Annotated in this window: 52 protein-coding genes (1 of these 52 running past the window's edge); 41 read left to right on the forward strand and 11 right to left on the reverse strand. The window is 36.3% G+C overall.

Annotated features, from left to right (window positions below):
• Positions 1-345: 345 nt before the first annotated feature.
• Both AC1Q51_RS24570 and AC1Q51_RS24575 read left to right on the forward strand, forming a co-directional pair.
• The gene (locus AC1Q51_RS24570; RefSeq protein WP_053563837.1) at positions 346-2052 is read left to right on the forward strand and encodes a peptide ABC transporter substrate-binding protein; all 1707 of its coding nucleotides are present in this window, start codon (positions 346-348) and stop codon (positions 2050-2052) included.
• 158 nt (positions 2053-2210) lie between these two features.
• Positions 2211-2930 carry a class I SAM-dependent methyltransferase gene (locus AC1Q51_RS24575; RefSeq protein WP_090977402.1) on the forward strand — a complete coding sequence of 240 codons (720 nt, stop codon included), beginning with the start codon at positions 2211-2213 and terminating at the stop codon, positions 2928-2930.
• 40 nt (positions 2931-2970) lie between these two features.
• Here the strand turns inward: AC1Q51_RS24575 and AC1Q51_RS24580 are convergent, their stop codons facing one another.
• Positions 2971-3366: a hypothetical protein gene (locus AC1Q51_RS24580; RefSeq protein WP_097924266.1), complete on the reverse strand. Its 396-nt coding sequence runs from the start codon at positions 3364-3366 to the stop codon at positions 2971-2973.
• A 134-nt stretch (positions 3367-3500) separates the two neighbouring features.
• Between AC1Q51_RS24580 and AC1Q51_RS24585 the strand changes: the two genes are divergently transcribed.
• The 6 genes from AC1Q51_RS24585 (at position 3501) to AC1Q51_RS24610 (ending at position 12111) form a co-directional block, all read left to right on the forward strand.
• The gene (locus AC1Q51_RS24585; protein ID WP_000842905.1) at positions 3501-3836 is read left to right on the forward strand and encodes a hypothetical protein; all 336 of its coding nucleotides are present in this window, start codon (positions 3501-3503) and stop codon (positions 3834-3836) included.
• Between the two features lie 71 nt (positions 3837-3907).
• The gene (locus AC1Q51_RS24590; RefSeq protein ID WP_090977406.1) at positions 3908-4246 is read left to right on the forward strand and encodes a VOC family protein; all 339 of its coding nucleotides are present in this window, start codon (positions 3908-3910) and stop codon (positions 4244-4246) included.
• Positions 4247-4502: 256 nt separating this feature from the next.
• Positions 4503-6599 carry a vWA domain-containing protein gene (locus AC1Q51_RS24595; protein ID WP_000702065.1) on the forward strand — a complete coding sequence of 699 codons (2097 nt, stop codon included), beginning with the start codon at positions 4503-4505 and terminating at the stop codon, positions 6597-6599.
• 79 nt (positions 6600-6678) lie between these two features.
• Positions 6679-10041: a tubulin-like doman-containing protein gene (locus AC1Q51_RS24600; RefSeq protein WP_492331781.1), complete on the forward strand. Its 3363-nt coding sequence runs from the start codon at positions 6679-6681 to the stop codon at positions 10039-10041.
• A gap of 57 nt (positions 10042-10098) precedes the next feature.
• Positions 10099-10239: a hypothetical protein gene (locus tag AC1Q51_RS24605; RefSeq protein WP_001116193.1), complete on the forward strand. Its 141-nt coding sequence runs from the start codon at positions 10099-10101 to the stop codon at positions 10237-10239.
• A 489-nt stretch (positions 10240-10728) separates the two neighbouring features.
• Entirely contained in the window at positions 10729-12111 is a 1383-nt protein-coding gene (locus AC1Q51_RS24610) for an APC family permease (RefSeq protein ID WP_000051664.1), read from the forward strand.
• A gap of 74 nt (positions 12112-12185) precedes the next feature.
• Here AC1Q51_RS24610 and AC1Q51_RS24615 read toward each other — a convergent pair whose 3' ends face one another.
• The 3 genes from AC1Q51_RS24615 to AC1Q51_RS24625 are packed head-to-tail and all read right to left on the reverse strand — an operon-like array spanning position 12186 to position 15955.
• A complete protein-coding gene (locus tag AC1Q51_RS24615; protein ID WP_071714656.1) occupies positions 12186-13322 on the reverse strand; it encodes a Ger(x)C family spore germination protein in 1137 nt (378 codons plus the stop codon).
• Positions 13323-14420 (reverse strand): endospore germination permease, encoded by a 1098-nt coding sequence (locus tag AC1Q51_RS24620; protein WP_097924261.1) that lies wholly within the window; start codon positions 14418-14420, stop codon positions 13323-13325. It lies immediately after the preceding gene.
• The gene (locus tag AC1Q51_RS24625) at positions 14420-15955 is read right to left on the reverse strand and encodes a spore germination protein (RefSeq protein WP_090977412.1); all 1536 of its coding nucleotides are present in this window, start codon (positions 15953-15955) and stop codon (positions 14420-14422) included. Before AC1Q51_RS24625 ends, AC1Q51_RS24620 begins: the two co-directional genes overlap by 1 nt.
• 298 nt (positions 15956-16253) lie before the next feature.
• On the opposite strand from AC1Q51_RS24625, the gene fdhF reads away from it, so the two are divergent.
• From fdhF to AC1Q51_RS24710, 17 genes are all read left to right on the forward strand, one after another.
• Positions 16254-19193, forward strand: a complete 2940-nt coding sequence (gene fdhF, locus AC1Q51_RS24630; RefSeq protein ID WP_071714654.1) for a formate dehydrogenase subunit alpha — start codon at positions 16254-16256, stop codon at positions 19191-19193.
• Positions 19194-19205: 12 nt separating this feature from the next.
• Positions 19206-19688, forward strand: a complete 483-nt coding sequence (locus AC1Q51_RS24635; RefSeq protein WP_000729897.1) for a helical membrane plugin domain-containing protein — start codon at positions 19206-19208, stop codon at positions 19686-19688.
• A 115-nt stretch (positions 19689-19803) separates the two neighbouring features.
• A complete protein-coding gene (locus AC1Q51_RS24640) occupies positions 19804-20148 on the forward strand; it encodes a Na-translocating system protein MpsC family protein (RefSeq protein WP_000039582.1) in 345 nt (114 codons plus the stop codon).
• 16 nt (positions 20149-20164) lie between these two features.
• Positions 20165-20962, forward strand: a complete 798-nt coding sequence (gene fdhD, locus AC1Q51_RS24645) for a formate dehydrogenase accessory sulfurtransferase FdhD (RefSeq protein ID WP_098834819.1) — start codon at positions 20165-20167, stop codon at positions 20960-20962.
• A 16-nt stretch (positions 20963-20978) separates the two neighbouring features.
• Positions 20979-21995, forward strand: coding sequence for a GTP 3',8-cyclase MoaA (gene moaA / locus AC1Q51_RS24650; RefSeq protein ID WP_097924259.1), 1017 nt, complete (start codon positions 20979-20981; stop codon positions 21993-21995).
• Positions 21996-22185: 190 nt separating this feature from the next.
• Entirely contained in the window at positions 22186-22965 is a 780-nt protein-coding gene (locus tag AC1Q51_RS24655; protein ID WP_000863998.1) for a formate channel, read from the forward strand.
• A gap of 24 nt (positions 22966-22989) precedes the next feature.
• Positions 22990-24006 carry a molybdopterin-synthase adenylyltransferase MoeB gene (locus AC1Q51_RS24660; protein ID WP_000785264.1) on the forward strand — a complete coding sequence of 339 codons (1017 nt, stop codon included), beginning with the start codon at positions 22990-22992 and terminating at the stop codon, positions 24004-24006.
• Positions 24007-24023: 17 nt separating this feature from the next.
• Positions 24024-25331, forward strand: a complete 1308-nt coding sequence (locus tag AC1Q51_RS24665) for a molybdopterin molybdotransferase MoeA (RefSeq protein ID WP_090977418.1) — start codon at positions 24024-24026, stop codon at positions 25329-25331.
• Positions 25312-25776, forward strand: a complete 465-nt coding sequence (gene moaE, locus AC1Q51_RS24670; RefSeq protein WP_001248111.1) for a molybdopterin synthase catalytic subunit MoaE — start codon at positions 25312-25314, stop codon at positions 25774-25776. Before AC1Q51_RS24665 ends, moaE begins: the two co-directional genes overlap by 20 nt.
• Before the next feature lie 4 nt (positions 25777-25780).
• Entirely contained in the window at positions 25781-26017 is a 237-nt protein-coding gene (gene moaD / locus AC1Q51_RS24675) for a molybdopterin converting factor subunit 1 (RefSeq protein ID WP_000628502.1), read from the forward strand.
• Between the two features lie 72 nt (positions 26018-26089).
• On the forward strand, positions 26090-27139 hold the full coding sequence (locus AC1Q51_RS24680; RefSeq protein WP_098834821.1) for a P-loop NTPase: 1050 nt from the start codon (positions 26090-26092) through the stop codon (positions 27137-27139).
• Between the two features lie 15 nt (positions 27140-27154).
• Complete coding sequence (locus AC1Q51_RS24685; RefSeq protein WP_000752378.1) at positions 27155-27379, forward strand: hypothetical protein; 225 nt, start codon at positions 27155-27157, stop codon at positions 27377-27379.
• Positions 27380-27421: 42 nt separating this feature from the next.
• Positions 27422-27820, forward strand: coding sequence for a hypothetical protein (locus tag AC1Q51_RS24690; RefSeq protein WP_000367304.1), 399 nt, complete (start codon positions 27422-27424; stop codon positions 27818-27820).
• 182 nt (positions 27821-28002) lie between these two features.
• On the forward strand, positions 28003-28251 hold the full coding sequence (locus AC1Q51_RS24695; protein ID WP_000871349.1) for a DUF1294 domain-containing protein: 249 nt from the start codon (positions 28003-28005) through the stop codon (positions 28249-28251).
• A gap of 92 nt (positions 28252-28343) precedes the next feature.
• Entirely contained in the window at positions 28344-29285 is a 942-nt protein-coding gene (gene rarD / locus AC1Q51_RS24700) for an EamA family transporter RarD (protein ID WP_097924257.1), read from the forward strand.
• A 79-nt stretch (positions 29286-29364) separates the two neighbouring features.
• Entirely contained in the window at positions 29365-29790 is a 426-nt protein-coding gene (locus AC1Q51_RS24705; RefSeq protein WP_090977426.1) for a divergent PAP2 family protein, read from the forward strand.
• A gap of 99 nt (positions 29791-29889) precedes the next feature.
• The gene (locus AC1Q51_RS24710) at positions 29890-31743 is read left to right on the forward strand and encodes a terpene cyclase/mutase family protein (protein ID WP_097924256.1); all 1854 of its coding nucleotides are present in this window, start codon (positions 29890-29892) and stop codon (positions 31741-31743) included.
• 73 nt (positions 31744-31816) lie between these two features.
• Here the strand turns inward: AC1Q51_RS24710 and AC1Q51_RS24715 are convergent, their stop codons facing one another.
• Positions 31817-31966, reverse strand: a complete 150-nt coding sequence (locus AC1Q51_RS24715; RefSeq protein ID WP_141241001.1) for a YfhD family protein — start codon at positions 31964-31966, stop codon at positions 31817-31819.
• Positions 31967-32099: 133 nt separating this feature from the next.
• Between AC1Q51_RS24715 and fabG the strand changes: the two genes are divergently transcribed.
• Entirely contained in the window at positions 32100-32840 is a 741-nt protein-coding gene (fabG, locus tag AC1Q51_RS24720) for a 3-oxoacyl-ACP reductase FabG (protein ID WP_000395352.1), read from the forward strand.
• A 50-nt stretch (positions 32841-32890) separates the two neighbouring features.
• Here the strand turns inward: fabG and dhaS are convergent, their stop codons facing one another.
• On the reverse strand, positions 32891-34375 hold the full coding sequence (gene dhaS / locus AC1Q51_RS24725; RefSeq protein WP_000080279.1) for an aldehyde dehydrogenase DhaS: 1485 nt from the start codon (positions 34373-34375) through the stop codon (positions 32891-32893).
• A gap of 273 nt (positions 34376-34648) precedes the next feature.
• On the opposite strand from dhaS, the gene AC1Q51_RS24730 reads away from it, so the two are divergent.
• The 6 genes from AC1Q51_RS24730 to AC1Q51_RS24755 all read left to right on the forward strand — a co-directional run bounded on the left by AC1Q51_RS24730 (position 34649) and on the right by AC1Q51_RS24755 (position 41157).
• Complete coding sequence (locus AC1Q51_RS24730) at positions 34649-34927, forward strand: YhdT family protein (protein ID WP_000656237.1); 279 nt, start codon at positions 34649-34651, stop codon at positions 34925-34927.
• A 3-nt stretch (positions 34928-34930) separates the two neighbouring features.
• The gene (gene panF, locus AC1Q51_RS24735; RefSeq protein WP_001104824.1) at positions 34931-36364 is read left to right on the forward strand and encodes a sodium/pantothenate symporter; all 1434 of its coding nucleotides are present in this window, start codon (positions 34931-34933) and stop codon (positions 36362-36364) included.
• A 122-nt stretch (positions 36365-36486) separates the two neighbouring features.
• Positions 36487-37419 (forward strand): nucleoside hydrolase, encoded by a 933-nt coding sequence (locus AC1Q51_RS24740; RefSeq protein WP_000756465.1) that lies wholly within the window; start codon positions 36487-36489, stop codon positions 37417-37419.
• A 118-nt stretch (positions 37420-37537) separates the two neighbouring features.
• Positions 37538-38647, forward strand: coding sequence for a serine hydrolase (locus AC1Q51_RS24745; RefSeq protein WP_090977429.1), 1110 nt, complete (start codon positions 37538-37540; stop codon positions 38645-38647).
• A gap of 101 nt (positions 38648-38748) precedes the next feature.
• Positions 38749-40257, forward strand: coding sequence for an argininosuccinate lyase (argH, locus tag AC1Q51_RS24750; RefSeq protein WP_065229177.1), 1509 nt, complete (start codon positions 38749-38751; stop codon positions 40255-40257).
• Between the two features lie 66 nt (positions 40258-40323).
• On the forward strand, positions 40324-41157 hold the full coding sequence (locus tag AC1Q51_RS24755) for a GNAT family N-acetyltransferase (protein ID WP_097924252.1): 834 nt from the start codon (positions 40324-40326) through the stop codon (positions 41155-41157).
• Between the two features lie 35 nt (positions 41158-41192).
• Here the strand turns inward: AC1Q51_RS24755 and AC1Q51_RS24760 are convergent, their stop codons facing one another.
• Complete coding sequence (locus AC1Q51_RS24760; protein WP_090977434.1) at positions 41193-41942, reverse strand: (S)-benzoin forming benzil reductase; 750 nt, start codon at positions 41940-41942, stop codon at positions 41193-41195.
• Between the two features lie 116 nt (positions 41943-42058).
• Between AC1Q51_RS24760 and AC1Q51_RS24765 the strand changes: the two genes are divergently transcribed.
• Complete coding sequence (locus AC1Q51_RS24765; protein WP_492331782.1) at positions 42059-49531, forward strand: DUF7507 domain-containing protein; 7473 nt, start codon at positions 42059-42061, stop codon at positions 49529-49531.
• A 49-nt stretch (positions 49532-49580) separates the two neighbouring features.
• Here AC1Q51_RS24765 and AC1Q51_RS24770 read toward each other — a convergent pair whose 3' ends face one another.
• A complete protein-coding gene (locus AC1Q51_RS24770) occupies positions 49581-50138 on the reverse strand; it encodes a CatB-related O-acetyltransferase (protein ID WP_000966308.1) in 558 nt (185 codons plus the stop codon).
• A 110-nt stretch (positions 50139-50248) separates the two neighbouring features.
• Between AC1Q51_RS24770 and AC1Q51_RS24775 the strand changes: the two genes are divergently transcribed.
• The 7 genes from AC1Q51_RS24775 to AC1Q51_RS24805 all read left to right on the forward strand — a co-directional run bounded on the left by AC1Q51_RS24775 (position 50249) and on the right by AC1Q51_RS24805 (position 54725).
• On the forward strand, positions 50249-50590 hold the full coding sequence (locus AC1Q51_RS24775; protein ID WP_001268365.1) for an ASCH domain-containing protein: 342 nt from the start codon (positions 50249-50251) through the stop codon (positions 50588-50590).
• Complete coding sequence (locus AC1Q51_RS24780) at positions 50587-50982, forward strand: NUDIX hydrolase (protein ID WP_000620821.1); 396 nt, start codon at positions 50587-50589, stop codon at positions 50980-50982. Before AC1Q51_RS24775 ends, AC1Q51_RS24780 begins: the two co-directional genes overlap by 4 nt.
• Before the next feature lie 86 nt (positions 50983-51068).
• The gene (locus AC1Q51_RS24785; RefSeq protein WP_000070938.1) at positions 51069-51689 is read left to right on the forward strand and encodes an acetate uptake transporter; all 621 of its coding nucleotides are present in this window, start codon (positions 51069-51071) and stop codon (positions 51687-51689) included.
• 227 nt (positions 51690-51916) lie between these two features.
• A complete protein-coding gene (locus tag AC1Q51_RS24790; protein WP_001062759.1) occupies positions 51917-52360 on the forward strand; it encodes a flavodoxin in 444 nt (147 codons plus the stop codon).
• Positions 52361-52376: 16 nt separating this feature from the next.
• On the forward strand, positions 52377-53276 hold the full coding sequence (locus tag AC1Q51_RS24795; RefSeq protein ID WP_000449497.1) for a WD40/YVTN/BNR-like repeat-containing protein: 900 nt from the start codon (positions 52377-52379) through the stop codon (positions 53274-53276).
• Between the two features lie 214 nt (positions 53277-53490).
• Positions 53491-53691 carry a cold shock-like protein CspB gene (cspB, locus tag AC1Q51_RS24800; RefSeq protein ID WP_001179150.1) on the forward strand — a complete coding sequence of 67 codons (201 nt, stop codon included), beginning with the start codon at positions 53491-53493 and terminating at the stop codon, positions 53689-53691.
• Between the two features lie 188 nt (positions 53692-53879).
• Positions 53880-54725 (forward strand): exonuclease, encoded by an 846-nt coding sequence (locus AC1Q51_RS24805; protein WP_065229172.1) that lies wholly within the window; start codon positions 53880-53882, stop codon positions 54723-54725.
• Between the two features lie 35 nt (positions 54726-54760).
• Here AC1Q51_RS24805 and AC1Q51_RS24810 read toward each other — a convergent pair whose 3' ends face one another.
• The 3 genes from AC1Q51_RS24810 to AC1Q51_RS24820 form a co-directional block, all read right to left on the reverse strand.
• A complete protein-coding gene (locus AC1Q51_RS24810) occupies positions 54761-55513 on the reverse strand; it encodes a hypothetical protein (RefSeq protein WP_000587909.1) in 753 nt (250 codons plus the stop codon).
• 126 nt (positions 55514-55639) lie between these two features.
• Positions 55640-56731, reverse strand: coding sequence for a DUF3900 domain-containing protein (locus AC1Q51_RS24815; RefSeq protein ID WP_000345036.1), 1092 nt, complete (start codon positions 56729-56731; stop codon positions 55640-55642).
• 115 nt (positions 56732-56846) lie between these two features.
• Positions 56847-57176, reverse strand: coding sequence for a hypothetical protein (locus tag AC1Q51_RS24820; RefSeq protein ID WP_000283711.1), 330 nt, complete (start codon positions 57174-57176; stop codon positions 56847-56849).
• Positions 57177-57605: 429 nt separating this feature from the next.
• Between AC1Q51_RS24820 and AC1Q51_RS24825 the strand changes: the two genes are divergently transcribed.
• Positions 57606-57671 carry the start of a VanW family protein gene (locus AC1Q51_RS24825; protein ID WP_000488980.1) on the forward strand. It continues 846 nt past the right edge of the window, so 66 of the gene's 912 nt are visible here — the first part of the coding sequence; it begins with the start codon at positions 57606-57608; its stop codon lies off the right edge, out of view.

Raw genomic sequence — 57671 nt, forward strand, 5'->3', positions numbered from 1 at the left:
GCCCAGTACAATACCGGACTCACTTTTATCAAGCTGCCTAATGAAATAACCGTGTCTAACTTTTAGGGGTCACTTCATAAATGACTTTTAGAACGCTCTTTTACTATTAAATTAAATAGAGAAGAATAAGAAAAGTGGTACTTACATATAGTAGATGTGGGAGAATTCGTATAGTAGTAATAGATTGTTATTGAAGTAAATAAATTAATTATTATGAATGTTTTTAAAAATACTTTACAATTCGAGAAAAATTAGTAGAATGATAATTAGTAATAATTTTCTGATAATTTAAATTAGAAATCTCTCAAAGTTAGTTTCGTACATATAATTGGGGAGGGTACAAGAATGAAGAAAAAGATGAAAAAGTTTACGGCGGTTGTAGCGCCAGTATTAGCAATGAGTGTGGCGTTAACAGCATGTTCTGGATCTTCTGGTGGGGAGAAGAAAACGACTACGACGTCTAATAGTGGCGGGGAAGAGAAAAAATCCGATATTAAATATGCGGCACAGCAAGTAATGAATCGTACAGAAACGAATGAAATTCCGACGATGGATACTTCTAAAAATACAGATACGTTAGGTTCTCAAATTTTAGGAAACACGATGGAAGGGTTATATCGTCTAGATAAAGATAACAAGCCAATTCCAGCGGCGGCAGAATCTAGTACGAAAAGCGAGGATGGCAAAAAATATACATTCAAATTACGAAAAGATGCAAAATGGTCAAACGGTGATCCTGTAACAGCGAAAGATTTCGTATTTGCATGGCAACGTCTAGTAGATCCAAAAACAGCTGCTGAGTATGCGTTTATTGCTTACTATCTTAAAAATGCAGAGGCAATAAATCAAGGGAAAGCAGAAGTTTCTACATTAGGTGTAAAAGCGGTAGATGATTATACGCTGGAAGTTGAACTAGAGAGACCAGTACCATATTTCTTAAATTTAATGGCATTCGCGTCATACTATCCATTAAATGAAAAGTTCGTAAAAGAAAAAGGAGATAAATACGGTTTAGAGTCTGATACGACAGTTTATAATGGACCGTTTGTACTTACTGATTGGAAGCATGAACAAGGTTGGAAATTAAAGAAAAATGATCAGTATTGGGATAAAAAGACTGTAAAACTAGAAGAAATCAACTATAGTGTAGTAAAAGAACCAGCTACAAGAGTAAATTTATATGATACAGGTGCGATTGATTTTACACTTTTATCAGGTGAATTTGTTGATAAGTATAGAAATAATAAAGAAGAGTTTGGTGCATATTCAGAAACAAGTACGTTTTACTTGCGTCTAAATCAAAAACGTGGTGGGCAAGATACACCGTTAAAGAGTAAAAAATTACGTGAAGCAATTGCATTATCAATCGATAAGAAAGCTTTAACGAATGTCATTTTAAATGATGGTTCAAAACCAGTGGATTATTTAGTACCAAAAGGTTTAGCAGCTGGACCAGATGGTAAAGATTTCGCAGAAACGTTTAAAAATGGTTTAAAACAAGACTCTAAAAAGGCAGCAGCAGCCTGGGAAGCTGCGAAAAAAGAACTTGGAAAAGATCAAGTGACAATAGAGCTATTAAATTATGATACTGGTAATGCGAAAAAGGTTGGGGAGTATGTAAAAGATCAAATTGAAAAGAATTTAAAGGGTGTAACAGTAAATATTAAACTTCAGCCATTTAAGCAAAAACTAAAATTAGAATCAGACCAAGATTATGATTTCTCATATGGCGGCTGGAATCCAGATTATGCGGATCCAATGACATATCTTGATATGTTTGAAACGAAAAATTCACAGAATCAGATGAGCTATTCAAATTCAAAATATGATGACATTATTAATAAAAGTAAGACGGAATGGATGGCTGATGCAAAAAAACGTTGGACAGAGCTAGGGAAAGCAGAAAAACTGTTACTTGAAGAAGATGTAGCGCTCGTACCTTTATATCAAAGTGGTAGATCGTATGTTATGAAACCAAATGTAAAGGGAATTGTAAAACATAATATTAGTCCGGAATATAGTTTCAAATGGGCGTATGTAGAAGAGAAATAATAAAGTGAAATTTTAACCAGTGGGGATTTTTCCTCATTCCCCTGTGAAAGAAAAGAGCATTTTCAAGTTGCGGTATCGCACTTGAAAATGCTTTTTTTCTATGCACGATTTTTTTCTGGATGAATATATGTATTATAGAAAACTTGAAGGAGAGTCCTATGAAACGAAACACATACATCGATTTCCTAGCTTATTACGGAATAGGAAGTGCTCATCCTGGTGGTTTTACGTTAACAAAACAATTGTTAGCACAACTGCCTTTTAAATATGGAGCGAATGTCCTTGAGATAGGTTGCGGTACGGGGAAAACAGCGGCATATATGACAAGGGAATTTGGTTATAAAGTAACAACTGTTGAAAAGAATGAAATTATGATTCAAAAGGCAAAAGATAGATGGTTGTTTGAAGGGTTAGATATACAATTAATTGAAGGAAGTGTAGAGCAATTACCTTGTTTGAATAACTCATTTGAGTTCGTACTTGGAGAATCAATCATCGCTTTTACAGAGAAAGAAAGGGTTATCTCGGAGTGTTACCGTGTATTACAGCAGGACGGTAAGCTTGTTGTCATTGAAATGATTATTGATAGGCACATTGATAAGGATGAGGAAGAAAAAATCGCCCAATTATATGGCATGAAAGAACTATTAACTGAGAATGAGTGGGTACAATTATTTCAGAAAGCAAATTTTAAAAGAATTACAATTGCTGGCGGTGGCACGATTGCAGAAACGATCTCTGGTTATGTAGAAGAGCCAGAGTGGAATGTATCCTCACATATTCCGAATGAGTTATATGAGGCGTGGGTACAGCATGAAAATGTACGGCTTATGTACCAACACATTTTAGGGCATCGTATTTTTATATGTGAAAAATAAAGAGAAAGAGTTGGCTAAAGGTAGTCAACTCTTTACTATGTTAAATGAAAAATAATGCAGCTAATGTAATTCCGAAGATGAAACCAAATCCGAGTTCAACACCCCAGCCACAACCGCCGCCACCCCAGCCGCCGCCACCACAACTACCGCAACCACGGCCACCACATCCGCAACTGCTGAATCCACCACCGCATCCAAATCCGCAACTATCACATCTGCTAAGGCCGCCGCAAAGGTCACAACCACCGTTTGCATAAGCATCATAGTATCCGAATCCTGAATCAAAAGATGAGCGCTGTTGCACCGGTTCGATCCATACAGAGTTTTTTGTCAAATCGATTATTTTACCTAAATGTATACGGCCATCACGGTCTTCAATCCGAACAACCTTTCCGAAATAACGTCGGCATGTATCATAACATTTTTGTCTATGCATGTTCTTTCCTCCTTCCGCATTACAGTAATACGATATGTAAGGGGGACAAGTGCGGCTTGTACGAATGTCCTATCTATCATAATTGTTATAGGAAAGGGGAAATATAAGAAGAGGATATATAAGGAGGAAAAGGCATGAAATCTACAGATCAGTTTCAGACATACGAAGTACCGTGGGAAGAATTTATTGAAGCGTTGCGAGAGGAAATGAAGAAGCAAGTAGGGGCAGATATTATTGATACAGTAGTTTGCAATTTAGAAGATGGTTTTGAAGTGTATACATATGTGCAGGGGGATTTAGATTTTGAATATAAAGAAGGGCTTGAGAGAAAATACGGAAGTGATGCGAAGATACCTAATGTGTTAACGATAATGTTATTAGCTAGTATTTATAATACAAGTGAAGCGAATATACGCTTGCATGCGGACAATAAAGAAAATCCGATTGTTGAAGTGTATGTAAAGCAATGAAACACGCTGTGAAAAGCGTGTTTTTTATTTATATGATAAAATGTTAGAAAATTGAGAAAGAAGGTGAAGGATTGGGAATTAAACATCTTAATTTAACAGTTACAGATGTAACAGCATCTAGAGCGTTTTTAGAGAGGTATTTTGGTTTGATTTGTAGTGGAACAAGGAGGAATGCCTTTGCAGTTATGCGTGATAATGATGGATTTATACTAACTTTAATGAAAGGAAAAGAAGTTCAGTATCCAAAAACATTTCATGTAGGATTTCCACAAGAAAGTGAAGAACAAGTAGATAAGATAAATCAAAGATTGAAGGAAGATGGATTTTTGGTGGAGCCTCCTAAGCATGTCCATGCGTATACGTTTTACGTTGAAGCACCTGGTGGATTTACAATAGAAGTGATGTGTTAAGTCAAAAATCAAACTTTTTGTTATGTGTTTTTAAAATAAAAAGTAGGAAAAGTCTGTTTTAAGCGTGGAGCTTAAACAGGCTTTTTTACTTATATAATTGGATAGAGAGTGCTAGAAGGAATATTACCAAGTGTATGATCTGTTTACATAATAAAGTTATGGTGGGTTAGTTGTCCTAAAATACAAGTCATATATCTTGTTTCCTCTCATAAATTTAAACATAGGAATTTGTCTACAAAGGTGGCGAAGCCTCATCATGAAAATTCGAATTTGTGCCACGTTCATGTTGTTTCTATTTATATGTTTACCTTTATCAGCTTTTGCAAAAGGAGAGGAGGCAAAGGAAAGGGTCGTTTCACTTGTATATGACGATTCGGGCAGCATGAGAAATAACGATCGCTGGAAATATGCCAATTATGCTTTGCAAAGTTTAGTTGCGCTATTAGATGAAAAAGATAAATTTTCTTACGTTCCAATGAGTAAGCCGAATGATCCATTAAACATTTCGTTAACGAAGGATAAAAGGCAAACAGAAATTGAGGGAATTGGAGCGTGGAAAACGTATTTAAATACTCCATTTAGCGCGGTAGAAACGGCGATGCAATCTATAAAAAAGGAAGCAGATATAGATGGAAAACGTGAATTTTGGCTTATTGTATTAACTGACGGGGCATTTAATGATTTAGAGAAAGATAAGGTTGGCGGAAAAGAACAAATTTTGCAGAAATTAGCCCAGTTTAAGAAAGAAATGGATGCAAAAAAGATATCGTTACACCCAGTCTTAATTACGATGGAAGAAGATTTAGGACAACAAGAAAAAGAACAATTAAACACGTTCAAAGAAATATGGAAGAAAGAGATAAATGGTGTTACTATGCCGTCAAGCGGAGAAGATGGCATTGTAAAAAGTGTAAATCAAGTGGCAGCATTAGTTGCAAATCGTGATCCATTCTCCTCTGTTGAATCGATTGTAAAAACGAAAGTAGTGGGGAAAAGAGTAGAGATTACAACACCGTTTCCATTAAAGCGTATGACGCTTGTACGACAATCGCCTTCTCTGCCCGATTATCAGGTCACACAAATTTCTAAACCATTACAATTACAATCTTCTTTTTCCATACATGCACCAGGAGAAGCAAAATTGTTCGGAAATATAGTTCATATAAGTACGGAAAATCAGGAAGTTATTAAACCAGGAACTTATACGATAGAAGTGGACCAGGACATTGAGAAAGAAGGACTACAAGTACTAGTTGAACCAGCGCTTAATTATACGGTTTCTACTTATGACAAAGATGATAGTAGTCAAAAAAATGTAGAGGAAATGTACGAAGGTGTTACTGCTGTTATTGAAGCAAAGCCTACGGAGTTGCCAGTTCAGTCTTCTTACTTTCAGGCAGAAGTAGAAATAGACGGAAAACAATATCCGATGAAGTGGGACGATAAGAGGCATGTGTTTTATTACGAAACTAAGCTTGGTAAAGGGTTAGTACGCGGGAAAGTTCATATGAATATAAAGGGGTTTTATAGACAGACGAAAGAATTTAAAATTGAAACAGCTGAGAAACCAAAATTATCACTTCAAACTGTTACAAAAGATTATGAAGAAAAAGTGACAAATTTAGAGAATAGTAAACCATTTGTTTTGCAGCCACAGTTAGATGGTAAGCCGATGACAGAAGAAGCTGTAAAAAAACTATTAAAATCTACTGGTGTCACATCTAAACAATCAATCAATTATGAAATAAAGCAACATGGAAATCAGATCTATGTTTATCCTCGTCCCTATTACTCCGACACATTTAATTTTACAGATACCGGCACCGTAGAAGCTACCATCGTAATGCAGGATTCAAAATTACAAGAAGTAAAGAAGAACATAACATTCCATATTCAAGATGCTCCGTTGTATGAAAAATATGCGCTTATTTTTAAGTTTGTCATTCCTATCACTTTATTACTGCTAGTAGTAGGAATCATTGTTTTAGGATGGATTGTTCGGCCAAGATTTCACCGGAAAGCACTACTGTATTATGAATGGGATCAAGAGGTAGCGAAAGATTGGCTATATCAATCTGAGCCAGAATTACTTCGAAATAAATGGTGGAACCATTATTTTGGTATCCCATTTAGAGCAGAAAGAAAAACTGTGCAATCCGTTACATTTATAGCGAAGAAAGGTTCGAAATCTGTCTTTGTAGCGAAAGAATCACAAGTAGTTGGAATGATTATTGATGGGATGTTTATAACAAAAGATGAAGTAGGAATGGAACATAAGACACTATATCCAAATGAACTTTTACTAATTGATAGAGGATATGGTAAGGAGATTTACAAGTACGAATGTGAATAGTAGGTATGGATAAGAAGGGGATGGAGTATTGATTCTCTTTCCCTTTTTTCAAACAAGCAAGAATAGGAAGGTGGTTCACATGACATTACAAGTTCCAACAATATTAATTGGTTTAGGTGGAATCGGTAGTACTGTGACGCATCAAATATATGAAAAACTGTCTGAAGAGCGCCGAAAAAAGGTAGCAATGCACGTATTTGATACAGATGTGAATACATTAAGTAAATTTGATCATATTCGAAAGTTTAAGACACAAACAAGTTCTAGTAAAACGCCTAGGGAGTATATTGCGGGAGATCCAACGATCCCAGAGTGGTTTCCGATGGATCCGACTATACTTGATAAGCCATTAACAGAAGGAGCAGGACAGTTACGCGTCATTTCACGTTTAGCGTTACGTGCTGCGATGAAAGAAGATAAATTGACGTCTTTTTGGCAAGAAATCGAGAAAATTTTTCCGGTTACAAGTGATCAAACGGAATATGGTGTGCGTGTCATTATAGTAACATCACTAGCAGGCGGAACAGGTTCAGGGATGTTTCTGCAAATTGCATTATATTTACGTGAAATGCTTCGGAAGAAATTGCAGCATCATAACATTTTAATACGCGGTGCGTTTTTAATGCCGGATGTTTTAGTAAAGACGAGAACGGTTAGTGCGAAAGAATTTGAAACGGTGCAAGCAAATGGCTATGCATCGTTAAAAGAATTACATGCTATTACGCTCGGTTCTACTGGAGAATTATCAAAACGCGGTGGTGTAACAATTGAATTAGAGTATCGCCCTGATCAAGTAGATGAAGACGGAAGAACGAATCATACAATTAAACAACATCATTTACCGTACAATTATTGTTTCTTATACGATTACGAAAATCTACATGGACACCATTTACACAATTTATCAGACTATATGGAACAGATGGCAAATACAATTTATTTACAGTTATTTAGCCCGATGTCTACAAGTCATTTTGCACAAGAAGACAATCAAATTCAGCAATTAGCAGAATCAAGTGGAAAAGGACGATATTGCGGGGCAGGAACGGCAAAACTCATTTATCCATATGAGCATGTGTTAAAATATTGTGCTTTAAAATGGGCGGTGCAAGGTTTAGATGAATCGTGGCTGCATTTAGATCAACTGTTTCAAGAGAAGAAGCAAAGATACGACCAAGATGTAAAACGTGGGATGCAGCGTGAAAAGCCGGAGAGAGGTAAAAGTTATTTAGAGGACTTGGAGCATCTTGCTACCCGTCCAGAGCAAGCTCATATTTTCTATAGACAAATGTACAATGAAACACGTGAAGGAGCAGAGGGTGGTAAGCTCGGAGTTGCGAAATCAAAACTGTTTTTAGAAGCTGTAGAAAGTTATGTACAACGAACGGTGCAAAAAGATGAGGAATTAAATCGTCTGCAACATGAGTGTAAAATTTCAGCTGCGAAACTGAAAATGATGGAACAAATGAAAGGTGAAGTAGCAAGAGTGGATCACGCGGTTCGTTTATATGCGTATGCGATTCCGAGCCGTGTACATGAACATGTAACGACACTTTTATATGACATGATTGAATCAGACCGCTTTTCACCAAGTGGTTCTGAAGGGCAGTCCTATCAATTAAATACATGGTTTTTAAAGAAAACAGATCCAGTTCACCCAGTAGCAGCACGTTTTATGTTATATGAAATTCGAAAGCAGTTAGTAGAAAAAATGAATCGACTACATGAAAATAATGAACAAAAGCGTAATGTAATTCAAAACTACGATAAAAAATTTAATGTGGGTAATATCGATGGAACGGTAACGGCTGTACGCCGAGTAGAAATTGCTCAACAACAAGGCTGGTTCGGAAAAATGATTAATAATCAGCAACGTTCATTCAAAAGAGAATTTGAAGACATCGTAACGCAATATGTACACAAATTAAATGAATATCGAAAAGAAATGCTATTAGAACTTGTGTATCAATCGCTATATCAGGCAGTTAATAAAATGATTCAATATTGGGAAAGATTTTTTGATAATTTACATGAAACACGTGAAAATTTATTGTTTGAAATCCAAAAGCGCAGTAAGGAATTTGAAGGGAAAACAAACCCGACGAATGTTTATGTATTAGCAGAGGAACAGCTGCAAGAAAAGATATGGCAAGATATGCAGCAACATTTAAATTTAGGTGTACTACCGAAAGATATATCAGCGGAAATTTATATGAGTTTGTATGGGGAATATTGTCGTGATGCGAAAACAGAAGAGATTCAGTCGAAAAAGGTAGAGGATTTCTATCGCGAACATATACTGAGCTATTGTTATGACGAACTGCAAGTACGCTATCGTGATAAATTAGAATTGAATATTATTGAAGCGTTGCGAAAAGAAGCAGATTATAAGAAACGTGATCGCGATGAATACGTGCGTGAAAAAATTGAAGACCTGTTCCATTTAGCAAGTCCATTCATTCCGAAAGTTGCTCATCATAGGGAATTACAATATTGGGGTATACATCCTTCTTTAAAGAAAGAGCTACAAGAGGAATTGATTCAAGAAATGTTTAAAGAAAAAGATACAGTACACGAAGCCTTTTCGCCATTTGAAGTGATCTGTTATCGAGCACATTATGGCTTATCGCTGCAAGATTTTCCTAAATTATCATCAGGACATATTTCAAACGGATTTATGAATGATAAAGGGGACTATTTCCAATCGTATTATCGCCGTGTAAACAAATTAAATAGTAAAAAATCTAGTTTAACGCCGCATTTAGATAAGTATTGGCACTTACCAGCCTTTATGCCAGATTTGAATGTGACTCAAACAAAATTAGATTATGATAAATGTAATCGTGCATTACTATACGCATATATGTATCGCTGGATTAGTTTAGTTGCTGTTGATGGACAGTTTGTGTATCAATATAACGGTGTGGGACGTAGCTTTTTAATTCAGTCGATGGGAAAAAATATTTCAAGCGAAAGTTATAAATTACACAGAGCATTGCTTCATAATCCGTTTATTTATGAAAACATCTTGTCACGATTTGAAGAAGAGCAAGAAAAGGCGATGATACAAGGTGGACATTTATATACACATCCGTTCGTATTAGGAGCCCAAGATGTAAGATGGCTTAGAAAAGAACATGTCCACAATCTTTTAGACATGATTTTAATGTATGACCGTGAAGCGAAGTATGATCCGACGTTAGAAGAAACATCAGATGAATTATTAAGACTATTCCTTGATGAAATCGAGTTGTATTTCCAGAACTATTACGGTACAGGTGCTGATATGGTTGCAAAGAAAGAGAAAGAAATGTTTATTAAACAATTGTGGGATCGCTCGCATGCGAAAGGATATGTAGATCCAAATAGCGCTCCGTATAAAAAATGGCAAAATTTATTAAGTATTCAAGATGAAGAAGAAACGCCAAAAACGAATGTATAGTGAATGAAAAGGGAATCCTTAAAAGTGGCAATACAACTTTAGAAAAGAGGGATTCTGATGCCGTTTTTAGGAAGTGTATATCAAATATTTGGGTTATATCCGGAACTTTATTATGGGATGATTTCAGCAGAGTTGCAAGAGGAAGCTCAGAAGGAGCATCTTGAAAATAGTAGTGCAGAAGCTGAAGTGGAAGAATAAAAAAAGTGCAGATGAAAATCTGCACTTTTTTGTTAGTATTAAAATGGTGAAATAACCTCAAATCAATTATTATTTTTGAATAATAATTAATTTGAGGTTATTATGATTTTCATTACATTGTATGTAATGAAAATCAATGTAATAAAATGAATATGAATATTAAGGTGGAAAACAACAATGTTTTTTAAGAAAATAATTATGTATAAAAATAACATTTGATACATAATCAACCGATTATTTTTGAGTGATTTATTATTGACAATATAATTAATTGTATGATAAATTCAATCAGCATTCTTAATGGTTTTTTGGTATGATTAATATTTTGAAAATTCAATATGGTATAAGAGATTGAATTTTCTGTTTTTTTATGAGGTGGGTTACTAAGTCTATAGGGGAAGTGAACTATGTATATTTTTATTTTTAAAATAGAACAGTAATAAAGAATGTAACAAGTAAGAGATAAACTTGAAAAAGAGGTTTCAAAGAATGAGTCTTTTCATAAAGAAAGCAATGGATGAAGAAAAGAAAAAAGTATTGAATCAAACTTTAGGAGCGATTGATTTAACTCTTTTAGGTATTGGAGCAATTATTGGTACAGGTATTTTCGTATTAACTGGTATTGTAGCAGCGAAACATGCTGGTCCGGCGATTGTATTATCTTTTGTATTAGCGGCAATTATATGTGCATGTGTAGCTTTCTGTTATGCTGAATTTGCATCTACAGTTCCAGTTTCGGGAAGTGTATATTCATATACATATATGACACTAGGTGAGATTTTTGCATTTATAGTTGGCTGGTGTGTTATGCTGGAGTATTTATTAGCGACTTCTGCGGTTGCAGCAGGCTGGTCAGCATATTTTCAGTCATTGCTACTAGGTTTTAATATTCACATTCCTACGGTTTTTGCTTCGGCACCAGGAATGGGGAAGGGTGGAATCATTGATTTACCAGCAGTTCTTATTATTTTAGTTGTTACATTTTTATTAAGCCGTGGTGCAAAAGAAAGTGCACGAATTAATAATATAATGGTTATTATTAAACTGGCTGTTATTGTAGGATTTATTGTTGTAGGGACACAATATGTAAGACCAGAGAATTGGCAACCATTTCTACCGTTTGGTTTTCACGGTGTGGTAGGGGGCGCTGCTACTGTATTTTTTGCTTTTTTAGGATTTGATGCAGTTGCAACAGCCGCAGAGGAAGTGAAGCGTCCACAACGTAACGTGCCAATTGGGCTACTTGTTTCCTTGTTCATTTGTACCGTTCTATATGTAGGTGTTTCATTCGTGCTAACTGGAATGGTTCCGTTTACGGAATTAAATGTTGCTGATCCGGTTGCATATGCGTTGCGCACTGTAGGAGAAGATAGAATTGCTGGGTTGTTATCGGTGGGAGCGATAGCGGGGCTAACAACAGTTCTGTTAGTAGCTATGTTTGCATTTGTTCGTGTATCTTACTCGATGAGTCGAGATGGACTGTTACCAAAAAGACTTTCAAGTGTCCATAAACGTTTACAAACTCCATTTTTTAATACGTGGGTTACAGGTATACTAGCAGCTTTATTAGCGGGATTAGTGGATTTGAATTTATTAGCTAATTTAGTGAATATGGGAACGATAACAGCATTTGTGTTTGTATCTATAGCTGTCATTGTATTAAGAAAGACGCATCCTGATATGAAGAGGCCATTCCGTGCCCCTCTAGTACCTTTTTTACCTATCGTTTCAATAGTAAGTTGTATATATTTGGCTTTGAACCTTTCTAAGCTTACTTTAATTAGTTTTGTGGCATGGATTATAATAGGCGTTTTCATATATTTTGTATATGCTAAAAAACATAGTAATGTTAGAAATGGAAATAGAGTATAGTCCATTGAAATAATACTTGTAATGGAAATGAAAACACGCTACTTATTCATATAAGAATAAGTAGCGTGTTTTTTCTATTTAATAATCCCATTTTCTAAAATTTTAATAGTTGGTGCCACTTTCACATTAGCTTTTGAAAAGGAACTTGGCCAATCATCTTCAACTTGTTTCCATTCTTCATATTGAAACGCTCTCGCATAATCACCAAATCCGAATGGATCAAGCTGCTGTTTTTGAATTTTGTGGATTAAATCGTTTAAATCATTGTTTAGTTGTTTTGTAATAAGAGAAGTTAATTTTTTTCTATCATTTTCTATATCCATGTTGAATGTAAGTTCAGATACGGCAATTTTTAAATCCATTTTAATATTAAATTTGAAGCGGTTATCGCTATAGTCTGTACCGATATCATGACTCATACTAAGAACATTTATTGTTATAAAATCGTCGCCTTTTGTATCTTTTAGATGGCTATTACTTTCAACTAAATTAGAGGGGATTTTCATTGTAAGTGAAACGGGTATATTAGCTTTCTTTTGCACCATAAGAAGAAGGGCACTTTCGTAGCGATTTAAAGACATCTTATAAGTTCCACGAGAGGTTAATAGTGCCGAACCGGTAACAATAACATCTTTCTTCCCTTTTTTTATTTCTGAAATAGCAGGAGTTACGCCTTTATTAAAAGTTTGTCTATGAAATTCATGGAATGTCGTAAACACGGTCCGATTGTATAGTTTGTTCGTATTAATTAAATCTGTTAAATATTCAGGAAGAGCAGGCTTATCTTTGAAATTATTATATATAACAGAAGAAATGGGGCCATCTACTGCAACCATGCGCATATTCCCTGTATTTTTAGGGTCGCGATACCAAACATCCAGATAAGGCATAGCTCCTTCTTGTTTTAAAAAATTCGTGCTAAACAATATAAGCTGTAACTTTTCTGTGGACACTAAACCGCTGCTTGAACTGTTAAACGTATCTTTTGCTTCTCGGGGTGTATGTACTTTCGCTTCATGAATTTCGTACTTTTTCTCTACATCTTCATTGAAAATAGGGTTTACGTGATACACAATTAATTTTCCTTTTGCTTTTGCGTCAAAACCGTAAATTAATGAGATGGATTGTTTTTCTAAATCAAGCCGATCTTCACAACCTGCTAAAAAAATTATGAGAAAACAAAATATAATAAAATGAATAAAGCGTCTCATTTAAACTTTTCTCCTTTTCCAATGCTGATAAAGTGTCATGTATAAGAGAAATACAACTGGGAATAGAAAAACGATAAAATAACTAGCGGTTCCCCAAAATTCCCGCAACGCACTTATCTGATAAGAAGAAGGGATATAAAATAATAAGATGAAAATACACCCGAATAATAAAAAATAAATAGGTAATGAACTGCCTTTTTTGTTAAGTAATTGATTAATGCCATCTGAAGCAGTAAAAATATAAGGAATACAGGAATCAAAAATAATAAAGAGATAAAATGACAAAAAGATAATTTCAAACCGCTCAAGAAATGAGAAGTGAAACGGTGTAACAAGAGAAAGAGTCGGCCATAAAAACTTTGTTATACCATCTGGACTAAAATAAATAAAAGAAACGAACGTGATTTGAAGATAAATAAATAACGTAATCAAATTTGCAATAACAATTCCTTTTTTTGCAGATGCTTTGTTAGTTAAATAAGGATAAAGGACAAACGCAAACTCGAATCCGAGAAACGCAATGATAGTTGATTTTACGGTGTTTATAATTGGTAGCCATCCTTCCTTGATAAGAGGAAGAAGATATATAAAATGCCCATCTTTAAGAGGAATAAATAATAATAATGGCATCCAAAGTGTAAAGATGACAGTGAAAACAGCAAAACGACTAATAATAAGTGCTCCTTTACATGCAAGCATAAGCATTGGAATAGATAGCAAAATCATAATTAAAGACATAGGAGATCTAGGTAAAATCCAAATATGAATAACGTATAAGAGGGAAAAAATTAAGGAAACAGCTGCGAGTACAGCATATAAAATCCAAAAAATCATTACTACTCTTCCTAGCCATTTTCCAAGATAGCGTATCAGCACATCAAGTAAAGTATATCCTGGATGTTTTTCCATGATTTTTACAATACATAGACTGACTAAAGTAGTAATGACACATCCGATAATAATAGACATCCAGCCATCTGTATTCGCTCCTTGTGCAACTTCACGCGGAAGTGTAAGTACGCCGAATCCGACTTGAACACCACTAATAGTTAAAATGTATTGAAATAAAGTGATCTCCCTCTTTGCACGTTTTGTCACTAATTCTCCTCCTTTTCTTCAACATCTCTTTGCCGGTTATCTTGTTTTAATTGTAGAGATAGTGGCCGTTTCTTCATAATTTTCCATGGGAAACGTATAAGGGTATCTTTTAAATCCGAAGCATATGACGGAGAAAAAGGACTACCATATGGTACACCAAGTGATTCCATAGAAAGAATATGGATGATAATGATTGCCATTCCAACCATAATTCCAATGACGCCAAATAAAGAGGCGGCTATCATCATTGGGAATCGAAGAAGCCGAATTCCTGCTGACATTTCTAAGTTAGGAATAATGAAGGAGGCAACCGCAGTAATTGATACGACGATAACCATAACGTTACTCACAATCCCAGCTTGAACCGCAGCTTGTCCAATTACAATTCCTCCTACGACGCCGATTGTTTGTCCAACAGGACCAGGAAGCCGAATCGCTGCTTCTCGGAGCATTTCGAGAACTAATTCCATTAATAAAGCTTCTAATATGGGAGGAAAAGGAATTTTGGCTCGAGATTCTCCAATCGTTAACAACAATTTGAGCGGAATCACTTCATAATGGAAGGAAATCATAGCAATATAAAGAGCAGGAGCAAATATTGCAATAAATAGCCCAGTGAAACGAAGGAGTCGTATAAAAGATGGAATCATAGGTCTGAAGCTGTAATCATCTATCGTCTGAAAGAAGGATGAAAAGGTCATAGGTCCTATTAATACGCCTGGTGAGCGATCTACAACAACGGCAATTCGCCCATTCAAAATATGATGTGCTGTTGTGTCAGGACGTTCAGTGATAGACAATTGTGGGAAGAGAGTATAGGAATTATCTTCAACAAATCCTTCTAATTCACCGGTAGTAAGAATAGCATCTACTTTGATTGATTCAATGCGGCATGCCATATCTTGTACAACATCTTCGTTTGCAACATCTGCAAGATAAAGTAAAAAAACTTTAGAGGTTGCTCGTTCGCCAACAGTGAATTCCTTCACTTTTAATTCGCGATTTGGAATATAGCGACGAATAAGTGCGATACTATCACTTGCCACTTCATTAAATCCTTCGTGTGAGCTTTTTATGGAAGTCTCTGTTGTAGGTTCTTCAATACTCCTTTTTGGCGCCGCTTGCGTATCTAGTTCTAAAGCTGATAATTGCCCGTTTATAAATAAAATACTTTTGCCATGTAAGAGAGATTGCTCAATGTCTATCCACTTCTGAACTTTTTTAATATTCCCTATAGAAACAGAAGATTCCCAAAAATCATCTTCATTCCATTCTTTAAATAAGAGAGGACGAAGAATATCTACATTAATAACAGTTTTATCTACAAGTCCTTCCATATATATAAGAGCAGCTTCTTTTCCGTTTTTTAACGGGAAAGTGCGTGTAATTAATTCTGGAATACCACTAAATAATTTGGATAAGTGTTTAAGATTAAGCGGCATGGAGGAAGAAATTTCTTTATTTAATACAGTTTCAGATTGCTCATGTGTAGAGAAAGATTTTTCGCCCCTTATCCATTTTCGAAAAGATCCCATATATTCACCTTATTCCTCGTTGAACTTTATATGGGTTATTATGGATAGTTACATACAGACATATGCGCAGTTTAAAATTTATATTGTATATTTGTACATTTAACGCTATAATTATAGTGTTAAAGATGGAATCGTGATATGACCTGTTATGAATCTATCGTTTTATTTATGAATAAATGGATTGGTATTTTAGCAAGATGTGCTAATAAACTACTCCACCATGATGATAGCGTGCCCAAAATGTGGTGCGTATATTTTCGTGGTGGAGTTTTTTTATTCTCAAAAAGGGGGAAAGACCATGAATGACAACATGGTTCATATTACAATTGACGGAAAAAAGTATACAGCGGAGCCTGGTTCAACGATATTGGGTGTTATTAATGAGAACGGGATTGAACATCCGCAAATTTGTTACGTGCCGGAAGTAGATCCTATTCAAACATGTGACACTTGTATTGTAGAAGTTGACGGAAAGTTAATGCGTTCTTGTTCGACGATAGCAACGGAAGGTATGAACGTTGAGCGTGCTTCTGTTCGCGCAAAAGAAGCACAAACAGAGGCGATGGATCGGTTACTAGAAAATCATTTATTATACTGTACAGTATGTGACAACAACAATGGGAACTGTAAACTGCATAATACAGCAGAATTAATGGAAATTGAACATCAAAAATATCCTTATGAACCGAAAGTAGATGTAAGTGAAGTTGATATGACGCATCCGTTTTATCGCTATGACCCTAATCAATGTATTGCATGCGGTCAATGCGTTGAGGTGTGTCAAAACTTACAAGTAAATGAAACGTTATCGATAGACTGGGAAGCGGAACGTCCACGAGTTATTTGGGATGAAGGAGTAAATATTAATGATTCTTCATGCGTTAGCTGTGGTCAATGTGTAACGATTTGCCCTTGTAACGCTTTAATGGAGAAAACGATGCTCGGTGAAGCTGGATTTATGACGGGATTAAAACCAGATATTCTTGAACCGATGGTAGATTTAATTAAAGAAGTTGAGCCTGGATATAGCGGTATTTTTGCGGTATCAGAAGTGGAAGCGGCCATGCGTGATACTCGTACGAAGAAAACGAAAACAGTATGTACATTTTGTGGTGTAGGTTGTTCGTTTGAAGTGTGGACGAAGGGGCGTAAAATCCTTAAAGTACAGCCATCTTCAGATGCACCAGTTAACGCAATTTCCACTTGTGTAAAAGGGAAATTTGGTTGGGATTTCGTAAATTCTAAAGAACGAATTACAAAACCTTTAATTCGTAAAAATGGAACGTTTGTTGAATCTACATGGGAAGAAGCACTGAATGTAGTTGCAAATAAATTAGGTACTATTAAAGAAGAGTACGGTAAAGATTCTATCGGATTTATTTCTTCCTCTAAAATTACAAATGAAGATAATTATGTAATTCAAAAATTAGCTCGACAAGTATTTGGAACGAATAATATTGATAACTGCTCACGTTATTGCCAATCACCAGCAACGGATGGTTTGTTCCGTACAATTGGTATGGGCGGTGATGCAGGAACGATTAAAGATATTGCGCAATCTGGTCTTGTTATTATTGTAGGATGTAATCCGACAGAAGGTCATCCTGTTTTAGCTACACGTATTAAACGTGCACATAAATTACACGGACAAAAGTTAATTGTAGCTGATCTTCGTAAAACAGAAATGGCAGAGCGATCAGATGTCTTTATTAGTCCAAAACAAGGAACAGATCAAGTTTGGTTAATGGCTGTTACAAAATATATGATTGATCGAGGTTGGCATGATCAGGAATTTATTAATGAGAATGTAAACTTCTTTGAAGATTTCAAAGAAAGTCTAGAAGAATATACACTTGCATATGCAGAAGAAGTAACAGGTATTTCAAAAGAAACACTTATTCAAATGGCTGAAATGATTCGTGATGCAGATGGTACATGTATCCTTTGGGGTATGGGGGTAACGCAAAATACAGGTGGTTCTGATACTTCCGCTGCAATTTCAAACTTACTTCTTGCAACAGGGAACTATCGTCGTCCAGGAGCAGGTGCATACCCACTTCGAGGTCACAATAACGTACAAGGTGCTTGTGATATGGGTACTTTACCAGGATGGCTTCCAGGATATCAGCACGTTACTAACGAAATGGAACGTGCGAAATTTGAAACTGCTTACGGAGTGAAAATTGATAGTGAACCAGGTCTTAATAATATTGAAATGCTTCACGCAATTGACGAAGGAAAAATGAAAGCAATGTATCTTGTCGGAGAAGATATGGCTCTTGTAGATTCTAATGCAAATCATGTACATGAAGTGTTGTCGAGCCTTGATTTCTTCGTTGTGCAAGATGTTTTCCTTTCTAAAACTGCTCAATATGCAGATGTTGTATTACCAGCAGCGCCATCTCTTGAGAAAGAAGGTACTTTCACAAATACAGAGCGCCGTGTCCAAAGATTATATCAAGTTCTTCCTACGCTAGGAGATGCGAAACCAGACTGGTGGATCGTCCAGGAGGTTGCGAATAAACTAGGGGCAAACTGGAATTATAGCCACCCAAGTGAAATCTTTGCTGAAATGGCAAGTTTATCACCATTATTCTCGCAAGCGAACTATGAAGTGCTTGAAGGATGGAACAGTTTCCATTGGGGAAGTTTTGATGGAACCAATACACCACTTCTGTTCCAAGATGGATTTAACTTCCCAGATAAAAAAGCTCGTTTTGCGATTGCTGACTGGGTACGTCCAGCTGAATTTCCAGCTGAGTTCGACCTTCACATTAACAACGGTCGTATGCTTGAGCATTTCCATGAAGGGAATATGACAAATAAATCAACAGGTATTCAAACGAAAGTACCTGGTGTTTTCGTTGAAGTCTCTCCAGACCTTGCAAAAGAACGTGGCGTAAAAACAGGTTCGTTAGTTCGTCTTGTCTCTCCTTTTGGAGCATTAAAATTACGTGCACTCGTTACAGATCGTGTAAAAGCGAATGAGTTATATTTACCGATGAACTCTACAGATAACGAAACGGCAATTAATTTCTTAACAGGTCCTGCTGTGGATGTACGTACGAATACACCTGCGTATAAACAAACGAAAGTGCGTATGGAAGTGTTAGAAGTTGATGGCGAAAATCCGATGCCAAAAGCGAACCCACGCAATAAAAAACGTCACCCTCAAGCTGGAATTGAGGTGCATCGTAAGTGGGCACGTCCAGGGTATGTGCATTTAACGGATAAGTAGGAGGAGAAAACTATGGCTGCACCTATAAAAATGATTCAAAAACAAGAATTAACTGAGGAAGAAATAAAACAGCAAAAATTAGATGATTTAAAGGAGCTTTTAACAAATAATGAAGAAGCTCTAAATCAGATGTTTAATATAGTAGGGGAATTAAATGACATTGGAATGCTAGAAGCTGCAAATTCTATGCTGAAAGCGAAAGAACCAATTGCAAAGATTGTTCTAGGTCAAGTAACTCGTGAGCCTGTTACAAATTTAATTAATAATATGATGGGTGCTGCAGGTGCGTTAACTGAACTTGACCCAGAACTTACGAAAAAGCTTATAGGTAGTTTATTAGTCGGGCTAGAAGAAGGTAATGAACATCTAGAAAGTAATAAAAAAGTAGGGGTATTCGATCTTATGAAAGTATTGAAAGACCCAGATATTAACCGCGCTATCGGGTTTGGGCTTCATTTCTTAAAAGGAATGGGGAAAGGGTTAAAAGACGAATAAACTTCATGAAGTGAACCTTTCCGCCCAAATATTTGTAGGAAATAGTTTGGACGGAAGGCTCATTTTGGTAAAATATATAATAAAGTAAAATGAGGCTTTTGGGAGGTATAATTGTATGTCAAAAAAAGTACATGAATTTAATGATATGATCCGAAAACTTCGAAAGGAACTTTTCGGAAAAGGACCAGAACGAATTCATACTGTTTTTGCGGAAAATATGGCTATAGCGACTCTTTATGGAAACTTAACACCTACTGAAAAATTTATTTCAAGTACGATGGACGGTGCGGAAATGGTTCATATGGCTAGAACGAAAATGATTCAAGAAGTGTATGCTGCGAATTCCCGTGAACATTTGGAGGAACTTGTTGGAGCAAAATTAGTGAATTTGTTTTCAGATATGAAAGTAGAAGAAGATATTGCAGTTTCGGTATTTGTTTTCGATAAAAATATAACGTGAGAGAAGGATACTGATCGTGAAACCGATACAGGTAGAAAGAGAAATCTTTCGTTATGAACAAGGGGCGTTTAAGCATATAGAGGACAGCATTGTAACAGAGTTTCCTGTCACCATTAAAATGAACGGACAGGAGTTTGTTACAATGGTTAGTACTCCAGAATATATAGAAGATATGGTAATAGGCTTCTTGGCGTCTGAAGGAATCATTCGGAAGTATGAAGATATTGATAGCATATGGATGCAGGAGAAAGAAGGATTTGTACATGTAACAACGACAAAAGTAAATCCGTATTATGAACAAATGCAAAATAAACGATATATTACGTCTTGTTGTGGTATGAGTAGGCAAGGGTTTGTTTTTGCTAATGATGCACTAAGTGCAAAAAAAATGGAGGGTGTCCATGTACAGGTTGCGGCAGAGGATTGTTTTCGGTTAATGAAAGAAATGCAGCAATCTGCGGATACGTTTCATCATACTGGCGGGGTTCATAATGCAGCTTTATGTGATGTGAATGGTATTATTTTAAGCCGAATGGATATTGGTAGGCATAATGCACTAGACAAAATTTACGGTTATTGTTTAAGAAACGATATTTCTATAAAAGATAAAATCATTGTTTTTAGTGGTCGTATTTCTTCGGAAATATTATTGAAAGTTGCAAAAATCGGTTGTGAAATTATACTATCAAAATCAGCTCCAACTGAGTTAGCTTTGCAACTAGCGGAAGATTTAGGTATTACGACAATAGGGTTTATTCGTAATCACTCCTTAAATGTATATACCCATCCAGAACGTGTTTTAAATATAAAATAAAAGTGAGGCAATGAAGATGAAATCAGTTACATTAGACAAGTTGCAACGTCCGTTAAAGGATTTACGTATTTCAGTTACTGATCGCTGTAATTTTCGCTGCCGATATTGTATGCCAGAAGAAATATTTGGTCCTGATTACTCGTTTTTGTCTAATGATAAAATTTTATCTTTTGATGAAATTGAAAGGATAACACGTATTTTTGTTTCTTTAGGTGTAAGAAAGTTACGAATTACGGGCGGAGAACCGTTACTTCGAAGAGGTCTTCCAAAGCTTATTGAGCGCCTTAATAAAATTGATGGTGTAGAAGATATCGGTTTAACAACCAATGGATCGTTACTTAAAAAGTTTGCTCCTGATTTATATAAGGCGGGACTATCACGTGTAACAGTTAGCTTAGATTCCTTGGAAGAAGATCGGTTTTTCTATTTAAATGGTAATAGGAGCAAAGTGCAAAGGGTTCTGGAAGGAATACAGGCTGCTGCTGAAGTTGGTATGAAAATTAAAATAAATATGGTCGTTCAAAAAGGGAAAAATGAACAAGATATTTTGCAGATGGCGCAATACTTTAAAGAAAATAAGCATATTCTTCGGTTTATTGAGTATATGGATGTTGGGAATTATAATGGCTGGGAGTTAGGTGAAGTTATTTCCAAACAAGAAATAGTAGATACGATTCATCAAGTTATGCCGTTAGAACGGATAGAAGCAAATTATTCTGGTGAAGTGGCTACTAGGTATCGTTATATAGGAAGCGATGATGAAATAGGTATTATTTCATCAGTAACAGATTCTTTTTGCTCATCATGTACGAGAGCTCGTATTTCTGCAGAAGGAAAATTATATACTTGCTTATTTGCTTCTAAAGGAAATGATTTAAGAGAATTGCTTCGTTCTGAACATACAGATGAGGACATTACAGATGTAGTACGCGATATATGGAATAATAGGGAAGATCGTTATTCAGATGAACGCTTAAATCATACAAATAAGAAAGCAATACCTAAAATTGAAATGTCACATATCGGTGGTTAATATATAAAGCTAGCTTCATAGTGAAAAATGGAAAATTTACAAGAGTTGTGGATTTTCTATTTTATAGTAAAAGTGATGATTGATATCTCTGTAAAAGATGTGCAGAGAAATTAAGCAGCATTCAAAAACCTTTATTTGAGGAGGTTTTTTGAAGCTGCTTTTTTATTTGGAGAAAATGGAGGAATGGGTAATGGCATTTCATAAGCCGGAACAAATTGCTGAGCTTGTCATTGAGGCCGGTGTTCAAAAAGTAAGACAGACATTGCCAGCGATGCTTATTCTCGGTTTTTTAGGAGGAGCGTTTATTGCGATAGGTTTTTTACTTAACATTCGAGTTTTAGGGAATTTACCTGAGCGCTGGGGAAGTCTAGTGAATGTTTTAGGAGGAGCAGTATTTCCTGTTGGACTCATGCTCGTAGTATTAGCAGGAGGAGAATTAATTACGGGAAATATGATGTCACTGTCTATGGCGCTTTATGCAAAGAAAATTACATTGATAAGTGTACTGAATAACTGGGTTTGGATTACTCTCATGAATTTTATTGGGGCAATTTTCGTTGCGTATTGCTTTGGGCATCTTGGCGGATTAACAGAGGGAGAGTATTTAAATAAAACGGTAGCGATAGCGGAAGGGAAGTTACATGAATCATTTGGGAGAACTTTAATTTTAGCAATTGGTTGTAATTGGCTCGTTTGTCTTGCTCTTTGGCTCGCTTACGGGACGAGTGATTTTGTCGGAAAAATCATCGGAATTTGGATTCCAATTATGGCATTTGTAGTGATTGGATTTCAGCAAGTAGTAGCAAATATGTTTGTCATTTCCGCTGTTATTTTTGCTGGTCATCTAACGTGGATGGATTTGGCTAAAAATTTTGTTCCTGTTTTTATCGGAAATGTAATTGGAGGAGCTGGGTTTGTTGGTTTTGCTTACTTTGCTTGTTATCAGAAACAACATTCTAATATGAAATAGAGTTCTTGAGAGGAAGGGTATGTAATGGCTGATCGGTATTCACGACAACAGTTGTTCAAACCAATTGGGAGTAAAGGACAAGAAAAAATTCGAAATAAACATGTGTTAATTGTAGGGGCAGGCGCATTAGGAAGTGCAAGTGCCGAAAGTTTCGTACGTGCAGGTGTTGGCAAGTTGACGATTATTGATCGTGACTACGTTGAATGGAGTAATTTACAAAGGCAACAATTGTACTCTGAACAAGATGCGAGAGAGAAAATGCCGAAAGCAATTGCTGCAAAAAATCGGTTAGAACAAATTAATTCGGAAGTACAAATACATGCTTTCGTAATGGATGCAACTTCAGAAAATATGGAAGGTCTATTAAAAAATGTAGATGTAATCATTGATGCAACAGATAATTTTGATATTCGATTTGTAATAAATGATTTATCACAAAAACATAATATTCCTTGGGTATATGGTTCTTGCGTTGGATCGTATGGTATGAGTTATACAATTATTCCGCAAGAGACACCGTGTTTACATTGTATGCTGAAAAATATTCCTGTTACAGGTGTGACATGTGATACCGCTGGAATTATTAGCCCGACTGTTCAAATCGTCGCAGCATATCAAGTGGCAGAAGCACTCAAAATTTTAGTGGAAGATTTCTCAGCAATTAGAAAAACATTTTTCATGTTTGATATATGGAGTAATCAAAATCATTTTATAAAATTAGGGAAAATAAAAACAGACACTTGTCTCTCATGCGGTTTGAATCGAACTTATCCTTATTTATCATACGAAAATCAAACGAAAGCAGCTGTTTTATGCGGAAGAAATACAGTTCAAATTAGAACAGTAGACAATAGGAAATACAATTTTGATGATATAGAAAAAGTATTACAAAAACTGGGGAAAGTAGATCGGAATCCGTATTTACTATCTTGCCAATTCGATGATTACCGCGTGGTTGTTTTTCGAGATGGTCGTGTTTTTATTCATGGTACAAATGATATTTCGAAAGCGAAACAACTATATTATCGCGTATTCGGTTAATAGAGAGGGTGTCAACAATGGAAAGAAGAGTGCCAATTACGGTTGAAGAAGCTGTTCGTAAAGTGATAGGATTTGCTGATAAAGGCTTAAAGGAGCTATTACCAATTGAATTAGCTTATGGACGTATATTAGCAGAGGATTTAGTAGCTGACCATGATGTACCGTCATTTAATCGTTCGCCGTATGACGGATTTGCTATTCGAGCAGAAGATACTAATTTAGCAAGTTATGAAACGCCAATTGTATTTGAAGTAGTGGGTGAAATTGGTGCAGGATCGCTATTCCATGAGAAAGTAGGTCCGTTTCAAGCAGTTCGAATTATGACGGGAGCACAAATTCCGAATGAGTGTGATGCGGTTGTTATGTTAGAGCTGACTCGTCAATATGAGAAGAATGGCAACAATTATATGGAAGTGAAGCGATCATTCAAAACGGGCGACAATATTTCTTTTCAAGGTGAAGATGCTCGTAAAGGAACGGTTCTTGCAAAGAAAGGATCGTACATTAATCCAGGTATTTCAGCTCTTCTTGCTACATTCGGTTATAGTGAAGTGCCAGTTGCGAGAAAGCCTGTAATTGGACTGTTAGCGACTGGGAGTGAATTGCTTGATGTCGATGATTCATTACAGCCAGGGAAAATCCGAAACAGTAATACGTATATGATATTGTCTCAAATTCGAAGAGCGGGCGGCAGAGTAAAATATTTTGGGAGGTTTAGTGATGATTTTAATACGTGTTTTACAGCTGTGAAAGAAGCGCTTGGCCAAGTAGATATGTTAATTACAACGGGCGGTGTATCTGTAGGAGATTATGATTATTTACCAGCTATTTACGAAAAGTTAGGTGCATCTGTTCTTTTTAATAAAGTTGCAATGCGACCAGGAAGTGTTACGACTGTAGCACAATTAAATGGCAAGTTATTATTTGGTTTATCAGGAAATCCATCAGCTTGTTATGTAGGGTTTGAATTATTCGTAAGACCGTGTATTCGGACGTATATGTTTAGTGAAAAAGTACATTTAAAAAGAGAAAAAGCGTTATTAGGAGAAGATTTTCTAAAACCGAATCCATTTACAAGATTTGTACGAGCAAAATTGCAATATGATGAGGGGAAATTAATCGCTTATCCATCAGGGTTTGATAAATCTAGCTCAGTTTCTTCATTGGCAGAATCAAATGCGTTTATCGTATTGCCGGGCGGGACAAGAGGATATAAAAAAGATATGTTTGTTGATGTTCTATTATTAGAAGATAACGAAGGTAGTGAATGGCCTTGGACATTTCATAAAGTGAGAGGTGGTTCTAATGAGACAAGCGCTATTTGAAATTGTAGATAATCCGATTTTAGTTGAAGAAGTAACGAATAAAGTCGCAAGAAGGGAAGCAGGTGCGATTACAACATTCATTGGTACGGTGAGAGAATTAACAAAAGGAAAACGAACGCTACATTTAGAGTATGAAGCATATAAACCGATGGCAGTAAAACAACTTATGAGAATTGGTGAAGAGATTAGTGAAAGATGGCCGGATGCAAAAGTAGCAATTACGCACCGTGTAGGGCGGCTAGAAATAATGGATATTGCGGTAGTCATTGCAGTTTCATCACCGCATCGTAAAGTAGCTTATGAAGCGAATGAGTACGCGATTGAACGTATAAAACGAATTGTTCCAATTTGGAAAAAAGAATTTTGGGAAGATGGAACGATGTGGATTGGAGATCAACTTGAAAACACACCATATCCAGAAGGAAAACCAAAGAAGGAAGAATGAGAAAATGATTACAATTTTATTATTTGCAAATCTGCGTGAGGAAGTTGGATCGGATCGATTAGTAATTTCAGAAAAGCAAGAAATGACAGTGCAGCAATTAAAAGAATGGCTCAAAGTCAGCTATTGTTTACAATCGCTGGATAAAGTGATGGTGGCTGTTAATGAGGAGTTTGTAATGAATGAAGAGATGATAAAGGCTGGAGATATAGTCGCATTAATCCCGCCCGTTAGCGGCGGGTAATAAGCTTTTTCACCAGATGAAGCGCCAAGAAGATGTTGTATATAAATTAGAATAAGAGAAGGGATGAGTTCCATGCTTACTCAAGAACAAATAATGAATGCATTAAAACATGTAGAGGACCCAGAGTTACACAAAAGTGTTGTAGAATTAAATATGGTTAGAAATGTACAAATGAACGGAACAGAGGTTAAACTTGAAGTAGTACTAACAATCCAAGGTTGTCCGTTAAAAGCAAAAATTCAACAAGATATTGAAGAATCACTTCACGCAATTGGTGCTTCTAAAGTGGATGTAACATTTGGTTCTATGACACAAGAAGAACGTGCAGCTTTAACAGAGAAGTTAAAGAAAAATACTAGAACAGAAACTGGTATGCCGAGTATGCTTCGCCCGGAGTCAGAAGTACGTTTTATTACTGTAACGAGCGGAAAAGGCGGAGTTGGAAAATCAACGGTGACAATTAATCTTGCAACTGCACTAGCTCGTATGGGGAAAAAAGTGGGGATATTAGATGCGGATATATATGGTTTTAGTATTCCAGCTATGATGGAAACGAATACGAAACCAACGATGATTGATCAAACGGCAATTCCAGTCATTAGTCACGGTGTTAAAATCATGTCGATGGGATTTTTTACAGAAGGAAATAACCCAGTTATGTGGCGCGGTCCGATGCTAAATAAATGGATTCAAAATTTCCTTGCGAATACGCACTGGGGAGAATTAGATTATTTATTACTTGATTTACCACCAGGTACAGGAGATGTTGCGATTGATGTTGCAGCGATGATTCCGCAAGCGAAAGAAATAATTGTTACAACTCCGCACAATGTAGCTTCATTCGTTGCTTCAAGAGTCGGTGTAATGGCAAAGCATACGAAACACGAGATTTTAGGTATTGTGGAAAACATGGCTTATTATGAAGAACAAGATGGATCGAAAAATTATCTGTTCGGAAAAGGCGGCGGCGAAATGTTAGCAGAACAATTGCAAACAGAAGTGATTGCGCAAATACCTTTTGCAAAACGAGAAGAAAATAACGGTTCATCTGTATATGATGAAGACTCTCTTGTAGGAGAAGTGTTTACATCGTTAGCGGAGGATATTATTTATAAAGGATAGAGGGGGAAGTTTAGTATGGCGTGTAATATAGATCATTCTATTGAAGATGTAATGAATAAGCTCGAAAGTCAAAAGAATTCTTTACCTGAAGGGATCTTTAAAGAGTTAAAGAGTTTTTTACAAGGTAATCATTCGCAGAAATTATTAAATGATATTTTTCACCTTCTAAAAAAGTATGATTTAGTCAGTGAGGAAGAACGAGAGACGAGAAACGCACAATTATTGCACATTTTGAATTAAGTACTTTTTGGCTTTAGAATTTTTTCAGAAGGGGTGAATGTGATGGATATGAAAAAGATGATTGAAACGATAGAAGTAACTAGAGTGACTGACGAGGAATTATCGATTTCGAATTTACATCCAAAGCTTGTGAAGTTGTATAGTCAAAAAGATAGTACAGAGTATACGAAGCTATTAAAATATATTTTATCATTATCCGTGCAGTTGAAGCTGAATCTCGTATTGAAATATTTTGGTGTGCGTCCGATTGTTGCTGCAGACGAGCGTATGCAATTTCAAGAGATATTTAAATGCTTAGCTAAGAAAGATGAGAATGGGGAATGGTTTCTAAATTTGGTTTCTTTATATGTAGGGCTAATTGTAGTTCTTCATTTTGAGGAGAAAGTGATTGAGAGCAGTTTTTTTGATGATATGGTAGTGGGTGAATGTAATGAAATATAAGATTCTGCTCATAACATTTTTCTATTTAAATGCTTTAATTGCGATTTTAGTTGGTTTTGTAAATATGAAGGTAACTAATTAAGAAAAAGGAATGAAACTAGTTTGATAAAAAGAGTTCTTCAGTTGTTTCCGGCGTTTTTTCGTGTTACCATTAAGCGAATTTTTCATAAGGAGAGAAAGCGATGAAATGGATTTATTTTCTTATTATTAACGTTATAGCTTTTAGCCTTATGGGGCTTGATAAACGAAAAGCAAAGAAGAAACAGTGGAGAACGCCAGAAAGTACGCTGTTTTTATCAGCGGCAGCTGGGGGAGCAGTTGGAGCTTGGATTGGTATGTATATGTTTCATCATAAAACTCATAAAAAGAAATTTGTTTTCGGCATACCGTTACTTGTTGTAATAACGGTATGTTTATTATTCGTTGTATGAGAAATGTCGAAAGAAATGCAGATTGATTATTGGTAAAGTGAGCATGTGAGACCGTATAATGGAGAAAAAATGAGAAGAGGAGAAAAAGGAAGATGGGGAGTCAATCATCAGAGCAAAAAAAAGGGATACTATATGCGGCTGGTGCTTATACGATGTGGGGAATTCTACCGATTTATTGGAAATGGGTTGAGGAAGTTCCAGCAGATGAAATATTAGCACACCGCATCGTTTGGGCGTTTGTTTTTATGTTACTTGTATTAGGTGTTACGAAGAGGTTTCGCCAGTTTATTGGGGAATTTGTGAATCTTTTTAAACGACCTAAATTATTAATGTCATTAACAATAGCTTCAGTCTTGATTAGCGGAAACTGGTTTGTTTACATATGGGCCGTTAATCATAATCATGTTATTGAAGCGAGTCTTGGCTATTATATTAATCCGCTTATTAGTATTTTACTTGGTACAGTCGTTTTAAAGGAAAAGTTAAACTTTTGGCAATATGTTGCAGTTGGTTTAGCAGGAGTAGGGGTTGTCATTTTAACAGTACGTTTCGGATCTATTCCGTGGGTTTCTCTTTCACTTGCCTTTTCATTTGGATTATACGGATTAACGAAAAAACTATTAAATTATGATGCTACAATTGGACTTACGATGGAAACCATGTTAGTGACGCCGTTTGCGATCATTTATCTTGTTATGACAGGAGCACATGGTTTCGGCTCATTTGGATCTATTTCAATGTTATCAACGTTACTTTTAATAGGAGCAGGTATTGTAACGGCATTACCACTATTTTATTTTGCAAAAGGAGCACAACTTATTCCGCTTTATATGGTGGGATTTTTACAATATATTGCGCCAACAATTAGCTTAATTTTAGGTGTATTTGTATTTGGTGAACATTTCACATCCACACATATGATTGCATTTTTCTGTATATGGGTTGCTTTATTTGTATTCTCGGTAGCGAAGACAAAGTTCTTAGTGCAGAAACAACCGAAATTTATAAAAAATAAATCAGCAAAAGTATCATAATGCGTAGTATTTTCTACGCATTTTTCTTTATACTGATACTATATAGGATTTCCATCATAGCTAGTAGGGAGCTGAGAACGTGGAAACAATTTTACATAATGATCCGCTTATGGCCGCTGTAATTTCATGGTTTTTAGCACAATTAACGAAAGTAGTCTTTAAATTAATCAAAACGGGTGAATTTGATTTTGCAAAGTTTTTTGCTTCAGGTGGGATGCCAAGTTCTCATGCTTCAACAGTGACAGCACTTGCTACAGGAGTTGGGGTAGTAGAAGGTGTGGAAAGCTCGATGTTTGCGGTTGCTACTATTTTTGCCATTATTGTTATGTATGATGCTTCAGGAGTAAGGCTTGCAGTAAGTAAACAAGCAAAAATATTGAATGAGTTTTTTCACGGTAGAGAAACAGAATATAAGAAGTTAAATGAACTTGTTGGGCATACACCGTATGAAGTAGTAGTTGGTGCTTTATTAGGGATTATTGTCGGAGTAGGATATTGTTTATGAGCGGAACATTTTATATGTTCTGCTTTTCTTTGTTTTTATACATATTCAGCTACCTTTTTGAATATCGTTATACGGATTTCGAAAGGGTGGGTGAGTAACTTGTTATTATATGAAAAAGTGCATGAAGAAATAGCGAGAAGAACAACTGCACTTCAAACAATGCAACGGCAAGATGGTGCGTGGCGGTTTTGTTTTGAAGGAGCGCCACTAACAGATTGTCATATGATTTTTTTATTAAAATTATTAGGTAGAGATAAAGAGATAGAACCGTTTGTAAAAAGGTTAGCATCACTTCAAACAAATGAAGGAACATGGAAATTGCATGAAGATGAAGTGGGTGGTAATTTATCTGCTACAATTCAATCTTACGCTGCCTTACTTGCATCGGAAAAATATACAAAAGAAGATGCGAATATGAAGCGAGCGGAAATGTTTATAAATGAGCGCGGGGGGGTAGCGCGTGCTCATTTTATGACGAAGTTTTTATTAGCAATTCATGGAGAATATGAATACCCTTCTCTCTTTCATTTGCCAACACCAATTATGTTTCTGCAGAATGATTCCCCTCTCAGTATATTTGAATTGAGTAGCTCAGCACGTATTCATTTAATTCCGATGATGTTGTGTTTAAATAAAAGATTTCGAGTAGAGAAAAAGTTATTGCCAAATTTAAATCATATTGCAGGCGGGGGCGGAGGATGGTTTCGGGAGGACCGATCTCCGGTTTTTCAAACCTTATTAAGTGACGTGAAGAAAATTATAACGTATCCACTTTCTTTGCATCATAAAGGATATGAGGAAGTAGATCGTTTTATGAAAGAGCGTATTGATGAAAATGGAACATTATATAGTTACGCAACTGCCTCGTTTTATATGATTTATGCTTTACTTGCATTAGGACATTCTATTCAATCACCAATTATTCAGAAGGCTATAACGGGAATCACATCTTATATATGGAAGATGGAGAGAGGGAGCCATTTGCAAAACTCTCCGTCAACTGTATGGGATACAGCTTTACTCAGTTATGCTTTGCAAGAAGCTCAAGTTCCGAAAGCAAGTAAAGTGATTCAAAATGCATCAGCGTATTTACTAAGAAAACAGCAAACAAAGAAAGTAGATTGGAGTGTACATGCACCGGATCTCTTCCCAGGTGGTTGGGGCTTTTCGGATGTGAATACGACGATTCCAGATATTGATGATACAACTGCTGTGTTAAGAGCATTGGCGCGAAGTAGAGGGAACGAAAATGTAGACAATGCTTGGAAGCGAGCGGTTAATTGGGTTAAAGGATTGCAAAATAATGATGGTGGTTGGGGAGCTTTTGAAAAAGGGGTAACGAGCCGTATATTAGCAAATTTACCAATCGAAAATGCGAGTGATATGATTACAGATCCTTCTACACCAGATATTACAGGGAGAGTGCTAGAGTTTTTCGGGACGTATGGACAAAACGAATTGCCTGAGAAACAAAAACAAAGTGCGATAAATTGGTTAACGAATGCACAAGAGGAAAATGGATCATGGTATGGGAAATGGGGGATTTGTTATATATATGGTACGTGGGCGGTTATGACTGGTTTACGGTCACTAGGAACTCCATCTAGCAACCCATCATTAAAACGAGCCGCTTTATGGCTTGAACATATACAGCATGAAGATGGTGGCTGGGGAGAATCTTGCCACAGTAGTGTGGAGAAAAGGTTCGTTACTTTACCATTTAGTACACCATCCCAAACAGCATGGGCGTTAGATGCCCTCATTTCTTACTATGATAAAGAAACGCCAGTCATTCGAAAAGGTATTTCATATTTGCTCTCCAACCCTTATATAAATGAAAAATATCCTACTGGAACAGGTTTACCAGGTGGGTTTTATATTTGTTATCATAGTTATGCTCATATATATCCGTTGCTTACTTTGGCTCATTATGCAAAAAAATATAGAAAATAAACCGAGAGATGTCTCTCGGTTTATTTTGTTGGGTAGTAGGTCCCTTTTGAAAAGAATAAGGTTGTGATGTACCTTATTTTTCGGTTGATGGGCGTTTTTGACGTGCATCAGCGGCATTTGCACGTGCGTTTGCTTCTAAGTCATTGTGGTCAGCGAGTTCGCGAGAGAACTCAACATCAATGCCATCAGTTGCTTTGCTTTGTTTGAAATTCTTTTTGTTCATTCGACATAATCTCCTTGCACTTTATGCGACGTTGCAAAGTTAGTTTGACACAAATAGACTTTTTTATACAAAGAGGAATTGGAAAGTAAAAAGCCGAAATATACAGTATAAGTAATAGAAATGGGGGATAGGAATGGAGTTTTTATATGGGAAAACAGCTGTTGTAACAGGAGCTGCACAGGGAATTGGAAAAGAGATTGCAAGGGTTTATGCAAAGCTGGGGGCGAAAGTATTAATTAGCGATGTAAATGAAGAGAAGCTACAAAAAACGACACGTGAGTTATCAGATGAAGGATATGAAGTGTGCTCATATCGATGTGATGTAAGTAATCAAAATGAAGCAAAGTCGTTAATTGAATATGCGGTTCAAAAATTTGGTACATTACATATTTTGGTGAATAATGCTGGAATTACAAGAGACGCAATGTTACATAAAATGGAGAAGTCTGCTTGGGAACAAGTATTACAAGTGAACTTAACTGGAGTTTTTTATTGTATGCAACCAGCGCTTCTTTACATGAGACAACAAGGGTATGGACGCATTATTAATATATCTTCAATTAGTAGAGAAGGAAACATAGGTCAAGCAAATTATGCGGCTACAAAGGCAGGAGTTGTCGGTTTAACGAAAACAGCAGCGAAAGAAGTTGGAAGCTTCGGTATTACTTGTAATGCGATTTGTCCGGGTTTTATGGATACAGATATGACAAAAACGATACCAGATAAAGTGAAAGAAAAGATGGTTGGCGCGATTCCAGTTGGTAGAATTGGAACGCCAGAAGATATTGCGAACGCAGCAGCTTTTTTAGCATCAGAATACGCATCTTATATTACAGGTGAAGTATTAAATGTGAGCGGAGGACTGCAAGTTTAAAGGAATACATAATGAAAAGAACCTGACCAGGTAGGTCAGGTTCTTTCTCATTAATTTAAGTTAAGCCAAACGCTCTTTACTTCTGTATAGTTATTTAATGCGTAAGATCCCATTTCACGGCCAAGACCAGATTGTTTAAATCCTCCAAATGGAGATGCTGCATCAAAGACGTTATAACAGTTTACCCATACTGTACCTGCACGTACTTTACTTGCAACATAGTGTGCTGTTTTAACATTTTCTGTCCACACACCAGCCGCTAAGCCGAATTGTGATTTATTTGCACGTTCAATTACTTCATCAATATCGTTAAACGGTATTGCAGAAATAACTGGACCGAAAATTTCTTCTTTTGCGATCGTCATTTCATCATTTACGTCAGCGAATACTGTAGGAGAAACGAAGTAGCCTTGATCGAATGGATTACTTCCTCCGCATAGTACTTCAGCTCCTTCTTCAATCCCTTTTTCAATGTAGCCCATTACACGTTTTTGTTGTTCTTCAGAAACGAGAGGACCAATTGTTGTTTCAGGGTTAAGACCGACACCTTGATTTAGTTTTTTAGAATAGAGGACGAGATCAGCCATGACATTATCATACATTTTCTTCGGAACAAATAAGCGTGACCCAGCAGAGCATACTTGTCCTTGGTTAAACATAACACCAGAAAGTGCACCAGGAATCGCGCGAGATAAATCAGCATCTGGCAAGATGATATTTGGTGATTTACCGCCTAATTCAAGTGTAACGCGTTTTAATGATTCGGATGCTTGTCGCATAATTTGTTTACCGACAGGAGTAGAACCGGTAAATGCAATTTTATCAACGAGTGGATGATTAACGAGAGCTTGTCCAGCTGATTCACCGAATCCAGGTACGATATTAATAACACCTTTCGGGAATCCAGCTTCTTCAATTAATTCAGCTAAGTATAGAGCAGATAGTGGAGTTTGTTCTGCAGGTTTTAAAACGATTGTACATCCTGTAGCAAGCGCTGCTCCCATTTTCCACATTGCCATAAGAAGCGGGAAGTTCCAAGGGATAATTTGACCAACGACACCAACAGCTTCATGGCGTGTATAGTTAAAGTAATCACCGGAAACAGGAATTGTTTGACCAACGATTTTCGTAGCCCATCCAGCGTAATAGCGCATATGCTCAATTGCAAGTGGTATGTCTGCTGCCATTGTTTCACGGATTGGTTTTCCGTTATCTAATGTTTCGAGCTGTGCAAGCTCTTCTTTATGTTCTTCCATTAGATCAGCTAACTTGTACATGAGACGGCTTCGCTCAGCAGTGCTCATACGAGACCAAGGACCTTCGTCAAAAGCCATACGAGCTGCGACTACAGCTTTATGAATATCTTCGCGACCAGCTTCAGAAACGACGGCAAGTGTTTCACCAGTTGCTGGGTTAGGTGTTTTAAATGTTTTACCGGAAGCGCTTTCAATGAAAGATCCATTCACATATAACTTTTTTGTACCTTGAAGAAACTTTTCTACCTTTTCATGAAGATTTACAGCTAGTTGACTCATTGTATAACCCCCTTGAAAATATAATGTAAACGCAGTACGAGACGGCGCTTATTCCGAAATCAAGGATGTGGAAACTAGATGGAAAGCCTCTAATTAAAATCATAATTAATAAATACTGAAAATTCAAATTTCATTTGTGTTACAATTGTAAAAAATATGTAATGTAAGAGAAGCTTCTATATGATTATAAAAAATCCTGCTTGTTTTTGCTTTCTAGTAGGAAAAACTAGAAGAACAATGGTACAATAATACATCGTGAGAGGAGGGGGAAAAATGAAAGATTATCATGATGATCCACGCTTTCGAATAGCCCATAGAGAAGCGTTAATTGGTCTTGGACTTGCTATTATTAATTTTATAATATGGTACGGATTTGCTTATGGGCTTGGTAGTAAAGATCCGAGTGAATATACATATGTATTAGGTTTTCCCGCATGGTTTTTTTATAGCTGTATCGTTGGATTTATCGTTATGGTTATTTTACTTAGTTTAGTTGTTCGTTTTGTATTTCAAGATATTTCACTCGATGAGGAAGAAAAAAGTGAGGAATAATAGATGAATTGGTATGTAATCATTCCAATGATAATTTCGTTTATCGTTGTATTTTTAATTGGTGTATATGCTTCAAGACGCGTGCAAGCAACAGCACATAATAAATTTTTACAAGAATATTTTCTTGGTGGGCGTGAGTTAGGCGGTTTATTATTAGCGATGACAATGATTGCTACGTACGGTAGTGCAAGTAGCTTTATTGGTGGTCCCGGTATTGCTTACAATATGGGGCTTGGATGGGTACTATTATCTGCGATTCAAGTTGTAACAGGATATATCGTTTTAACGGTTATCGGTAAAAAGTTTGCAATTATTGCTAGGAAGATGGAAGCAATTACTCTTATCGATTATTTAAAAGGAAGATACAATAATAAAGCAGTTGTTATACTCTCTGCGTTATGTATTATTATCTTTTTATTTTCAGCGACAGTAGCCCAGTGGGTCGGCGGTGGACGATTAATCGAGTCACTAACGGGTCTATCGTATACAACAGCACTATTTTTATTTACTTTTTCTGTACTTGTGTACGTATTAATTGGTGGATTTCGTGCAGTCGCGCTATCAGATACATTATTAGGAATCATTATGTTAGTTGGAACGACAATCATTTTAATTGCTACTGTCATTGCTGGTGGTGGAATTGAAAAGATTATGCAGGAACTTGTTCAAATTAATCCAAATTTAATTACACCATTCGGAGCAGATGGCAGTTTAACGAAATCATATGTTACATCATTTTGGATTTTAATTGGAATTGGCGTTGTAGGTTTACCGCAAATTAGTGTGCGTGCCATGTCTTATAAAAATTCAAAAGCTATGCACCAAGCTTTAATAATTGGAACAGTTGTCGTTGGTACAATTATGATTGGTATGCATTTAACAGGTGTATTTGCAAGAGTAGTACTTCCAGGTATAACGGTACCAGATAAAGTAATGCCGCTACTCGCGATGGAAGTGTTGCCACCTTGGTTAGCTGGAGTTTTCTTAGCTGCACCAATGGCGGCGATTATGTCTACAGTAAACTCTTTATTATTACTTGTAAGCTCGTCAATTATTAAAGATATATACGTAAATTACATAAATAAAGATGCAGCAGACAGTACGATAAAAAAAGGAAGTTTGTGGATTACTGGTATTGTAGGGCTACTCGTTTATGCAGCGGCGATTAAACCACCAGATTTTTTAATATGGCTAAATTTATTTTCTTTCGGTGGATTAGAAGCAGCATTCATTTGGCCAATCGTATTAGGGTTATATTGGAGAAAAGGAAATGCTACAGGAGCGCTTGCTTCCATTTTCGTTGGAGTAGGTTCATATATGTGTATTCATCTTTTCTATCCAAATCCGTTCGGTATACATACAGTTGTCTTCCCAATTTGTTTTGCGTTTATCGCTTATGTTATTGGAAGTATGAGTGCTGTAAAAAAAACAGTATAGGTTAGCTGAAGAACGTAGTCCTTATAAGACTGCGTTTTTTCGTATGAATTTGTTCTTTTTTATTCTGTATATCCACGTTTATTCATAAATTAATAACAACTGAGGGGATGGAGTTGAGGTCGATGAAAAAAGTGTTATTTTTAGGAGACCCAGGCATTGATGACTCTTTAGCAATTATGTATGGATTGTTGCATCCTGATATTGATATTGTTGGAGTAGTAACGGGATATGGAAATGTAACACAAGAAAAGGCGACAAGTAATGCCGCATATTTATTACAAATGGCAGGACGGGAAGATATACCTGTTATTAATGGTGCGAAAATTCCTTTATCCGGAGATGTTACAACGTATTATCCAGAAATTCATGGGGCAGACGGTTTAGGGCCAATTAAACCTCCAAAAACTTTTTCGCCAAATATAAAGCCTTTTTGTGCATTTTTTGATCTTCTTGAAAAATATAAAGGGGAATTAATAATAGTCGATGCTGGTAGATCAACAACACTAGCGACGGCATTTATTTTAGAAAAGCCGATGATGAAGTATGTGAAAGAATATTATATAATGGGCGGTGCTTTCTTAATGCCTGGCAATGTAACACCAGTCGCAGAGGCGAATTTTCATGGTGATCCGATTGCGTCGCAATTAGTTATGCAAAATGCTAAAAATGTGACATTAGTACCACTTAACGTTACATCTGAAGCAATTATTACGCCGGAAATGGTAAAATATATTACGAAACACTCTAAAACGAGTTTTAATAAGTTAATCGAGCCGATATTTACGTATTATTATAAAGCTTATAGAAAGTTAAATCCGAAAATAAAAGGAAGCCCAGTACATGACGTCGTTACAATGATGGTTGCGGCAAATCCATCTCTTTTAGACTATGTATATCGTCGTGTCGATGTAGATACAGCTGGAATTGCAAAAGGAGAGAGTATTGCTGATTTTCGGCCTCAACCTGATGCAAAAGCATTAAAAAATTGGGTGCGAATTGGTTGGTCGTTACATTATAAAAAGTTTCTTGAGGATTTTGTGAAATTTATGACGTAGACATAATAGGAGCATACAAGTTAAAATAATGGAGATGGTTATTTAAATGACCATCTCCATTATTTTGTTTTTTAAATGATAAATAGAGAAGAGTTACACAATAGGAGAGGAATTTTACTTGAAAAAAACTATAGTATGCGCAGTAATTGTGGGTATTTTTGTTTTGCTAATATCGGGTAACTTTTTAGTGAAAAAAGTGTGGAGTTCAAATAATGATGATGCACAGTATATTGCATCTTTTATTGAAGAACATAAAGATGAAAAAAATAGTGCGCTTCTAGTAAAGAGAAATGATAAAGTTGTTTATTCTGTAAACCCAAATGTTGTATTGCCAGTTGCAAGTACGATGAAATTAATTGTGGCGCTTGAATATACGAAACAAGTTACTGAAGGGAAAATTGATTCGTCTAGTTTCGTGTCGATTAACGATGTGAATCGCTATTATGTGCCGAATACAGATGGTGGTGCACAAGATAGATGGCAAAAGTATTTGGAGAAGACGGGCAAGATAACTGAAGGAGCGGTTTCTTTAGAAGAAGTGGCAAAAGGAATGGTTAAGTTTAGTTCGAATGCAAATGCTGAATACTTAATGGAATTGTTAGGATTAGACAACATCAATCGAAATTTACAAAGTTTATCACTTCCTGCACATCAACCACTATTTCCAATCGTTTCATCTTTGTATATCCCGGGATATTTGCATAAAGAATTACATGTTCCAAAATATAAAATAGAGAAAAAGTTAAAAGAAATGTCTCAAGAGCAATATCGTGAATATTCGATGATTATTCATGAACGCTTAAAGAAGAAGGGACCATTATTACAGAAGGAAATTCCGCTTTATTTAGAGGAACGTTACGACAAAATTTGGTCAGATAGATTACCAGCAGCTTCTGCAAATGATTATATGGTATTACTTCAAAAGGCAAACCATAAAGGTGGCTTGACAGAAGCTGAAGAAAAAGTGTGGGCAAATATCGTTGAAACAGACATGAGTGCCAAGAAATACCGTAAAACATTTAGACATGCTGGGCAAAAGAATGGTTACACACCATGGACGGTTACAAAAGCAGTTTACGCTATGGATAAACATGGAAACTGTACAGAGATTGTGTTTTTGGCGAATAATTTAAATGAAGACGATAGTGCAGAAATACGGAAACATTTAGCAAACTTACATTTCCAAGTGTTGCAAAGTGATAAGTATGATGCGACTTTTATTAAATAAACTCGGTGCAGAGAGCACCGAGTTTATTTTTATGTACAGGCACTTTTTTTCTATCAACGGGTATGATGGGTAGTAATACTTAGGTGAGAGGGGAAAAGGTGATGAAACAGAGTAAGGAAGAGTTTATAAAGAGTGAAGGCGCTGATTTCCCTGGAAAAACATATGTGGATTGTGTATTACAACATGTATTTGATTTTCAACGAAATTACTTATTGAAAGATATGTTTCAAGTGCATAAAGCACATATTACGATGCTGACTGAAGAAAGTTTAATGAAAATAGAAGAAGCTAAAGTTATATTAAACGCACTTAGAAAAGTAGAGCGAATACCAAAAGATAAATTGGTATATACAGAGCGGCATGAAGACCTCTTTTTTTTAATCGAACATTTAATTTCTCAAGAAGCGAAATGCGATTTTGTAAGTAATATGCATATTGGTAGAAGTAGAAATGATATGGGTGTAACGATGTATCGCATGAGTTTAAGGCGGTATATATTACGATTAATGGAACATTATTTGCTATTGCAAGAAAGTGTACTGCAACTTGCTGATGATCATAAGGAAACGATCATGCCAGCTTATACACATACACAACCGGCACAGCCAACAACATTTGGTCATTATACTTTAGCAATTTATGATACGATGCAAAGAGATTTAGAACGAATGAAAAAAACGTACCAGCTTTTAAATCAGTCTCCAATGGGGGCGGCTGCACTCTCTACAACAAGTTTCCCGATTAAACGAGAACGAGTTGCTCATCTACTTGGATTTACAACTGTAATTGAGAACTCATATGATGCTGTTGCCGGAGCGGATTATTTATTAGAAGTTAGCTCGCTACTTATGGTAATGATGACGAATACGAGTAGATGGATTCATGACTTTTTGTTGTTAGCAACGAAAGAATATGACGGTATTACTGTTGCAAAGCCATATGTACAAATTAGTAGTATTATGCCGCAAAAACGAAATCCGGTTTCAATTGAACACGCTCGTGCAATTACGAGTAGTGCTTTAGGAGAAGCATTTACAGTATTTCAAATGATTCATAATACACCATTTGGTGATATTGTTGATACGGAAGATGACTTGCAGCCATATTTATATAAAGGGATTGAAAAGGCGATTCGTGTTTTTTGTATGATGAATGCAGTGATCCTAACGATGAAAGTAGAAGAAGAAACGTTAAAAAGTCGTTCCTATAAACATGCAATAACGATAACGGATTTCGCTGATGTTTTAACGAAAAATTATGAAATTCCATTTCGGCATGCTCATCATGCAGCAAGTGCTATTGCAAATATGTCATTGGAGCAGAAAAAAGAACTACATGAATTACACTTCAAAGAGATAAATATGTACTTGCAAGAACATTTTAAAATAAATTTATTAGAAAAAGAGTGGAAAGAAATTATATCGCCAGAAGCTTTTATTCAAAAAAGAAATGTATACGGTGGACCGAGTAAAAAAGAAATGAAGCGTATGATTAAAAATCGAAAAGAGTCCTTTCGAAAAGAAGAAGATGTATTTGAAAAGGAAAAACAGAGAATTTTACAAGCTGAAAATGCCTTGAATACATTAGCTTTGAATATTATTGAATCGTAAAAGAGGGATTTAATGAATTAATCGCCAATACTTAATTAAAATATAAATAGAGAGAAGAGATTGTCGATGATTCAATTACATGTATATGAAGAGATTTTTCATTTTAAAGAAGATGTTACACCATTTCTAGAAAAGAATGAGCAGGAAAACAATCTCATATTAGGTGTATTACAAATGGTTCAAGAACCGATATTTATGGGGGTAGCGAAACAAGGAGAAGACATTGCGGTTGTATTTCTGCAAACAGAAGAGAAGAAACAAATCATTGTTGCAACTTCTGAAATTTCGGGAGTAGCTATTGAGGAACTTGCAAAAGAGTTAACGAAAGTATATCCGGATATTCCTGGATTGATCGGTAATAAGAAAATTGTACAGAAATTAGCGGAAGAGATTGCGGTATTAGAAAATAAGAAAATGAATGTTGCAATGGAGCAAGGTGTGTATGAGCTGAACAGAGTAAAGAAGAAGTGTAATGCGAACGGACTTTTCCGGGCGGTAAATAATGATGAATTACCATTAATAGAACAGTGGATATATCAATTTTGTGAAGACGTAAAGCTTCCTACTACGAAAGAAGAAGCAAAACAAACTGCGCATACATTAATAACTACAAATCGACTGTTTGGTTTGGAAGTAGATAGGAAACTTGTTTCTGTAGCTGCAAAAACGAGACCAACTAAAAATAATATAACAGTTAATTTCGTATACACGCCGAAAGAAGCAAGGAAAAAGGGATACGCATCTAATTGTGTAGCGGCACTTAGTCAACGTATGTTAGATGAAGGGTACAAGACGACTACGTTATATACTGATTTAGCGAATCCGATATCGAATAAAATTTATCAAGAAATTGGTTATGAGCAAATTGCGGAGTCTGTGCTTATATTTTTAGAGAAGTAAAACAAAAAGGTGTGCAATTTTAGCACACCTTTTTGTTATTCATCAATTCTAATAATCTCGCCTTGAGGGAAGTCCTCAGTTTCTAGTAAGTTACGAATAGCTTTCGCAACATATTCAGGTGGTAATAGTTTTCCTTCTTCTTTTAATGCAATGAAGCGGTCCAAATTTATGAAATCTTCTTTATTTGTTTCACGAATTTGTGATTGCATATTAGTATCAACAACACCAGGTGCAAAAGCGACGATTTTTACTGGATATTCTTTTTCTACTTCTTCAGTTGCTACGCACTGTGTAAACATATTTACACCAGCTTTCGTTGTACAATAAGCGCCCCAGCCAAAGTAAGGGTTTTTTCCTGCACCAGATGAAATGTTAATAACGCGTTTATCTACTTTCCAGTCTTTCGTATGTTTCATAAATGTAGATGTAAGAATCATAGGTGCAAGTAAATTAATGTGAACGTTCGTAATGAATTGTTCACTTTCAGCTTTTTCAATTGGCTTCATAGGTGCAACTGTACCCGCATTATTAATTAAATGAATAGAGGATACATTGTCTTTTTTAATAGATGAAATGATCTCTTTAAAGTTAGTTTCTAAGTTATGTACATCTTGAAGATCTAGGGAATGAAAAATGCAATTGCTGTTATATTGCTCTGCAAGTTTTGTAAGCTCTTTATTTTCTCTTCTAGAAATAGAGATGACAGTTGTATTTTTTTCTAATAATTGCGTAGCGATTGACTCACCTAAACCTTGTGAAGTTCCTGTTATGATAACGTAGCGCATAGTTTTATAAACCCCTCTCATATGTGCGGAATTTTGTTGGACAACGTACATTGTATAGTTTGTCTACATTTTATAGTATAGAGCACTTTTTACTATAATTGAAATGAGATGATTGTGTGCCTTTTATAAATAGGTTTACGACAACAGTACCTGGTGCCGTCACGTTTACTGGGAATACGCTGGGACTTAGCCCTACATCACCTGCACCAGGTAATATTTTTGGTACACTTGCTGTGTTTACGACAGTAAATACAGCATTGCAAGTACCAGGGTTCCCAGCAGGGACAACAGATGAATGGCAATTGAATTCTTCAAGTGCAATTTTAAATCTTCCAGCGGGAAGCAGTGTATTATATGCAGAATTAGTTTGGGCTGGTACTTTCCGGACTGATACGGAAGATGTGTTACCATTTTTAAATGATAACATTACATTTACAACGCCAGCAGGGACGTTTTCTGTTACGCCAGATCCTGCTACCGCGCAGCAAGGTTCAGTAGGAAATCAATTTTATTATGCTCGCTCTGCCAATGTAACAAATCTTGTTAGTGCAGGTGGAGCAGGCACATATACAACGGGTGCTGTGCCAGCTGCAAGAACTTCAGCCGACCCAACAATCAGTCGTTCAGCTGGATGGACGCTTGAGGTTGTGTATCAAAATGCAAGTTTACCACTTCGAAATTTGTCAGTATATGCAGGTCAAGAAATTATCGATGCTTCATCCCCGCCAGTTGATGCTACAATTTCAGGTTTTGCTACGCCGGCAACAGGAGCTGTTACAGGAAGAGTGCTCGTAACTGCTCAAGAAGGTGATTCTAACATTGTTGGAGATCAACTTCGCTTTGGGCCGAATGCAAATGCTACAGTTGCATTATTCGGACCGAGAAATCCTGCGAATAATTTCTTTCAGTCACAAATTTGTAATGATAGTGGAAATTTAGATACGAGCGGCACGTTTGGAGATTTGAATCAGCCGTTAGGGGTAGCTTTGGCCGTCCGAAGACAAGGGTGGGATATTACGAATGTAGATGCCTCCTCATCTTTAGTAAACAGTCAAACATCAGCAACGGTTCGATTTGTTACAAATGGAGATGGATACGCAGCAGCTGGTTTTGGTGTTCAAATTGATGCAACAGGTCCAATTATTAATCCTGTTAAATCAGTTAATAGAACAGTCGCGGGGGTAGGGGATACTCTCACTTATACAATTACGGTCCCAAATACAGGAACAGGAAGTGCAGAAAACGTTGTATTACGTGATAGTATTCCGAACGGAACGACGTTTGTTGCAGGTAGTGTTACGGTAGGGGGAGTAACACAGCCGAATGCAAACCCTGCTAATGGAATTAATTTAGGTACAATCCCAAATAACACGCAAAGAATTGTTACATTTCAAGTTCGAATAACATCATTCCCGAATCCCAATCCTATTTTAAATCGTGCAATGGTGTCATATCAATTCCGTCCCTTCGTTGGTAGTCCTCCTATTACAAGTACGTCTTCTTCAAACACAGTACAAACGACAGTGAACCAAGCAACTATTAGTATGCAAAAATCTGTAGATTTACAGACGGCAACACTTAATGATGTATTAACGTACACAGTTAATGTCACAAATAATGGAAACGTCACTGCGAACAATGTTATTTTTGTTGATAGTATCCCTGCTGGAACAACATTTGTCGCAAATAGCGTTACGGTAAATGGAGTAGCGCGTCCAGGAGCGAATCCAGCAAGTAGTATTAATCTTGGAAGTATTAATGCATCGCAAACGACTGTAGTGCGCTTTCAAGTTCGAGTAACATCGAACCCTCTTGTCAATCCAATTCCAAACCGTGCGAGTGTAACATTTAACTTTACTCCAGTGCCTGGTCAACAACCAGTTTCAGGGCAAGCGACAAGTAATACTGTAGTTACGACAATTAATATAGCTGATATAACAACGAGAAAAACAGTGGATAAAGCTTTTGCAACGGTTAACGACGTTCTTACGTACACGGTAACAATTCAAAATACAGGAAATGTACTTGCAACGAACGTTATTTTTCAAGATCCGATCCCAATTGGAACGACATTTATCGCAAATAGTGTGACTGTGGATGGGGTTTCACAACCTGGGGTAAATCCAGCGACTGGGTTTACAGTAGCTAATATATCTCCTGGCGGAAGTAGGACTGTTACATTTCAAGTACGAGTAACATCTACACCATCGGGAGGTACGATTGCGAATCGCGGAAATGTATCTGCTAATTTCGTCGTTATTCCGAATCAGCCACCGATAACAATTAATAGACAAACGAATACAGTTGTGACACAAGTTAATACAGGCGGTTTAAATGTAATAAAAGAAGTAAATACAACGCAAGCGGCGGTAGGGGATACTTTAACGTACACAATTGCCGTCCAAAATACAGGGAATGTTCCGTTAACAAATGTATTTTTCCAAGACCCTATTTCTTCTGCTGTTTCATTTGTTGCAAATTCTGTAACAATTAATGGAGTACAGCAAAGTGGACTAAATCCGAATACAGGATTCTCTCTTCCGAATATTCCTGCGGCTCAAACGGTTGTAGTCACATTTGACGTAGTAATTGTACAGAATCCAGAAAATGAAGATATTTTAAATCAAGCAAATGTAACAGCAAGCTTTCAAGTGAATCCGAATGAACCACCAGTAACAATCAATGTACCGAGTAATGTTGTGAATACGACAGTACAATCAGGAAACTTTGAAGTTGTGAAAGCAGTCAATACGGATGTTGCAACAGTAGGGGATATTTTAGTATATACAATAGAAGTCATAAATGCAGGTAGTGTACCAGCTACGAATGTATTTTTCCAAGATTCAATTCCCCAAGGGACATTATTTATTGAAAATAGTGTAGTTGTGAATGGTGTTTTACAAGAAGGGGCAGATCCAGAACTTGGATTCCCATTAAATAATTTGCCTACTGGCGCCAGTGTTATTGTTACATTTGAAGTATTAATTGATGAAATTCCCCAAGGAAATAATGTTGTAAATAATGCGAATGTAACTGGAGATTTCCTTGTAAATCCAACAGAGCCGCCGATTACTGTAACAGTACCAAGTAATACTGTTATGACGATCGTGAATTCTTCAGGGTTAAATGTAATGAAAAGTGTAAGTGCTACTGAAGCCGGTGTAGGAGATACGTTAACGTATACAGTTCGTATACAAAATAGTGGAACGGTGACAGCGACAAATGTATCATTCCTTGATCCGATTCCAGTTGGAACCACTTTTGTAGCGAATAGTGTAACAATAAACGGGACACCTCAACCAGGTTTAAACCCGACAACTGGATTTCCACTTGCTAATATTCCAGTAGGAGGAATGGTGACGGTCACTTTTCAAGTGACAATCACGAGTGTACCACCAAATAGAGTTCTTCCGAATAATGCGAATGTCACTGCTGATTTCCAAGTAAGTCCTCTCCAGCCACCAATTACAATTGTAACGATTAGTAATATTGTTGTGACGCGAGTGAATGTAGGATCACTTAATGTAATGAAGAGTGTAAATACACTACAAGCCGGTGTAGGAGATACGTTAACGTATACGATTCTTATTCAAAATACAGGAACTGTTCCTGCAACGAATATTGTTTTTCAAGATCCAATTCCGTCTGGTACTGCCTTTGTAGCAAATAGTGTGACGATAAATGGAGTCGTACAGCAAGGCGCGGATCCTATGCTAGGTTTCCCGGTACCAAATATTCCGGTCGGGCAAACGGCTACGATTACGTTTCAAGTTACAGTGACGAGTGTTCCGAGCGGTGGAAATATAAGAAACCAATCGAACGTTACTGCAAGTTTTCTTATAAATCCAGCAAACCCTCCAATAACGACTGTTACAAATAGTAATTTTGTAGTGACGCAAGTAAACACAGCACAGTTAAATATACAAAAATCTTCATCTGTACAACAAGCAGCACTTGGAGAAACTTACACGTATTCTGTTGTCATTCGAAATAACGGTACAGTAACAGCAACGAATGTCTCTTTCCTTGATCCAATTGCTTTAGAAACAACTTTTGTAGCAAATAGTGTAACGATAAATGGAACGCCACAACCTGGATTTGACCCAAATGTTGGTTTCCCGCTTCCTAATATTGCAGCTGGAACATCATTGACAGTAACGTTCCAAGTTACGGTAGTTGCACCGTCTACACGTGGAGCAGTATTAAATACAGCATCTGCTACAGCCACTTTCTTATTAAATCCTTTACAGCCACCTGTAACAACAACGAATTCAAGTAATACAACGGTAGTTACAATACCGTTACCTCCTCCTGGTGAAGTAACTGCAACAAAAACAGTTGATGTTGCAACTGGGGCCGTTGGGGATGTATTAACGTATACTGTGCTCATTTCAAACGTAGGAATTATCCCTGTTACAGATGTGTTCTTCCAAGATGTCATACCAGAAGGAACGACGTTTGTTGACAATAGTGTAACGATAGGTGGAGTGCAGCAACTTGGTTTAAATCCAGAAATAGGATTTACAGTTACTCCATTATTAATCGCTGGTGGAAGTATTGAGGTCACATTCCAAGTGACGATTACAGAAATTCCAGATAATGAAGTCATATTAAATGATGCAGATGTTACATTTACTTCACAACCAAATCCGCAGGAACCACCGATTACGGAAACGATATTAACAAATTTAGTCGTTACGACAATTAATATAGCGTTTATTTTTCCATTGAAACTAGTAGATAAAGAAGTAGCGACGGTAGGAGAAATATTAACGTATGATGTATTGATTTTTAATTTCGGAACAGTGCCAGCGACGAATGTTCAATTTATCGATACTACTTCCGCGGGTGTAGCATTTGTACCAGGAAGTGTGAGCATAAACGGGGTACCAGCACCAGGACTAGATCCTTTCATTGGTTTTACAGTTCCAGATATACCTGTCGATGATTTTGTACTTGTCACATATCAGGAAGTGGTTACAAGCATACCAGAAGGTGGAACGATTGTTAATTTTGTAGACGTTACAGCTACATTTGCTGTAAGTGAAACAGAACCCCCTATTACGGAAACAACGACAAGTAATACGACATTAACAGAAATCAATGAGCCTGGTTTGAATGTTTTAAAATCAGTGAGTCAGCCGGTTGTTGCAGTAGGCGATACAATCACATATACAACAGTAGTTCAAAATACAGGAACAGTGCCAGCAACGAATGTTCAATATAGTGATGTATTACCTTCCTCTATAGCATTCGTGCCGAACAGTGTAACGATAGATGGTGTGTTACAACCTGGATTCAATCCGAATAACGGATTCCCGCTTCCAGATATAAATCCAGGTGAAAGTGTAGAAGTCATCTTCCAAGTAACCGTTGTTAGTGCGCCATCAAACGGAACAATTGCCAATACGGCAAATGTAACTGGAAGTTTTGTATTAGTACCAGGAGAACCACCAGTTATAGTAACAGAGCCGAGCAATACAACACTTACAACTGTAAATAGAGGGCAATTTAATGTTATTAAACAAGTAAATAGGGTTGCTACTCTCGTTGGAGATATATTAACGTATACGGTTCAAATAACAAATACAGGAACAGTAACAGCTAATGCTGTTCAGTTTGTTGATACCATTTCAGCAGGAGCGTCATTTGTACCAAATAGTGTAACGATAAATGGAGCCCCGCAACCAAACTTAAATCCGATTACTGGATTTGGAGTTGGAGATATCCCAGTTGGTGAAACAGTTATAGTGACGTTTCAAGCGACAGTTACAAACATCCCGTCATCAGGAACAATTACGAACGTTGCAAATATAACAGGAAGCTTTACTTTAGTGCCAGGAGAACCACCAGTTGTAGTAACAGAGCCGAGTAATACGACGATAACTAGAGTGAATAGAGGACGATTCAGCGTTATAAAATCTGTAAATAAAGAAGCGACACGATTAGGAGATACGTTAACGTATAGTGTGCAAGTTACAAATACGGGAACGGTAACAGCAACGAATGTTCAGTTTATCGATGTTCCATCACCTAGTTTAGAATTCGTTCCTGGAAGTGTACAAATAAATGGGATTCCGCAAGTAGGTTTAGATCCATTTGTAGGCTTTGCATTGCCTGATCTTGCAGTAGGGGATAGTGTATTAATTACATTTGAAGTAAATGTAATCGCAGTTCCGCCTTCTAGTAGCATTATGAATACAGCAAGAGTAACGGGTGATTTCGAATTGATTCCAGGAGAACCTCCGTCTACAATTACAAATTCAAGTAATACGACGGTTACGCCGGTAAATAGAGGCAGCTTAGATATGCTAAAAGAAGTAGACCATTCAGTTGTTGGTGTAGGAGAAACGGTAACGTATACTGTTCGTATATTAAATACTGGTACTGCTGATGCAATGAATGTTCAATTTATCGATGTGCTATCTCAGGAAGCTGATTTCGTTCCAAATAGTGTAACGATAAATGGGGTTCCGCAACCGGGGTTAAATCCGCAGATTGGATTTACGATACCTGATATACCAGTTGGTGAGACGGCACTTGTAACATATGAAGCTACGATTACAAGTTTTCCGGATGGTGGTACAGTAGTGAACGTTGCTGGGGCGTTAGCAGAATATATTTTAGTACCAGGGGAGCCGCCAGTTACAGTGATGGATACAAGCAATACAGTTATAGTGACGGTAAATACTGCAATCTTATTTGTTGCAAAAGGAGCAAACTTTGAAGTAGCAATGATAGGGGATGTTGTCACTTACGGAATCGCTGTTATAAATGATAGTACAGTTCCTGTGACCAATATTGTGTTAACAGATATCATTGATCCGAATACGCTATTTATAAATGGTACGGTAACGGTAAATGATGTACCTCTTCCATTTGCTAATCCGAATACTGGTATTCCGTTAGGTGATTTTCAGCCAAATGATGCAGCAATTATTAATTTCCAAGTTGTAATAATAGGAGGGCAAGTAAATAATTTAGTTACAAATACTGCTACAGCGAATGGGCTTGCAACTGTAAATCCGAATGAGCCGCCAGTAGTAGTTGAAGGTGATAGTAATACAGTTGTTATCCCGTTTATTCCTCAAAATGTCTCAACGACAGTCGTAAAAACGGCAGATTTACAGGTAGCAACAATTGGAGATGTCATTACGTTTACGACAGTCATCACAAATACGGGTGATACTGTAATGCAAAATATTCGTTTTCAAGATATGTTAGATAGTAGTGTTCGATTTGTTCCTGGAAGTGTAACGGTTGATAATACGCCAGTGCCGAATGTAAGCCCGGCAGTAGGGTTTCTTATCGGAAGTTTAAATCCTGGTGAAGCAAGGACAGTTTCGTTCCAAGTAGCAGTACAGAGCGCGCCAAATGGTTCAGGAAATTATATAAATCAAGCGAGTATTCGTTTTGAACATCAAGTAGGCACAGTATTGCCACCTGTTACACAAATAGTAGAAAGTAACATAGTTGTCATTCCATTCGTTCCAACGATTGAACAAATTTGCGAAACAAACTTTAATTGCTTAGATAAGATTCCATTTCAATGTTCTCCGTGTAATCATTTGCATGGACATAAAAAATAAAAACAGAAAGAGCATCCTGAAAAATAATTGGATGCTCTTTTTGTTTTAATCATATAGATTCATTTTCGGGCGAGGTGAAAAATTCGTCGATTTTGTCGGAGAGTAGTAATGGAATGGCTCCTTTTATAACAGAAATGTCCCAGTCCCACCATGCGAGATTCTCTAGTTTGTCAATCGTTTCTTGTGGGAAACGATATCGAACAAATTTTGCAGGATTACCAGCTACAATTGCATACGGGGGTACGTCTTTTGTAACAACGCTTCTGGCGCCGATAATGGCCCCGTTACCAATTGTAACACCAGATAAAATGCAGGATTGATAACCAATCCATACATCATTGCCGACTACGATATCACCTTTTGAAGAAGGGTGACCAGTAATATGTGCTCCTTCATCAAAAAGTGCATTAAATGGATAAGTTGTTATCCAGTCTGCGCGATGTTCACCGCCAAGTATGAAAACGACTTCTTCTGCTAATGAACAAAACTTACCTATTTTTAATTTTGTTTCATCGTTCCAAGAAAAAATGGTTGGCCCTACTTTACTATAAGTATAATCACCAATATCATATTTATTATATTCAGGTTTTTGATTTAAATATAACATGCTTCTTCAGCCTCCTTTCTCAATTAAGTGATACGTATGGAATATTATATGCAAGATGTAGTAATGTGAACTGTATTAATAGGTGAAATGAACAAAAGGGAGTGGGATGTATGCGATACGAAATGGGTTTATATAATAAACCGTTTCAGTCAATTCAATCAGGAAAAAAAGTATATGAAGTACGCCTATACGATAAAAAACGTCAACTAATAAACAAAGGTGATGAAATCGTATTTACGAATCTTACGACAACAGAAATGATGACGGTAAAAGTAACGGAAATAAAGCGATACGAGAGCTTTAAATCTATGTATGAACAAATTGATAAAAAATTATTGGATTGTGAAAATGATAGTTTAGAGGAAATGTTAGAAAGTACATATAAAATATATACGAAAGAACAAGAAAAAGAGTGGGGAACAGTTGCGATTCGTATTGAGGAAATAAAATGATAAGAAATCGCGGGGCGGCTATTATTGTACAGGAAGGGAAAATCGCTCTTATAAAACGTATTCGAGAAGAGGAAATATATTATGTTTTTCCTGGCGGAGGGATTGAGGAAGGTGAAACGCCTGAAGAGGCAACGAAAAGAGAGGTATACGAAGAATTAGGGCTACATATAAAAGTGAAGCACCTTATTGCAAAGGTAAAATATAAAGGAAATGAATATTATTATGGTGCCTATATTACAGGTGGAGTGTTCGGAAGTGGAACAGCTGAGGAATTTCAGCGGGAAGGTAAAGGAAGTTATATTCCGTTATGGCTACCGATAAACGAGTTGGAAAAAGTGAATATAAAACCTTATGAAGTGGTCGGAAATATATTTAATCATTATAAAATATAACGTCTGACAACATACAAAAAAAACCATTGACATAGGCTTCTGATTTAAGTATTGTATTCGAGTATGTTTATAATCAGGAGGTTTATATGAGCAATCAAACTACTACACATCATGTGAAAATGACAACAGCGGATCCATCTGGAATTGGTCTATTTGGATTAGCGATGGTAACACTTGTAGCATCATCTCAAAAGTTAGGCTTAACAGATGGCGTTTCACTTGTATTACCATGGGCAATCTTTTTAGGAGGATTTGCACAAATCTTTGCTTGCATTCACGATGCAAAGCATAACAATACATTCGGTACGACAGCATTTGGTGCGTACGGCCTATTTTGGTTAGGTGTTGGAATGACTTGGTTAATTCAACTTGGAGTATTTGGCGAAAAATTAGCACAAGCTGCAGATTCAAAACAGCTTGGTGTAGCCTTTATCGGATATTTGATTTTCACAATCTTTATGACGATTGGTGCAATGGAAACACATAAAGTATTATTTATGATCTTCGTCCTTATTGATTTCTTATTTATTGGTCTTTCATTAAGTACTTTAGGTGTTATGCCGCACGCAATGCATAATTTAGCAGCATATTCTGAACTTCTTATTTCATTATTATCTTTCTATGGTTCAGCAGCAGCAGTGTTAAACACACACTTCGGAAAAGTTGTTTTACCAGTAGGGAAGCCTTTTGGTATTTTTAAAAAGTAATAAAAAAGCACAGATGATTGTATAGTCATCTGTGCTTTTTTTTATTTATTCCTCTATTTGTGGGCTGTCTGAAAAATCCTGATTGGTGAGGGCTCATTAAAGTTTCACTTTATTTGAAATAAGTAATGTGAAATGTAAATAAAAGTAGAAAAAAATCAATTGAAATTGATTCTCATTATTAATATAATGAGAATGAGAATCATTTATTGTTAGAGGGGGATGCCAAAGTGGCAAAAATTTTAATAGCTTATGCAAGTATGTCAGGAAATACAGAGAGTATTGCTGATTTAATTAAAGTTAGTTTAGATGCTTTTGATCATGAAGTAGTATTGCAAGAGATGGAAGGCATGGATGCTGAAGAATTATTAGCTTATGATGGAATCATTTTAGGATCTTATACGTGGGGCGATGGTGAATTACCATTTGAAGCGGAAGATTTTCATGAGGACTTAGAAAATATAGATTTAGCTGGGAAAAAGGTAGCGGTATTCGGATCAGGTGATACGGCGTATGAACTGTTTTGTGAAGCGGTAACGATATTTGAAGAACGCCTTGTAGAACGAGGTGCAGAGCTTGTACAAGAAGGGCTGAAAATTGAATTAGCTCCAGAAGATCAAGAGGATGTTGAAAAATGCAGTAATTTTGCAATTGCATTTGCTGAGAAGTTCTAAGAATGGGAGTGTCAACGTGGAGACGATGTTAAGTGCAACTGCTATTACAAAGTTAAGAGATGGAAAACTGTTGTTAGCTACTACATATAATGGCTTATTTGTTGAACAAGACGGAGAATGGAAACGAATTTTAAATGGTTTTCAAAAACGAATTAGGGATTTACATAGCGAAGATAATGTAGTTTATGGTGTAGGTGACGAAGGGATTTTTATTCGTAGTATGAATGGTGGAGAGAACTGGACAATTCAGCGTTTTCCAACAAAAGCAACAAGTTGGAATGTATGTAGCAATGTACAAGGAACTGTTGTTGCTCATGGAGAAAAAACGCTGTATCTTTCTAATAATTTCGGTTCGACATGGGAGACTATTCATCCGTTTCTTGAGTATGGCAGTGCGGCACCGTCTATTCGATCATTATTTTTATATAAACATTACTTATTTATTGGTACGAAAATACATGCTAAGTATGGTGGTGTTTGGCTCTTTGATTTGAAGACACGTAAATTAAAGAGGATTAAAATTACGATGAATCAAATGATCTCTGCGTTGACTTTACACAATTCTTATTTAGTAGCGGCAAGTGGATCGTGCAAGGGAGTTAGCGGGAATATTTCTTATTGTAAAATAGATGACAGTATTGCGAGTGAAAAAATATATTGGCATACATGTCAAAGTGAGCAGAAAGCAAGTAGTTATTTAGACTTAAGTGTAGACCAACATGTCTTATATACAACTTCAACACAAAATAAGGCGGGTATTAGTAGTGTGTGCCGTGTACTTCTTGACGAAGGTATTGTTACAGTATGTGATTCAGTTAAAGGGCACGGATGGCGCATTGTTAATCAAAAAGATGGTTATGTAGTAGCTGGATCAGGTGAATTAAAAGCAATGCAGTGGGAACAAAAAATAATTTAAGAAAAAACTTTACTTTTATTATATTGATATGATATAGTATGTTTAAACCATTTTACTTTTAATAATATAGAGATTTAAATGAGCTGTAACTTCCGAGGAGGATAGCAATGTTAAATCTCCTCAGGGGTTGCAGTTTTTTAATATCTGGCTTATTATTGTAAGGTGGTTGAAAATGAATATGTACATATAGGTACATTGTAGGAGGATTTTTTTCATGCAAAACGGTAAAGTAAAATGGTTTAACTCAGAAAAAGGTTTCGGTTTCATCGAAGTTGAAGGCGGAGAAGACGTATTCGTTCATTTCTCAGCTATCCAAGGCGAAGGCTTCAAAACTTTAGAAGAAGGTCAAGAAGTTACTTTCGAAGTAGAACAAGGTAACCGTGGACCTCAAGCTACTAACGTAAACAAGAAGTAATTTTTGAAAAAAGAAGGGCTCGCCCTTCTTTTTTTTGCATTTTTATAGATGTCCTCCTACTTACATATCATAATAAGACTGAATTTTCATTTATTTATTCGAAGGATTTTTGTATAAAGTACATGAATAAATAAATACTGAAAATAGAGTGTTTGTGTGAAAAAGGAATTTAGAAAGAGGTAAATAAATTGAAAAACGCTACACATTTCATTGTGTTTGATATTGAGAGGAATTTCAGACCGTATAAATCAGAAGATCCGTCAGAAATAGTTGATATCGGAGCTGTAAAAATAGAAATAGGTACAATGAAGATAATTGAAGAATTTTCGGAGTTAGTAAAACCAAGTGCACGATTAACTCGTCATACAACAAAATTAACCGGTATTACGAAGACAGATTTAATGGCTGTAGACAAATTCCCTCAAATTATAGAGAAATTTATTCAGTTTATCGGAGAAGATTCTATATTTGTTTCATGGGGAAAAGAAGATTATCGCTTTCTATCTCATGATTGTACATTACATGGTGTTGAATGCCCCATTATAGAAAAAGAAAGTAGAATTGATTTGCAAAAATTTGTTTTCCAAGCATATGAGGAATTGTTTGAACATACGCCAAGTTTACAATTTGCGGTAGAACAGCTCGCTTTAACGTGGGAAGGGAAACAGCACCGTGCTTTAGCAGATGCCGAAAATACAGCAAATATACTTCTTAAAGTGTATAGCGAGAGAGATATTAATAAGCGATACAAAAGACATGGTGAACTTGAACTTGTAAAAAACGGAAAACTAACAGAAAAAGCGAAAAAAAAGATGCGGAAATGGGTGTTTAAAGAACTAAAGAAAAATACAGAACGCCCTTTTGAATGGAGTACATTTGAAAGTAGTGACACGTGGGAAAGTATAACGGAAAGATATTATATAAGTGAAAATACAGTAGAACTCCTGAAAAAACATTTTCGTACGGCAGTGAGAAAAGCGGAACGACAGATTAGGTATTTGGCTGAGATGGAGGAGAATGTAGAGGTTAAATGATATTCTCCTCTATTTCTAGCTACATAAATTAAAATTCATCGTATTAAATAGCGATTAATTTGTTGCTGTAATTGAGCAGTCATTATTGCTTTGAAATTTAGGGCGTTAGTTAGAATGTTAATCTGTTGAGGAGTAGTTAATTTTTCAAATCCTTTTGCATGTGCAAAGAAATGTTGTAGGAATTTTTTCTTCTCTTCAGTTAACCTTTTATGATTTCCTATTGGAAGACCTGCGCATTTATATAAAAATTGTTTAGTATTACTTTTTAACTTTAAATCACTAATCCAATTCATAGTTTTTTCAGTGGTATGGCTGTTTATGTAGTTTTTTGGAACGGTTACTTTATAATTGTAATCCCGTAAATCATTTTTAGTAAAACCTGTCTGCTTTAAAATTTGTAATAGAGGGAAATGATTTTCCTCAAGTTTATTTAAAATAAATTGTCTATTGGTTTTATTAGAATCGCCTTTGTTATGAAGTCTACGAAGTATTTTGAGGTATTGTGAAGGTTTTTCTGTAAAATCTTCAATAATACAGGGGATTTGTTTTATATGTGGATTATTAGTTATGAAATTGTAACAATCGTATTTTCCAACTAAAATGTATTCATCTTTTAGAGGATGCTTTTCGACTGGTAAGAGTAAATCAAATATATCAAGATATTCAATAGTACTGTTCATTTTTTTAGAATAAGATTTTGTAATGTGTGGATTATACAATAGATTTATTTTTTCAATAGGAATCATGCTAATTTCAGTTAAAGAATGAGGACTATGGTAAATGATCATATGTATTTACCTCCTTAAATCAAATATATAGCGTTAGAAAGTTGTCTTATGATAGCAATAGGAAAATACGTGATTAATGTGAAAGATCCTACCTCTTTTATAGAGGTAGGATCTTTTGCAGTTGTTCTATTCAATTCCTTCTGGACTATAGCTATACTGCTGCTTATTCTCAATCCGCTCAATCACATCCTGCAGCTCATCTGGCTTCAGAAACTCAATCGGAGAGAAGCCCTTCTCAAATGTAAGTGTATCAGCCTCAATCATTAATACGTATCGATCATTTACCTTTGCAATATGTATTTGATCCCCGAAATCAGCAAGCAAAGCCTTCACAGAGATATGATCTGCTTTTAGTTTTAATTCCACTTCAGGAGCATGCTCGACGATTTGGGCAGTTGCTTCCATTACTTCTTCGGTTGAAAATTGTTCCATAATTTCGCGTTTCGGACTGGCAGCCCATACTTCCATCGCTTGGTCGAATTGTTCGCGTTCTTCCGTACCTTCTTCAAATACATCTTCAATTTGGTCGTATACCATGTCCATTACTTGTGTTTTCATAATTTCAGGCATAGAGCGTTCATATTCGACGAATTTTAAGAAGTCTTCAAAGTAGCGGGCATGTGATGCTTGGTGTATTTTTAGTTCGCCTACTTCAACCATACCTTCTTCAGGCATGTATGGGTATTGGATAGATTTCATATTCTTTGTTGTGATGGCCATTTCAACGTTACGAATCAGTGTTGATTCATCAGAAATAGAAGCAACCTTTGGTTCGAAGTCGCATTTCATTACGAATACAAATGGATCATCAAAGTATTTGCGTAGTTTTGCCTGAGCAATTAAAAATACACCACCGCGTACAGCGCTTGTGTCAAGATATGTATAAACGAGAGGTTCACTCATATCTTTAAAGTTGTCCTTTGTTTCTGCAAAGCGAATACGATTAAAAAGGTTGTAATGAGGGTTTGAATCAAGTTCGTGCCCTTCCTCTACAATAAAGCGACCAATTTTTGTTGGGGCTTGTTCTGTTTTTGCATGACGTTCTACTTTTCGCTTCGATATTTTTAATAACTCACCATTCAAAAATTCTTTTAAGGAGCTATCTTCATATTCTTCAGCGTCTAAAGTTTGAAAATGTTTGTAGCGTTTATCAACTGCTTCACCTTTTCCTTCTACTTGTACAACATAAAAGGAAAGATAATTTATTTCAAAATCCATATTTATCACCTTGTTTCATTTCATTAACTCTTATCAGTATAGAGATGGAAAAAACTTTCGTCAATTTATATAAGGAAGGGGGAGCCCCTTCCTTATATAATTTTTATTTTCTCGATTAAAATCCGTCTTCTAATGCTGCGAATGGAATGTTTAGTCTGTTTTCTACTGTACGTAAACGTTGGTTTAAGCGGTTTAGTCTACGTGTATGGCGCTCAACTGTATTTTCTAGTTGACGTACTCTTTGTTCAAGCTCATTTACGCGTCTTTCTAATTGACGATTTCCAGTGCCAGGAAAAGAGATTGGAAGTTGGAATTGTCTATTTTGGTCATATGGATTCGTTTGCTCTGCTTGATCTATATAAGATTGATATTGTGCTTGTAAGTCATACTGTGGTTGTTGGTACGCATATTGATTATATGGATCATATGGATTGTAGGGATACATAATAACATCCTCCATTTCTTTAAAATAGGTTGAATTCACCATAATGTATGTGCAAAAGCGGAGCGGTGGCACGGCAAATACCTATTTATGTTGACGGGATTTTTCTTTATCCCGCATTAACGGGCAGTAAGACCCCACTGATTAAAGTTTCACTTTATAAAAAATAGCTTGAGGGTTTTTGATTTGTATTTCTTTTGCTTGATGGTATATACTGGATAAAAGAGAGAGTTTACATAAAAGTTACAATTCTATCAAACTCAAACTTTTATGTAAATATGTATAGACATTTATAAAAGAAAAGAGTAATTTATATAGAGTGAAAAATAACTTGTAACATTTTATAAACATATTGTAAAATGATTGTAACAAAACATACATAAAAATGAAATAAATACATAATAGTGATGTTGGGGAAAGGGAGAGAGTATATTGTTCCGTAAAGTAAAGGGTATATTAGTTGGGGTGTTATGTGTAGCTGTAGTGAGTGGCTGTGGT

The organism is Bacillus sp. MT94 (assembly GCF_058792475.1).

Coding starts and splice junctions, on each gene's coding strand:
- AC1Q51_RS24615 (WP_071714656.1), bottom strand. CDS start 13,322: ATGAGACGCTTTATTCATTTTATTATATTTTGTTTTCTCATAATTTTT.
- AC1Q51_RS24570 (WP_053563837.1), top strand. CDS start 346: ATGAAGAAAAAGATGAAAAAGTTTACGGCGGTTGTAGCGCCAGTATTA.
- AC1Q51_RS24740 (WP_000756465.1), top strand. CDS start 36,487: ATGAAAAAAGTGTTATTTTTAGGAGACCCAGGCATTGATGACTCTTTA.
- AC1Q51_RS24640 (WP_000039582.1), top strand. CDS start 19,804: ATGTCAAAAAAAGTACATGAATTTAATGATATGATCCGAAAACTTCGA.
- AC1Q51_RS24815 (WP_000345036.1), bottom strand. CDS start 56,731: ATGGATTTTGAAATAAATTATCTTTCCTTTTATGTTGTACAAGTAGAA.
- fdhF (WP_071714654.1), top strand. CDS start 16,254: ATGAATGACAACATGGTTCATATTACAATTGACGGAAAAAAGTATACA.
- AC1Q51_RS24595 (WP_000702065.1), top strand. CDS start 4,503: ATGAAAATTCGAATTTGTGCCACGTTCATGTTGTTTCTATTTATATGT.
- AC1Q51_RS24610 (WP_000051664.1), top strand. CDS start 10,729: ATGAGTCTTTTCATAAAGAAAGCAATGGATGAAGAAAAGAAAAAAGTA.
- AC1Q51_RS24660 (WP_000785264.1), top strand. CDS start 22,990: ATGGCTGATCGGTATTCACGACAACAGTTGTTCAAACCAATTGGGAGT.
- AC1Q51_RS24655 (WP_000863998.1), top strand. CDS start 22,186: ATGGCATTTCATAAGCCGGAACAAATTGCTGAGCTTGTCATTGAGGCC.
- AC1Q51_RS24730 (WP_000656237.1), top strand. CDS start 34,649: ATGAAAGATTATCATGATGATCCACGCTTTCGAATAGCCCATAGAGAA.
- AC1Q51_RS24715 (WP_141241001.1), bottom strand. CDS start 31,966: ATGAACAAAAAGAATTTCAAACAAAGCAAAGCAACTGATGGCATTGAT.
- AC1Q51_RS24785 (WP_000070938.1), top strand. CDS start 51,069: ATGAGCAATCAAACTACTACACATCATGTGAAAATGACAACAGCGGAT.
- argH (WP_065229177.1), top strand. CDS start 38,749: ATGAAACAGAGTAAGGAAGAGTTTATAAAGAGTGAAGGCGCTGATTTC.
- AC1Q51_RS24685 (WP_000752378.1), top strand. CDS start 27,155: ATGGCGTGTAATATAGATCATTCTATTGAAGATGTAATGAATAAGCTC.
- AC1Q51_RS24600 (WP_492331781.1), top strand. CDS start 6,679: ATGACATTACAAGTTCCAACAATATTAATTGGTTTAGGTGGAATCGGT.
- AC1Q51_RS24605 (WP_001116193.1), top strand. CDS start 10,099: ATGCCGTTTTTAGGAAGTGTATATCAAATATTTGGGTTATATCCGGAA.
- AC1Q51_RS24760 (WP_090977434.1), bottom strand. CDS start 41,942: ATGCGCTACGTTATCATAACAGGAACTTCACAAGGTTTAGGTGAGTCA.
- fabG (WP_000395352.1), top strand. CDS start 32,100: ATGGAGTTTTTATATGGGAAAACAGCTGTTGTAACAGGAGCTGCACAG.
- AC1Q51_RS24690 (WP_000367304.1), top strand. CDS start 27,422: ATGGATATGAAAAAGATGATTGAAACGATAGAAGTAACTAGAGTGACT.
- rarD (WP_097924257.1), top strand. CDS start 28,344: ATGGGGAGTCAATCATCAGAGCAAAAAAAAGGGATACTATATGCGGCT.
- AC1Q51_RS24755 (WP_097924252.1), top strand. CDS start 40,324: ATGATTCAATTACATGTATATGAAGAGATTTTTCATTTTAAAGAAGAT.
- AC1Q51_RS24780 (WP_000620821.1), top strand. CDS start 50,587: ATGATAAGAAATCGCGGGGCGGCTATTATTGTACAGGAAGGGAAAATC.
- AC1Q51_RS24575 (WP_090977402.1), top strand. CDS start 2,211: ATGAAACGAAACACATACATCGATTTCCTAGCTTATTACGGAATAGGA.
- AC1Q51_RS24810 (WP_000587909.1), bottom strand. CDS start 55,513: ATGATCATTTACCATAGTCCTCATTCTTTAACTGAAATTAGCATGATT.
- moaE (WP_001248111.1), top strand. CDS start 25,312: ATGAGACAAGCGCTATTTGAAATTGTAGATAATCCGATTTTAGTTGAA.
- AC1Q51_RS24580 (WP_097924266.1), bottom strand. CDS start 3,366: ATGCATAGACAAAAATGTTATGATACATGCCGACGTTATTTCGGAAAG.
- AC1Q51_RS24625 (WP_090977412.1), bottom strand. CDS start 15,955: ATGGGATCTTTTCGAAAATGGATAAGGGGCGAAAAATCTTTCTCTACA.
- AC1Q51_RS24820 (WP_000283711.1), bottom strand. CDS start 57,176: ATGTATCCCTACAATCCATATGATCCATATAATCAATATGCGTACCAA.
- AC1Q51_RS24775 (WP_001268365.1), top strand. CDS start 50,249: ATGCGATACGAAATGGGTTTATATAATAAACCGTTTCAGTCAATTCAA.
- dhaS (WP_000080279.1), bottom strand. CDS start 34,375: ATGAGTCAACTAGCTGTAAATCTTCATGAAAAGGTAGAAAAGTTTCTT.
- moaD (WP_000628502.1), top strand. CDS start 25,781: ATGATTACAATTTTATTATTTGCAAATCTGCGTGAGGAAGTTGGATCG.
- AC1Q51_RS24695 (WP_000871349.1), top strand. CDS start 28,003: ATGAAATGGATTTATTTTCTTATTATTAACGTTATAGCTTTTAGCCTT.
- panF (WP_001104824.1), top strand. CDS start 34,931: ATGAATTGGTATGTAATCATTCCAATGATAATTTCGTTTATCGTTGTA.
- AC1Q51_RS24680 (WP_098834821.1), top strand. CDS start 26,090: ATGCTTACTCAAGAACAAATAATGAATGCATTAAAACATGTAGAGGAC.
- moaA (WP_097924259.1), top strand. CDS start 20,979: ATGAAATCAGTTACATTAGACAAGTTGCAACGTCCGTTAAAGGATTTA.
- AC1Q51_RS24585 (WP_000842905.1), top strand. CDS start 3,501: ATGAAATCTACAGATCAGTTTCAGACATACGAAGTACCGTGGGAAGAA.
- AC1Q51_RS24635 (WP_000729897.1), top strand. CDS start 19,206: ATGGCTGCACCTATAAAAATGATTCAAAAACAAGAATTAACTGAGGAA.
- cspB (WP_001179150.1), top strand. CDS start 53,491: ATGCAAAACGGTAAAGTAAAATGGTTTAACTCAGAAAAAGGTTTCGGT.
- AC1Q51_RS24665 (WP_090977418.1), top strand. CDS start 24,024: ATGGAAAGAAGAGTGCCAATTACGGTTGAAGAAGCTGTTCGTAAAGTG.
- AC1Q51_RS24770 (WP_000966308.1), bottom strand. CDS start 50,138: ATGTTATATTTAAATCAAAAACCTGAATATAATAAATATGATATTGGT.